We start from the raw sequence: 56066 nt of genomic DNA, 5'->3' as shown, positions 1-56066 counted from the left end.
TCCTTTCGAGCTCGAAGCAATAGGTGGTCTCGGCTGGGGCTATATGTATGATAGCGATCCTAACATCGATGGCACAGACTTCTGGACTTCTAAATTCGGTCTCAACTTCAACTTCAACTTAGGCGCTAATCGTGCTTGGACTATCGCGTTGAAGCCGGCTATCGTTTACAACCTCGATCACCAAGGTTTCCGTGGTATGGCTCGCGCTCGCGGTGCTAACTACGATCTCAACACTGCAGCTGTTGAACTCCGCGCAGGTCTTACTTATCACTTCAAGACCAGCAACGGTGAGCACTACTTCACTAAGGTTCGCGCATACGACCAAGGCGAAATCGACGGTCTGAACGGCCGCATCAACGACCTCCGCGGCCAATTGGCTGACAAGGATGGCCAACTTTCAGATGCAAACCGCAGAATCGCTGATCTCCAGAACCAATTGAACGATTGCCGCAACCGTAAGCCGGTAGTTAAGGAAACGACTAACAACTTGATGACTTCAGCTGTGACGTTCCGTCAAGGCAAGTCTGTTGTTGATCCTTCTCAAATGCCGAACGTTGAGCGCGTAGCAACTTACTTAGCTAACCACAAAGAAGCTACAGTAGTTATCAAGGGTTATGCTTCTCCGGAAGGCCCATTAGAGCTCAACAAGAAGTTGGCTGCTGCTCGTGCAGACGCAGTGAAGACTATCCTCGTTAAGCGTTATAGAATTGCCGCTTCTCGCATCACGGCTGAAGGCCAAGGTATTGGCAACATGTTCTCTGAGCCGGATTGGAACCGCGTAAGTATCTGTACGCTCGATCAGAAGTAATTTTTGATTCAATTATAAATGCAAAAGCCGGACGACCACCTCTCGTCCGGCTTTTTCGTATTCTCTCTCAGTGGCGTTAACGACTGAGACTTTTTGTTTTCTACCTTTCATGTCATGCTTTTGCCGCCGTATTATGCGTCCAGACTTAGAAGATTTGGCGATTAGCGCCTCGTTTACCTTCTTTACGCTCACGACGAAAAAGGCTTACGCTCGTGATGATAAAGGTTTGCGTTCGTGAGCGTAAGAGTCTGTTCACGTGAGCGCACACCGTTTGGTCGCCCTCTCAGTCGTATCTCGCCTAGCTTTCGTGCGTAAAATTTCAGTTGTCAGCTGTTTGTTTCTTGCACGCAGTTTTCATCAGGTAGATCTCCAAAAGTACGCTGCCGTACGGTCGCATCGAGAAGTTGCTCGGACTCACTTTTTTTCTCCAGCTTCATCGCAGCACAGCGCGTTATGTTAGCCATTTGTAGCTGCACAATGTTTTTTTATTCAGACCTTTTTCGCGTGAAGGTGGATTTTTTTGTATTAAAAGCGCTCGAAAAGCCCTTTTAATCAAATCGAAAGCCATTTCTTTTCATCTGTATTGGGCAAAATTTGAGCAACGATGCATAGCGATTGATGCTCATTATGTCGTTTCTGATAAGTTCGCCGCTGATACCTTGTGAGTGTCCAATGGTATCTTTTTCCGCTACAAACAAATCGATAATTCTTGTTTTTAACATTTGACGATGAACTATTAAGTGCTTGAAATCTTGTTTGTTCAATCAAATCTTCGTAATTTTGCAGCCGCTACAGTGTATACCACACAAGCGTTTAGTGCAGAAAGTAAGAAAATAAAATATATAACAAATTAAAGATCAAACAAATGCCTACGATTCAACAATTAGTGAGAAAGGGCAGAAAAGTCGTGACCGGAACGAGCAAATCTCCGGCACTGGACTCTTGCCCTCAGCGTCGTGGAGTGTGCGTGCGTGTATATACCACCACGCCTAAGAAGCCTAACTCGGCTATGCGTAAGGTTGCGCGTGTGCGCTTGACTAACGCTAAGGAGGTCAACTCTTATATTCCGGGTGAGGGTCATAACTTGCAAGAGCACTCTATCGTGCTTGTGCGCGGCGGCCGTGTAAAAGACCTTCCTGGTGTGCGTTATCACATCGTTCGCGGTACGCTTGATACTGCCGGTGTGGCTAACCGTACGCAACGTCGTTCAAAGTACGGCGCAAAGCGTCCTAAAGCAGCAAAGAAATAAGTAATTAATTTGGTTTGCAAAAAGGTTGAGTAAATTTTCGAAGGAGAATTGAAGAACTCAATGCAGCCTAAATAAGACCAATTGTAATGAGAAAAGCAAAACCAAAGAAGCGGGTTATCCTTCCGGATCCCGTTTATGGAGACCAAAAGGTTTCTAAGTTTGTAAATCACTTGATGTTCGACGGTAAGAAGAATGTATCTTACGAAATTTTCTACAAGTCGCTCGAGATCGTAGGTGAAAAAATGAAAGACAATGAGCTTTCTCCGCTGGAAATCTGGAAAGCGGCTTTGGATAAGATAACACCCCAAGTCGAAGTTAAATCTCGTCGTATCGGTGGTGCTACGTTTCAAGTGCCCACTGAAATTCGCCCGGAGCGCAAAGAAAGTGTCTCTATGAAGAATCTGATTGGCTACGCTCGTAAGCGCGGTGGCAAGACCATGGCTGATAAGCTGGCTGCTGAGATTATGGACGCCTTTAACGAACAGGGCGGAGCTTACAAACGTAAGGAAGATATGCACCGTATGGCTGAAGCTAACCGTGCGTTCGCTCACTTCAGATTTTAACTTGTTGGGGCGAGTAGCTTCGATCGTGATACATACCATAACGGCGTGTGAGATACGAAGATAATCGCTCTGAAGATTTGCATTAAAACGAAAGATTTAAGAAGATGGCAAAACATGACCTGCATTTAACGCGTAATATCGGCATCATGGCGCACATCGACGCCGGTAAAACGACGACGTCAGAACGCATCTTGTTTTATACGGGTAAGACGCATAAGATTGGCGAAGTCCATGACGGTGCGGCTACGATGGACTGGATGGCTCAGGAGCAGGAGCGCGGCATTACTATTACGTCTGCCGCTACAACTTGTTATTGGGAGTGGAATAATCAGAAATTTAAGATTAACTTGATTGATACTCCGGGGCACGTTGACTTCACGGCTGAGGTTGAACGTTCGCTTCGTGTATTGGACGGCGCCGTGGCAACTTATTGTGCTGTTGGTGGCGTGCAACCACAATCGGAAACGGTGTGGCGTCAAGCTGATAAGTATAGCGTTCCACGTATTGGATACGTAAATAAGATGGACCGCTCCGGCGCAGACTTCTTCGAGGTTGTGCGTCAGATGAAGGCGGTGCTTGGCGCAAATCCTTGCGTCGTAGCAATTCCTATTGGCGCTGAGGAGAACTTCAAGGGTATCGTTGACCTTATTCGCATGAAGTCTATCGTATGGCACGATGAGTCGCTTGGTGCAGAATACGAGGTGGAAGATATCCCGGCTGAACTTCAAGACGAAGCAGAGGAATGGCGCGGCAAGATGCTCGAGCAAGCTGCTGAGTGTGACGAAAAGCTCATGGAGAAATATTTCGAAGATCCTACAAGCTTGACGAACGAAGAAATTGTGGCAGCTATCCGTAAGGGTACAATCTCAATGGAGCTCGTTCCAATGACGCCGGGTTCTTCATTTAAGAATAAGGGTGTACAATATCTGTTGGACTACGTATGTATGTTCTTGCCTGCACCTGTGGATACGCCGAATATCGTTGGTGTAAATCCTGAGACAGGTGAAGAGGAAGATCGTAAACCCTCAGAAGATGAACGCACTTCAGCTTTGGCTTTCAAGATCGCAACAGATCCTTATGTGGGTCGTCTGACTTTCTTCCGCGTTTACTCCGGTAAGATTGAGGCTGGCTCATATATCTATAACCCGCGTAGCCGCAAGAAAGAGCGCGTATCTCGCCTCTTCCAGATGCACTCTAACCACCAAAACCCGGAAGAAGTAATCGGCGCAGGTGATATTGGTGCAGGTGTGGGCTTCAAGGATATCCGCACAGGTGATACGCTTTGTGATGAAGCTGCTCCGATCGTTCTTGAATCTATGGACTTCCCCGATCCCGTTATCGGTATCGCTGTTGAGCCTAAGACGCAGAAAGATATGGATAAGCTCTCAATGGGCTTGCAGAAGTTGGCTGAGGAGGATCCTACCTTCACTGTGCATACAGAAGAGCAGAGTGGCCAGACGGTTATTTCCGGTATGGGCGAGCTGCACCTTGATATTATCTTGGACCGTCTTCGTCGTGAGTTCAAAGTAGAATGTAATCAGGGTAAGCCTCAGGTTAATTACAAAGAGGCCATTACGCAGACGGTTAACCTCCGTGAGGTTTACAAGAAGCAAACCGGTGGTCGTGGTAAGTTCGCAGACATTATCGTTGATGTTAGTCCGGTTGACGAGGACTTCAAAGAGGGTGGCCTGCAATTTATCAACAAGGTTACCGGCGGTAACATTCCTAAGGAATTCATTCCTTCTGTACAAAAGGGCTTCGAGAATGCTATGAAGAGTGGTGTTCTTGGTGGCTTCCCGATGAACAGCCTTAAGGTTGAGCTGCTTGATGGTTCTTTCCACCCGGTTGACTCTGACCAGTTGTCTTTCGAGGTTGCAGCATTGAACGCTTACAAGAATGCTTGCTCAAAGGCAGGTCCTGTTTTGTTGGAACCTATTATGAGTCTCGAGGTTGTTACACCTGAAGAGAATATGGGTGATGTGATCGGTGACTTGAACAAACGTCGTGGTCAGGTAGAGGGTATGGAAAGCACGCGATCTGGTGCACGTGTTGTGAAAGCGCTCGTTCCACTGTCTGAGATGTTCGGTTATGTAACTGCATTGCGTACCATTACTTCTGGCCGTGCAACAAGCTCTATGCAATATCATCACCACTCACCATTGTCAGCTTCTATCGCACGTCAGGTGCTTGAGGAAATCAATGGTCGTGTAGACTTGGTAAAGTAATAAGTGAAATACAATACCAAGGGAGCTGTTTAGAATATGACTCTTAAACCGTTTCCCTTGATAAACAGAATGTAATATGAGTCAAAAGATTAGAATCAAATTGAAGAGTTATGATCATACGCTCGTAGAGAAATCTGCTGAGAAGATCGTAAAGAATGCAAAGGCTACGGGCGCAATCGTTAGCGGCCCTATTCCACTTCCTACTCGTAAGCGTATTATTACGGTTAATAGAAGTACGTTCGTAAACAAAAAGTCTCGCGAGCAGTTTGAAGTTTCAACCTACAAGCGGTTGATCGACATTTATAGCTCTACAGCAAAGACTGTCGATGCACTTATGAAGCTTGAGTTGCCTTGTGGGGTAGAAGTGGAAATCAAAGTATAGTATACAATATATTATTTAGTGGGAGGTTACGGCGTCTCTTTTAGAGCGTCAAGGCTCCCGTATATAAAACTACTGAAATGCCAGGATTATTAGGAAAAAAAATCGGAATGACATCCGTTTTCAGTGCTGATGGTAAAAACATACCATGCACTGTTGTCGAAGTAGGTCCTTGCGTGGTTACTCAGATTAAAAGCGTAGAGAAAGAAGGCTACAATGCTGTTCAGCTTGGCTTCCAAGAAGCGAAAGAAAAGAACACGACAGCTCCTCTTCTCGGGCACTTTAAGAAAGCTGGTACCACTCCCAAGCGCCACTTGGCCGAGTTCACAGGTTTTGACAAAGAGTTTAACTTAGGCGACACGATTACCGTTGCCGATGTATTTGAGGGCGTTGAATATGTTGACGTTGTTGGTACATCTAAGGGTCACGGTTTCCAAGGCGTTATGAAACGTCACGGATTTGGTGGTGTGGGCCAGAGTACTCACGGTCAGGACGACCGCGCAAGAAAGCCGGGTGCCATCGGTGCATGCTCTTATCCTGCAAAGGTTTTTAAGGGTATGCGTATGGCTGGTCAGATGGGCAATCGTCGCGCAACCAATCAAAATCTGAAAGTAATCAAAGTAATACCGGAGCACAACCTCCTCCTTCTTAAAGGATCTGTACCCGGCTGTAAAGGTTCAATCGTAATAATTGAGAAATAATGGAAATCAGTGTATTCAATATAAAAGGTGAAGACACCGGTCGTAAAGCTGTCCTCAATGAGGCAGTCTTTGGCATTGAACCTAACGATCATGCAATTTACCTTGATGTAAAACAATATCTCGCAGCTCAACGACAAGGCACAGCTAAGTCAAAGGAAAGAAGCGAGATGAGTGGTTCTACTCGTAAGCTTGGTCGCCAGAAGGGTGGCGGTGGCGCTCGCCGTGGTGATATTAACTCACCTGTACTAGTTGGCGGTGCTCGCGTATTTGGCCCGAGACCACGCAATTATGCTTTTAAACTGAATAAGAAGCTTAAGGCTTTGGCTCGCCGCAGTGCATTGAGCTACAAGGCTAAAGAGAACTCAATCGTTGTCCTCGAAGACTTCACGATGGAAACTCCTAAGACCAAGGCTTTTGTTGAGATCCTAAATAATCTTAAGGTCTCAGAAAAAAAAGTGCTGGTTATTTTGCCTGAAGCTAATAAAAATGTATTTTTGTCAGCTCGTAATTTAGAGGGCGCTAAGTTGGCTATTGCAAAGGATATCAATACGTATAACGTACTTGATGCCGGTGCATTGGTTATAACTGAGCGTTCGCTGGAGGATATCGACGCTGTTCTGAATAGATAACGGCTAAGAGACTATGGCATATATCGTAAAACCTTTAGTCACTGAGAAGATGACTAGCTTGACGGACAAACAAAACAAATTCGGTTTTATTGTTCGTCCTGAAGCGAACAAGCTTCAAATTAAGAAAGAAGTAGAGGCGTTGTATGGCGTAACGGTAGTTGACGTTAATACATCGCGCTATGCTGGTAAAAACAAGTCACGTTATACGCGCTCTGGTTTAATTAAGGGGCGTTCTAACGCATTTAAGAAGGCGGTAGTTACTCTTAAGGAGGGCGAAACGATTGACTTCTATAGTAATATTTAATTAAATGGCAGTACGTAAATTTAAGCCCACAACACCGGGGCAGAGACACAAGATTATTGGTACGTTTAATGAAATTACTGCGTCCGTACCAGAAAAATCTCTCGTTTATGGTAAGCGTTCGACCGGCGGCCGTAATAATGACGGCCACCGAGCTACGCGTTATCGTGGTGGTGGTCACAAGCGTAAATTCCGCTTGATTGACTTCCGTAGAGAGAAAGACGGTGTTCCCGCAATTGTTAAAACAATAGAGTATGATCCGAATCGTTCGGCTCGTATAGCATTGCTGTTTTATGCTGACGGTGAAAAGCGTTACATCATCGCGCCTAATGGTTTGAAAGTTGGTGATCGCTTGATGTCAGGTGCAGAAGCATCTCCTGAAGTCGGAAATGCTCTTCCCTTACAGAATATTCCTGTCGGTACAGTAGTTCACAACATAGAGCTTCGTCCTGGTCAAGGAGCACTTCTGGTAAGAAGTGCAGGCAACTTTGCACAGCTGACGTCACGTGAGGGCACTTATTGTGTTATTAAATTGCCCTCAGGAGAAACTCGCAAAGTGCTGAGTGCTTGTAAAGCGACTGTAGGTAGCGTAGGTAATTCTGATCACGCACTTGAATCTTCTGGTAAAGCCGGACGTTCTCGCTGGTTAGGCCGTCGTCCTCACAACCGTGGTGTTGTTATGAACCCTGTTGATCACCCGATGGGAGGTGGTGAAGGCCGTCAGTCTGGTGGACATCCACGTTCTCGTACAGGTCTTTATGCTAAGGGTCTTAAGACAAGAGCGCCGAAGAAGCAGTCTAATAAGTATATCCTGGAAAGGTCTAAAAAGTAACAAGCACTAATTGAATTTTTATGAGTCGTTCACTAAAAAAAGGCCCTTATATAGCTGTCTCTCTTGAGAAAAAGATTCTTGCCATGAATGAAAGTGGTAAAAAGAATGTTGTAAAGACTTGGGCTAGAGCATCTATGATTTCTCCTGATTTTGTTGGTCACACTGTTGCTGTTCATAATGGCAATAAGTTTATTCCGGTTTATATCACCGAGAATATGGTTGGTCATAAGTTAGGGGAATTTGCACCGACGCGTAAGTTTGGTGGCCATGCGGGTAACAACAAACGCTAATACAGCGTATTGTAATTAAAAAACAAAAGATTATAATGGGAGCAAGAAAAAGATTAGCGGCCGCTAAACGTAAAGAGGCCAAAAAAACTCAGTATTATGCTGAGCTCCGTAATATCCCCTCTTCCCCTCGAAAAATGCGTTATGTCGTTGATTTGATCCGCGGAATGGAGGTCAATCGAGCATTAGGAACATTACGTTTTTCAAAGAAACAGGCTTCATTAGCAGTTGAAAAGCTGCTTCGTTCAGCTATCACCAATTGGGAGACAAAAAATGAACGAAAGGCTGATGACGGAGAATTGTTTATTGTGACAGCTTTTGTAGACGAGGGAGTCACTCTTAAGAGAATGCGTCCTGCGCCTCAAGGGCGAGGCTATAGAATTCGCAAGCGTTCCAACCACGTTACATTGTATGTAGGAACCAAGAATAACGATTAATCGATAGAAACATGGGACAAAAAGTTAATCCGATTAGTAACCGTTTAGGTATTATTCGTGGTTGGGAGTCTAACTGGTATGGTGGCTCCAATTATGGGGATACTTTGCTCGAAGATAGTAAGCTGCGTAGATATTTGAACGCCCGCCTTGCTAAGGCCAGCGTATCAAGAATTATCATTGAAAGAACTCTTAAGCTGATTACAATCACTATCTGTACTTCACGTCCAGGTATTATCATTGGTAAAGGTGGTCAGGAAGTTGATAAGCTGAAAGAGGAGCTTCATAAGATTACAGATAAAGATGTTCAAATCAATATCTTTGAGGTAAAACGCCCTGATCTAGATGCAAATATAGTAGGTCAGAGTATTGCGCGCCAAATTGAAGGTAAAATTGCCTATCGTCGTGCTGCTAAAATGGCTATTCAAAATGCAATGAGGATGGGTGCAGAAGGCATTAAAGTGCAAGTTTCTGGTCGTCTGAATGGTGCGGAAATGGCTCGTAAAGAGATGTTCAAAGAGGGTCGTACTCCTCTACATACATTCCGTGCTGATATTGATTATTGCCAAACCACTGCTTTGACAAAAGTCGGCCTTATTGGTATTAAGGTGTGGATCTGCCGTGGTGAGGTCTATGGTAAAAAAGACTTAGCTCCTAATTTTACGCCTGAGAGAGATTTCCGTCGTCAAGATGGTGAACGTCGTGACAGAAGACGTGATCGTAGAAGTAGGGGTGGTAATCGTTAAAAGAGTAGAGCCAAATGTTACAACCAAAAAGAACAAAATACAGAAGACCTCAGAAAGGGCGTTGCAAAGGCAATGCTCAACGCGGAAATCAGTTGGCGTTTGGAAGCTTCGGTATCAAGAGCTTACAAACTCATTGGCTGACGGGTCGCCAGATTGAGGCTGCTCGTGTCGCAATGACACGTTATATGCAGCGTGAAGGGCAAAGTTGGATTCGTATTTTCCCAGACAAACCAATTACTAAGAAGCCTGCGGACGTACGTATGGGTAAAGGTAAGGGTGATCCTGTAGGGTACGTATTCCCAATAACTCCAGGACGCATTATTTTTGAAGTTGAGGGCGTGCCTTTTGAGGTCGCAAAGGAGGCTCTTCGCCTTGCCGCTCAAAAATTACCAATTACTACAAAATTCGTGGTACGTCACGATTTTGATAAAAACGCTTAACAATGAAAATTAAGGAGATTCGTCAGATTCCGCAAGGTGAGCTTCAAGAGCGCCTTTCTTCAGAGGTTGATAAGTACGGACAATTGATTTTAACTCATAGCGTTTCGCCTCTTGAAAATCCATCTCAGATAAAAGAGGTCCGTCGTACCATTGCGAGATTAAAAACCCTCATTCGCGAGAATGAACTTAACAACAGTAAATAATTGTCCAATGGAAGCTAGAAAATTGAGAAAAACCAGACAGGGTGTTGTGCTTAGCAATAAAATGGACAAAACTATCATTGTTGCGGCTAAGTTTAAAGAAAAACATCCTATTTATGGAAAGTTTATCTCTAAGACGAAAAAGTATTATGCTCATGATGAAAAGAATGAAGTAAATCTTGGAGATATCGTCCAAATTATGGAGACTCGCCCTTTGAGTAAGCTCAAGAGATGGAGAGTCGTAAAAATTGTAGAAAGAGCAAAGTAATATGATACAAGTCGAAACCAAACTTAATGTCGCTGATAATAGCGGTGCAAGAGAAGCTAAGTGCATTCGTGTACTTGGTGGAACTCGCAGGCGCTACGCAAGTGTTGGTGACATCATTGTTGTTGCAGTCAACAACATTATTCCTTCAAGTGATTTGAAAAAAGGTGCTGTATCTAAAGCCTTGATCGTAAGAACTAAGAAGGAGATTCGTCGTGCTGACGGCTCTTATATACGTTTTGACGACAACGCTTGTGTGCTTCTTAATAACGCTGGAGAATTGCGCGGCAGCCGCATATTTGGTCCTGTTGCACGTGAGTTACGTAGTGTTAATATGAAAGTCGTTTCTTTAGCACCTGAAGTTCTTTAACCGGTTATAACTGTAGTATATAATGAATAAATTTCATATTAGAAAAGGTGATACTGTCTTTGTCAACGCTGGCGAAGATAAGGGAAAGACTGGTAAGGTTATTCGTGTCATCACTGAAAAGAAACGTGCAGTCGTTGAAGGTGTGAATATCGTTTCAAAGAATCAAAAGCCTAATGCAAAATACCCTCAAGGCGGTATTATTAAAATGGAGGCTCCTATTCATATCTCTAATCTTAATGTTATAGATCCGGCTTCAGGAAAACCTACCCGTATTGGTCATAGGAAGAATGAAGAGGGAAAGACTATACGTTATGCTAAAAAGTCAGGGGAGGAAATTAAATAATGAGTACCACTGCTAGTCTAAAAAAAGAGTATCGTGAGCGTATTGCTCCCACGTTGATGAAACAATTCAACTACAAATCTTCAATGCAAGTTCCTCGTTTGACGAAGATTGTTATCAATGAAGGTTTAGGAATTGCTTCTGCAGACAAGAAAATCGTTGATGTCGCAGTTAATGAACTTAGCACGATTACTGGTCAGAAGGCAGTCGTAACATTGTCACGTAAGGATATTGCCAACTTCAAAGTTCGTAAAAAGATGCCTATTGGAGCGATGGTAACATTGCGTCGTGAGCAGATGTACGAATTCTTAGAGAAGTTAATTCGTGTTGCCCTCCCACGTATTCGTGACTTCAAAGGTATCGAAAGCAAGTTAGATGGTCGCGGAAATTATACGCTTGGCATCACTGAACAGATTATATTCCCGGAAATTAACATCGATTCTGTAGAGCGTATGACAGGTATGAATATTACCTTCGTTACCACTGCGCAAACTGATGAGGAGGGATATGCCCTTCTGAAAGAATTTGGTCTTCCTTTCAAAAAAAATAGCATTAACTGATTTAGTAGTATGGCAAAAGAATCAATGAAAGCGCGCGAAGTAAAGCGTGCAAAGTTAGTTGCAAAATATGCTGCCAAACGAGCTGCTTTGAAGGAGATTGTAAATAAGTCTTCTGATCCGGTAGAGGCTTATGAAGCTGCACGCAAATTGCAGAGCATTCCAAAGAATGCAAATCCGATCCGCCTTCATAATCGCTGCAAAATTACAGGTCGCCCCAAAGGCTATATTAGAATGTTTGGCCTTTCAAGAATTCAATTTCGCGAAATGGCTTCAAGCGGTTTGATCCCTGGAGTTAAAAAAGCAAGTTGGTAATTCGCTTATTAATATTGTCGGGGCTTCCCGATCAATTAATCAAATACAAATATGACTGATCCAATAGCAGATTTTCTGACGCGTTTGCGCAATGCAATTCATGCGAAGCATAGAGTTGTTGAAATACCCGCGTCAAATCTCAAAAAGAATATTACAAAGATTCTTTTTGAAAAAGGATATATTCTCAATTATAAGTTTGAGGATACAGAGGATAATCCTCAAGGTATGATCAAGATTGCATTAAAGTATGATCCTCAAACAAAGGCTAATGCAATCAAGAACCTGACGAGAATTTCACGCCCTGGTATGCGTAAATATACTGGTTATCGTGATATGCCGAGAGTAATTAATGGACTTGGTATAGCAATTGTATCTACGTCCAAAGGTGTTATGACAGATAAGGAGGCTTCACAAGAGAAGATCGGTGGTGAAGTATTATGCTTTGTCTATTAATAGAAGAATACTATGTCTCGAATAGGAAAATTGCCAATTAACATTCCTGCAGGAGTAAACGTTACTCTAAAGGATAATGTAGTGACTGTTAAAGGTCCGAAGGGTGAACTCTCACAGACAGTGCATCCTTCTATTAATGTCGTTATTGACGCTAATGTCATTACTTTCACTATCGATCAAGAAAACGACTCTGTTTCTACAAAGCAGAAGCAAGCTTTCCATGGCTTGTATCGTTCTTTGATTAATAACATGGTTGTTGGTGTAAGTGAAGGCTACAAGAAAGAATTAGAGTTAGTCGGCGTAGGTTATCGCGTTTCAAATCAAGGAAACCTGATGGAGTTTTCTTTAGGTTATACGCACAACATCTTCCTTCAACTTCCGAGCGAAGTGAAAGTAGAAACAAAGACAGAACGTAACAAGAATCCGTATATTTGCCTCGAATCCTGCGACAAGCAATTGTTAGGACAAGTATGTGCAAAGATTCGTTCGTTCCGTATGCCAGAGCCTTATAAGGGTAAAGGTATATTGTTCGTTGGTGAGCAGATTCGTCGTAAGAGTGGCAAGGCTGCAGGTGCGAAGTAATTTTAAAATGCAAGTATTATGACAACGAAGAAAGAACTACGTCGTATTAAGATAAAATACCGTGTACGCAAACGTGTTTCCGGAACTGCTGAGCGCCCTCGTCTGACGGTGTTCAGAAGCAACAAACAGATTTATGCCCAGATTATCAATGATGATACAGCGCGCACTTTGGTAAGCGCTTCATCATTGGGTTTAGATAAGATGCCTAAGTTGGAACAAGCTTCTAAGGTCGGAGAACTCGTAGCACAAAAGGCTATTGCCGCAGGAATTAGTGAGGTTGTTTTTGACCGTAACGGCTATCTTTATCATGGTCGTGTTAAGAATGTGGCTGATGGTGCTCGTAATGGTGGACTTAAATTTTAATGGTTATGGCAAACAGAGTTATTGTAAATAGTGAAGATTTAAAAGATAGACTGGTTGCTATCAATCGTACTACCAAGGTAACTAAAGGTGGTCGTACATTTACTTTTGCTGCAATTGTCGTTGTAGGTGATGGTAAAGGTGTAATTGGTCATGGCCTTGGTAAAGCTGGTGAAGTCACTACAGCCATTGCAAAAGGCATTGAGGCTGCAAAAAAGAACCTCGTAAAGGTTCCTGTATTGAAAGGAACTGTCCCTCATGGAATGAATGCTCGTTTTGGCGGTGCTGAGGTAACGATTCTTCCTGCTTCTGAGGGTACCGGTGTCGTTGCCGGTGGTGCAATGCGTGCCGTACTTGATAGCGTAGGTGTAAAGGACGTCTTAGCAAAGTCTAAAGGTTCTTCTAACCCTCACAATTTAGTGAAAGCTACAATTGAGGCTCTTAAGGGTATGCGTGATGCTCATACGGTAGCGCATGAGCGTGGTATTTCAATAGATAAAGTTTTCAGAGGTTAAGAGATATGGCAACGATTAAAATCAAACAGATTAAGAGCCGTATAGGAGCTCCTATCGACCAAAAGCGCACGCTTGATTCTTTAGGCCTTCATAAGATTTCAAATACGGTTGAAGTTGAGGACAATCCTTGTATCCGCGGGATGATTCGCAAAGTACAACATCTTGTGACGATAGTTGATTAACCTCAAATAAAAAGCTTAAGTTATGAAATTACATACATTAAAACCCGCTGTTGCTTCAACACATTCTCGGAAACGCATAGGTCGTGGTCCCGGCTCTGGTTTAGGGGGCACTTCTACGCGTGGTCACAAAGGTGCAAAGTCACGTTCTGGTTATTCCAAGAAAATTGGTTTTGAAGGTGGCCAGATGCCGTTACAGCGTCGTTTGCCGAAGTTTGGCTTCAAAAATATCAACAGAGTCGAGTATCGTGTTGTTAATTTAGGTACTCTTCAAGAATTGGCTGAGAAGTTGTCTTTGCAAAAGATAGGACGAGAAGAGTTGATCTCAGCACGCCTGCTTTCTGCTAAAGATCTTGTAAAAATTCTTGGCAGTGGCGAGCTTAATATTAAGCTGGACGTAGAAGCGAATGCATTCTCTAAGAGTGCAGAAGCTGCAATTCTATCTGCTGGAGGAACGGCGACAAAAATCTAGTTATGAAAAAAGTAATCGAGACACTAAAGAATATTTGGAGGATTGAAGATCTTCGCCAGCGTTTACTTATCACGCTTCTCTTTGTCGCGATTTACCGGTTTGGATCTTTTGTTGTTTTACCCGGCATCGATCCTGCTCGCCTCAATCAGTTGCAGGCACAGACCAGTGAAGGTTTGATGTCATTATTAAACATGTTCTCTGGTGGAGCATTCTCTCACGCATCAGTCTTTGCGTTGGGTATCATGCCTTACATCTCTGCTTCAATTGTTATTCAGTTGTTAGCAGTGGCGGTACCTCACTTCCAAAAGATGCAGAAAGAGGGCGAAAGCGGAGTGCGTAAATTGAATCAATACACACGCTGGTTGACTGTCGCAATCCTTCTATTTCAGGCTCCCATGTATATGATTAACCTTAACGCTCAAGTGGGCGGCGAAGGTGGAGCCTTTACTGTTGGACAAGGGTTTGGATTCATGCTGACTTCTACCCTTATTCTCTCAGCTGGTAGTATGTTTATATTATGGTTGGGAGAGCGTATCACAGATAAAGGTGTTGGTAATGGTGTTTCCTTGATCATTATGATTGGTATCATCGCTCGTTTCCCGAGTGCTTTGATGGAGGAATTTACTAGTGCATTATCTGGAGCTGAAGGTGGTGGCTTGATTAAGTTGCTGTTTGAGATTATTGCCCTGCTTTTCGTTATGGCTCTCTCCATTATTTTGGTGAAAGCTACTCGGAAAGTTCCCGTGCAATATGCAAAACGTATCGAAGGTAACCGACAATTTGGCGGAGCTCGTCAGTATATTCCCTTGAAACTTTTCGCAGCGAATGTAATGCCTATTATTTTTGCCCAAGCGATTATGTTCATTCCGGCGAGTGTGCTGAATGCGTTCTCCAAAACCGGTGGAAATGGTTTAGGACATCTCTTGTCTGACCAGTTCAGCCTTCCCTACAATGTCATTTATGTGATCCTCATCGTGCTGTTTACTTATTTCTATACGGCTATTACGATGAATCCACAGCAGATGGCTGAGGATATGAAGCGCAACAGCGGATTTATTCCCGGGGTAAAACCTGGTCGCCCCACTGGTGATTATATTGATCGCGTGATGACGAGAATCACATTCCCTGGTTCTCTCTTTATCGCATTGATCGCTATATTACCGGCATTTGCCGTCCTGATTGGCGTTAAGCAAGGCTTTGCCCAATTTTTTGGCGGAACATCTCTATTGATTCTTGTCGGAGTTGTAATTGATACACTCCAGCAGATCGAGAGCTATATGTTGGTTAGACATTATGATGGTCTTTTGAGTGCAGGTCATACAAGATCTCATTCCGGAGGCAATCTATAAGTCTTATTCTCAAACGGATGATTTATCTAAAAACCGAAGATGAAATAGAGCTTATGCGCAAGGCCAATCGTCTTGTCGCATCTGCTCTTTCTGAAGTAGCTAAACTTGTAAAGCCAGGCGTTACGACCAATCAGTTGGACGCCGTTGCTGAACAGTTTATTCGTGATAATGGCGGTGCACCTACATTTAAAGGCGTCCCAAACCCTTACGGGTCACCTTTTCCAGCATCCATCTGTACATCAGTTAATGATGTTATAGTACATGGTGTTCCTAATGATGACCCTTTGAAAGAGGGTGATATCGTTTCTGTTGATTGCGGCGCTTTGCTTGAAGGTTTCAATGGAGATTCTTGCTACACATTTCGTGTAGGTGAGGTTTCTTCAGAGGTTGATGAATTACTCCGAGTGACGAAAGAGAGTCTTTACAAAGGAATCCAAGCAGCAATGCCTGGAAAAAGAATTGGAGATATTGGTTATGCAGTACAGTCTCACGTCGAACCTTGTGGTTATGGTGTCGTGCGCGAGTTTGTTGGTCACGGAATCGGACGTGAGATGCACGAAGAGCCAATGGTCCCTAATTATGGTAAACCCGGGACGGGAAAACAACTCAAGAATGGCCTATGTATCGCAATTGAACCAATGATTACAATGGGCACAAGAGAGTTTTTTATGTTGCCTGATCGTTGGGGAGTCAAAACCCGTGACGGAAAAGCCTCAGCTCATTTTGAGCATACCATAGCGATCCATAATGGAAAACCTGAGATTCTCTCGTCATTTACAGAAATAGAAACTATAGAAAGTCAGAACAGATAAGTTATTATATGTCTAAGCAGTTAGCAATCGAACAAGACGGTATAATTGTTGAAGCCTTGAGCAATGCAATGTTCCGGGTAGAGTTGGAAAATGGGCATGAGATCACAGCCCATATTTCTGGTAAGATGCGTATGCATTATATTAAGATTCTCCCCGGCGACAAGGTTAAGGTAGAAATGAGTCCTTATGATCTTTCTAAGGGCCGAATCGTATTTAGATACAAATAAATAGATAACAAGATATGAAGACAAGAGCATCCTTGAAAAAGCGTACTCCTGATTGCAAGATTGTACGGCGCAAAGGCCGTCTCTTTGTGATCAACAAGAAAAACCCTAAGTTCAAAATGCGTCAGGGTTAATCCATTTATCGCAAATAATTAAATTACTATATGGCAATAAGAATTGTTGGTGTCGATCTTCCTCAGAATAAGCGAGGAGAGATTGCCTTGACCTACATCTACGGTATAGGTCGTAGTAGCTCCGCAAAAATCTTGGATAAAGCCGGAGTTGACAGAGGAATCAAAGTATCCGACTGGACGGATGACCAGGCAGGTAAGATTCGTGAGATTATTTCCAATGAATATAAAGTGGAAGGTGACTTGCGTGGTGAAATTCAGATGAACATTAAGCGCCTGATGGATATCGGTTGCTACCGTGGTATTCGTCATCGTTTAGGCCTTCCTGTTCGTGGTCAAAGCACGAAGAATAATGCACGTACTCGCAAGGGTCGCAAGAAGACTGTTGCAAATAAGAAAAAGGCTACTAAATAATAGATAAGTTATGGCAAAGAAAACAGTCGCAACTAAGAAAAGAGTAGTGAAGGTAGATGCCAATGGCCAGCTTCACGTACACAGCTCTTTTAACAATATAATTGTATCCCTTACTAACTCTGAAGGACAAGTTATTTCTTGGTCTTCAGCAGGTAAGATGGGCTTCCGCGGTTCTAAAAAGAACACTCCTTACGCAGCTCAGATGGCTGCGCAGGATTGTGCAAAGACCGCGTTCGACTTGGGCCTTCGCAAAGTAAAGGCATACGTTAAAGGTCCCGGCAATGGTCGTGAGTCAGCTATTCGCGCCGTGCACGGTGCCGGTATTGAAGTGACAGAGATTATTGACGTTACTCCATTACCCCACAACGGATGTCGTCCTCCAAAGAGAAGAAGAGTATAATCATCCTTTGGCTACACGCTAGAAGGTAGATATATCTCTCTGAACACCGATATTTTTCCAAGTTCTTTCTAAGTGTAGCATACTTCTTAAACTCATCAATTTAGATAAAACATACGATTTATGGCAAGATATATTGGACCAAAGTCTCGTATTGCCCGTCGTTTCGGCGAGGCCATCTTTGGAGCAGATAAAGTTCTTTCACGTCGCAACTTCCCTCCCGGACAGCATGGCAATGGCCGTCGTCGCAAGACGTCTGAGTACGGAGTGATGTTGGCAGAGAAGCAAAAAGCTAAGTACACTTACGGAGTGCTCGAAAAGCAGTTCCGTAATATGTTTGAGAAAGCATCTGCGTCTAATGGCATTACAGGTGAGATTCTTTTGCAGAACCTCGAATGCCGTTTGGACAATGTGGTATACCGTTTAGGTATTGCTCCTACTCGTGCTGCAGCACGCCAATTGGTTAACCACCGCCACATCACTGTTGACGGAAAAGTTACGGGCATCGCTTCTTATAGCGTGAAACCCGGTCAGATTGTGGCAGTTCGCGAGAAGTCTAAGTCGCTCGAAGTGATTGCAGATTCACTCGCTGGTTTCAACCACAGCAAGTATCCTTGGATGGAGTGGGACGAAAGTGCTAAGGCAGGCAAGTTGTTGCACAAGCCTGAGCGTGCAGATATCCCGGAGAACATCAAGGAACAGCTGATTGTCGAGTTGTACTCTAAGAACTAAGTAAAGGAAACGGAGGTAGCGAGTGCAGAACCGACCTTTATTCTTTCTGCATTCTACCTTACGAGTCCATCAATTTTCAAAATTTACATTCATGGCGATATTAGCATTTCAAAAACCTGATAAAGTGATAATGTTGGAAAACGACGACAAGTTCGGAAAGTTTGAGTTCCGTCCTTTGGAGTCCGGTTTCGGCGTCACGATTGGAAATGCCTTACGTCGCATCCTGCTCTCCTCCCTTGAAGGCTTTGCCATCAATACAATAAAGATAGCCGGCGTCGAACACGAGTTCGCCTCTATCCCCGGAGTGCGCGAGGACGTAACCAACATTATACTCAATCTGAAGCAGGTACGCTTCAAGCACATAGTCGAGGAGCTTGAGAATGAAAAAGTCAGCTTGACCATCTCCAACGCCACCGAATTTAGAGCAGGTGACATTGGCAAGCATCTCAGTGGATTTGAAGTGTTAAATCCGGAATTGGTGATTGCTCACCTTGATTCCAAAGCCACGATTTCGATAGAGCTTACCATCAACAAAGGGCGCGGTTATGTTCCCGCAGAAGAAAACCGCGATGCTTGTGTGGAGGTAACGCAAATACCTATCGATTCTATTTACACCCCGATTCGTAACGTCAAATACGTTGTAGAGCCTTTCCGCGTAGAGCAGAAGACCGACTACGATAAGCTCGTGCTTGAAGTTACGACGGACGGTTCCATACAACCGAAGGACGCTTTGAAAGAAGCAGCCAAGATTTTAATCTACCATTTTATGCTTTTCTCTGATGAGAAGATCACGATGGAAGATGCAACGCAAGAAGACAACGAAGAGTTTGATGAGGAAGTGCTTCATATGCGTCAGGTTCTGAAGCAGAAGCTTTCCGATATGAACCTTTCCGTTCGTGCGCTGAATTGTCTTAAGGCTGCCGACGTCGAGACATTGGGCGATTTGGTACAGTTCAATAAGAACGACCTGCTCAAGTTCCGCAACTTTGGTAAGAAATCGCTCACAGAGCTTGATGATTTGCTCGCGGGTCTGAATCTACAGTTTGGAACTGATATTTCAAAATACAAATTGGATCGCGAATAAAGCGCGTGTTCGGTAGCAGAGCCTATTTAGCTCAAAGAATGCGCAAAAAGCATCCTCAAACAACTTAAAAGAAAATGAGACACAATAAAAAATTCAACCATCTGAGTCGTACTGCATCCCACAGAGCGTTGATGCTGGCTAACATGTCAGTCTCTCTGATCATGCACAAAAGAATCACTACGACTCTCGCTAAAGCAAAGGCGCTCAAGAAGTATGTTGAGCCTCTGATCACCCGTAGTAAAGAGGATACGACAAACTCTCGCCGTGTCGTGTTCAGCTATCTGCGCGATAAGTATGCTGTAACGGAGTTGTTCAAGAACATTTCCGAGAAAGTAGCAGATCGTCCCGGTGGTTACACACGTATTATCAAGACCGGTTTCCGTCAGAGCGATGGTACCGATATGTGCTTTATAGAATTGGTTGATTACGATGAGAATATGGCTAAGACCAAGAAGAAGGCCACTCGCACTCGTCGTTCTAAGAAAGCAGCTCCCGCAGCAGAAAAAGCAGCTCCGGAAGCTCCCGCAACTGAAGCTCCCGCAGAGGAAGCCGCTCAAGCAGAAAAGTAAAAACCAACAACTTATTGCAAATCCCCGCTATCGTGAGATAGTGGGGATTTTTTTGTTTCTCCTTTTGGAACATTTTTACTTGATGAATTCGAAATTTTTGATGACTTGATACAACGCCAATGATCTCTACGATATATTGGCTAATCATACGGCTGGTGTTATTGAATCAATAACTGATTCGGGATTTAAGAAACAGAGCGAAAATTTACGTCGCGTAACTATACAATATAAAAATATAAGGTGACTATATACGACAATACCCTATTTCTTGCAATCACTAAATCTTTCTTAGGTTTATAGGTAAGGTTATTCACAAACAATACGGCATTGTTCTTTGAGGCTATTTCCAAATCAGTACTATCTGTACTGTCTATCAGCGTTCCGCTTGTACCATTCAATAAATCATAAGTCATACGGCACGTTTCATATATAGGTCTTTCGACTTTAACAGATATATGGAATGTGCCAACTTTCTGTACTATTATATCATATAAGGTGGTTTGCTTATTACGAGCATCTGTATCTTCTATCAGCCTTAAAGTTACCTTACACTTAGGAAATAACGCCTTAAATGCCTTGGAAACATCTTCTGTATTATCCGCCTTTAACTTAGTTGTTAGTAGATTGGTATTCGCTGCTCTGAAAATTTTGTTTATCTTGCTTTGAACATTCTGCTTAGTCAATCCATAGCTATTTAATATTGGAGTACGCTTCAACTCTCCAATAGAGAATTAACACTTATTTCTGATTTCAGAATACTCTCCGCTTCTTCTACAGAAGAAATATGTATGCTCTTGATTAAATCCATACTTAGATTATAATTGGATAATTCTTAACAGTATGGCTGACAGATTGTCGTTGCAAGTACGACATAATTGGCAGCGTCATCACTTGGTATAATTGTTGCATTTATCTAAAAGGTGTCATAGGCACTTGCTTGCTGAAAACCTAATAGGATGCAGCGTTTCTACTAATCTTTCGATATAAGATAGTGGAGCTTCAACTCCATTATAAAAGGGGAGTTTACATGTTTAACAAGAATAAAATCATATGGCAAATTTTTCAGAAGACACTGTACAAAAAGTATGGCAGAAAGCAGATACTGTTCCAGGATATGATGCACAAAAATGGAGAAAAGACCAATGTAAGGCTTGGATTGGAAGAAATCAATATGGAAATAGGCAAAGTGATTATGGGTGGGAAATAGACCATATTACTCCAGTGTCTAAAGGTGGTACTGATAATCTTTCCAATCTTCGTCCTTTACAATGGGAAAATAATGCATCACGTCAAAACGACCGACTGGTTTGCAAAATCACTTCTTCAGGTAATAAAAACACTGAAAGATAGCGATACATCTCATTTCACGTTATTGCACGATAAATGAGTCTTATCAAAGCTACTGTTATTTTGACACCGTAACGGTAGCTTTTCTTTATTAACTCTGATATAATAACGATTATATATTTGGTTTATTATACCTCATATAAAATTAGGCATACCTTTTGAAATGATAAAGATAAAATCCCAAAACTATTGACGATAGTAATGGGATTAACATTCAATGTATAACGGTAGCTTGAAATATGCTACCATAAAGACAGAAAGGAGGATTTTATGGAAGAGTTTAAGAAAGGTGATGTAGTCTGTTTACGCTCAAATCCAAGTATGAAATTTACAGTTTGTGGTATCTTGGATGTAAGGGGTAGAATAGAAATTCAAATAGTTTATTTCAATGAGGGAAATAATCGGTTTGAATATCACTCATTCGTTCCAGAAGTGTTATCTCTCGTTTAATTCTTTTGTAGAACAAAACACTGGTATGCCTAAGAAATATATTTTTTCTTGGGTACTACCTTTATAATCATTCCCCTCTTTTGTTACTTTCTTGTAAATAATAGCTTTCATAATTTGTATTTTATTTTCTTTTATAATTGAGAATTTGTCTTTAGGGTATTGTCGTATATAGTCACCAAATATAATTGCATTACTTGATGCCAACTCTTATCTATTCAGATTTCCCAAGGACAGAAGGGGCAATGATGCTGGCTTTATTCCCAAATCAGATTGTGTTTCTAAAATTCTTAAACTATATAAGAAGTCAGATCCATTTCTTTGTTTTGCGGTCCTCGTTTTATTTGAAGCTGGTGTGCTGAAGATAGAGGATGATAAAGAAAGAGAATACTATGAATGGGTCCTTTCTTTATAATCAGAACAGATTTTGTGACCTCAAAGAATCGTTAAATAGCTGAGAGGATTTCCCTAAAGTTGAATGTCTTATTTCTTTTATTTCTCCTATATATCCGTTATTTCTAACTGATAATTGGTGATTTATATCCTTTCATCATCGTTTTTTTGTCTTGTTAAAGATAGCGGGATTACCACAAACGTAGTTTGCTCGATCGCTTTCGACCGGTTCTTGGAAAGTTGCTTTTATCCGCATTTTGCACTCGTCCGCAGTAGTGAAGAAACAACAAACGGGAGTGTTCAAACTTTCTTAGGTGATCGTGAAAATTGTCTTAGGTGATCGGAAAAATTCTCTTATAGGATCGGAAAAATTTTCTTATAAGACAATTTTTACTCTCTTATAGGAAAGTTTTTAGACATCTTATACTACTGATAATCAGAAGTATTCAAAACTGATTTTGGTACGGCTTACCCGCGCAAGATGAGCATTGCGAATAAGATTGAAGCAAGTCTGTTGATAAACGAGCCCTACCTTATTTGACTGCTATAAGGTGGAACGATGCGTAGCCTTCCTGCGTTTCGCACATAAAAATGAAAGTTCACGAAAAGATTGAAGCTCAGCAACAGACTTCAGCTTTAGAGTAGAGGGAGACAAAGACTTCTATCTGTCAGCCCTATAAAGAAAAAAATGAGGCCGCTGAAAAGCGACCTCGGGGCGGTACACGGTCATTCCTTCGACCCTGTCCCTTCGTATCTCTACGCATTTTATCAATACACCATATATAATATATATGTGTGGCGAGAATAAAAGAGAAGGTGGCAACGGGCTTAGCCGGTCCCACCTTCTCTCGATTTGTTTATTGCAAGGGTTGCGCTAATTACTCACCCTGCTCCATTTTAGCTTTCAATGCAGCCAAAGCGTCGTTGTCGCCCAAGCTGTTGCTTGCTATCTGGTTTTGGATTTGCGTAGTTTCTTCCTTCTTCGCATTGTGGCGAGCTGCTTTGCGCTCTGCACGCTGCGGGTCTTCGAATGTGCGGCTGTGAGAAAGGATCACGCGCTTGTTGTCCTTATTGAACTCGATCACCTTGAAAGGCAAAGTTTCGCCAAGCTGAACGCGGCTACCATCTTCTTTTACCAAGTGTTTCGGCGTTGCGAAGCCTTCTACACCTTCTTCGAGTTGGATTACTGCGCCCTTGTCCAAAATTTCTACAACTTTACCTTCATGGATTGAACCATCTTCGAAGAGGCCTTCAAACTTATCCCAAGGATTCTCTTCGAGCTGCTTGTGGCCGAGGCTCAAGCGGCGATTTGCCTTGTCGATTTCGAGGACAACAACATCAAGCTCAGCGCCCAGTTGGGTGAACTCAGACGGATGCTTAACTTTCTTCGTCCAAGAGAGGTCAGAGATGTGTACGAGACCATCAACGCCTTCTTCCAATTCAACGAATACGCCGAAGTTGGTGAAGTTGCGTACCTTGCCTTGGTGCTTAGAACCAACAGGGTATTTCACTTCGATGTCCTTCCAAGGATCTTCTTTGAGCTGCTTGATGCCGAGCGACATCTTGCGCTCTTGGCGGTCGAGCGTAAGGATTACAGCCTCAACTTCGTCGCCTACCTTGAGGAAGTCTTGCGCTGAACGTAAGTGTTGGCTCCAGCTCATTTCGCTAACGTGGATCAAGCCTTCAACACCCGGAGCGATCTCTACGAATGCGCCGTAATCGGCCATCACGACAACCTTGCCTTGAACCTTGTCGCCCACCTTCAATTCAGGTGCTAAAGCGTCCCAAGGATGCGGCGTGAGTTGCTTCAAGCCAAGCGCGATGCGCTTCTTCTCTTCGTCGAAGTCGAGGATAACGACGTTGAGCTTCTGGTCGAGCTGAACGACTTCATGCGGATCGTTTACGCGACCCCAAGAAAGGTCTGTGATGTGGATCAAGCCATCTACGCCGCCCAAGTCGATGAATACGCCGTAAGAAGTGATGTTCTTAACCGTACCTTCGAGCACTTGGCCTTTTTGCAACTTAGAGATGATCTCTTGCTTCTGTGCTTCGAGTTCAGCTTCGATAAGTGCCTTATGGCTAACCACAACGTTCTTGTATTCTTGATTGATCTTAACCACCTGGAACTCCATCGTTTTGCCCACGAAGATGTCATAGTCGCGAATCGGCTTAACATCAATCTGGCTACCCGGCAGGAAGGCTTCGATACCAAATACGTCTACAATCATACCGCCCTTCGTGCGGCACTTGATAAAGCCCTTGATTGTTTCTTTGTCTTGCAATGCTTGGTTAATGCGGTCCCAAGCTTTGCTCAAGCGAGCTTTTTTGTGAGAAAGAACAAGCTGTCCTTTTTTGTCTTCCTGATTTTCAATGTAAACTTCTACTTTGTCGCCTACTTGAAGTTCAGGATTGTAACGGAATTCGCTTACGGGGACGATGCCGTCGCTCTTGAAGCCGATGCTTACAACTACTTCGCGCTTGTTGATAGAAATGACTGTGCCTTCGACTACGTCATTTTCAGTTACATTGCCAAGCGTCTTGTTGTAAGATGCTTCTTGCTCTTGCTGGTTTTCTCCGCCTTCGACTGTGCCTTTTTCAAATGCATCCCAGTCAAACTCGGACAGCGGTTGAATGTTCTTGTAATTCTCCATTTAAATTTTAAAAGGATTAATATTGTTAGAAAAGTGAATTATATCGCGGCAAAGTTACGGTTTTCCATTGAGTAACAAGCGATAGAACAAGAAATAATTTGTACTTTAGCCGCTCAAAATATGTTTTTTATGAAGAAAGCGATAGTTTTTCTTACGCTCTTAGCGCTCGTAGGCTGCAAAGAGCGCAAGGCACAAACCAATCAGCAGGCGGCAACGCCAACGGATAGCGTGACACAAGTAAATACAGTACCCGACTCGACCATCTATGGTAAAGCGGATGATGATTTATATGGTATGTCGACTTTTGCCGTGATCACGACAAAGGGCGATACATTGGAACTTGACCGCACGTATGAACTCGATGGCAAAGATGGCATCTTTTATGGCGACATCAATGGTGGCGATGATTATGCCTTGACCGTGCGCGGAAAAGGTACGGACTATCAGGCGGTGGGCGTAGCAGTCAATCTCTCACAGTTGCGCCGCTTCGTCAAAGACTTTACGATCTTCAATGCTCGTCCGATTATTAACGGCGACACGGTGCGCATCCTCTCGCTCGACGATAAAGCCTTTAAGGCCGAGGGCAAGCAGCAATATTTCATTCAGAAAAAGTAAACGATATGTTTAGTGGTATAGTAGAAAGCACGGCGCGCCTCGTCGCTGTGGAAAGAGATAGGACAAACATTCATTTCACCTTTACGTGCGATTTTGCACACGAACTCAGCATCGACCAGAGCGTGGCGCATAATGGGGTTTGCCTTACGGTTGTTTCGCAAACGGGAGATCAGTATGTCGTTACGGCGATGGACGAAACCTTGCAGCGTTCTAATTTGGGCTTGCTGCAGCCGGGCGATGAAGTGAACGTAGAACGCTCGATGCTGATGAACGGCCGTTTGGACGGACACATCGTGCAAGGACACGTAGACACGACAGCTGTTTGCAAGAAGGTGGAGAACGTCGATGGCAGCTATATTTTCACCTTTGCCTACGAGGCAAATCGTGCGAAGGCTTTGCAGGGCTATTTTACCGTAGAGAAAGGCAGCGTTACGGTCAATGGCGTTAGTCTGACCGTTTGCCGCCCGACGGACAATACTTTTGAGGTCTGCATCATTCCTTATACCTATGAGCACACCAACTTCCACGATATAAAAGAAGGCTCTGTCGTTAATCTCGAATTTGACATTCTGGGGAAGTATATGGCACGCCTCAGACATTTTGAGGAATGAAGAAGCAGGAACTTTTTGACACGGTCTTAGGCACCTTGGCGCCTAAGTATGGCGACGTAGAAACCGAACTCCATTTCACTACGCCCTTCCAACTGCTCGTAGCTGTGGTATTATCAGCTCAATGCACCGACAAGCGGGTCAATATGATTACGCCGGCGCTCTTCGAGGCATATCCCGACGCGGCCGCGATGGCACAAGCCACACCGGAAGAACTGTTGGAATACATCAAGAGCGTGAGTTATCCTAACTCGAAAGCCAAACACTTGGCCGGCTTAGCGCAAATGCTCGTCGAAGCGTTTAATGGCGAAGTGCCGACTACGCTTGAAGAGCTCACTCGCCTGCCGGGCGTGGGGCGCAAGACGGCCAACGTCGTGCAAGCCGTAGCTTTTCACAAAGCGGCATTAGCCGTCGATACGCACGTCTTCCGCGTCAGCCATCGCTTAGGCTTAGTGCCGAAGACGGCCAATACGCCCTACAAGGTGGAGATGGCGCTAAAAAAATACATTCCCGAAGAGAAAGTAGCCCCCAGCCACTTCTGGCTGCTGCTTCACGGGCGCTATGTCTGCACGGCGCTACGCCCAAAGTGCGACAAATGCGATCTGCGCGGCTTGTGCAAAGGGCCACTGCAAATTAAGAAAAGATAAAAGCAAAGAATATGAGGTCGTATCAAGTATATTCTGTAAATTTGCAACACAGATAACTGACGACTTATATAAACTATTGATTATGACAATTGACAATTGCAACTTCAACGGAAAGAAAGTAATCGTTCGCGTTGACTTTAACGTGCCTCTCGACGAAAACGGACTTGTAACAGACAATACCCGCATACGCGGCGCACTGCCTACATTAAAGAAAGTATTAAACGACGGCGGGGCTTTGATTATGATGAGCCATATGGGCAAGCCTAAAGGCAAGGTGAACCCGAAGCTCTCACTCAGCCAAATCGTAAAGAACGTCTCTGAAGCTTTGGGCGTTGACGTGAAGTTTGCCCCTGATTGCGGCAAGGCTGAAAGCGAAGTGGCTGCGCTCCAAGCAGGCGAAGCGCTCCTGCTCGAGAACCTCCGTTTCTATCCTGAAGAGGAGGGTAAGCCCGTAGGCATTGATAAGGCCGATCCGGCTTACGATGCGGCAAAGAAAGAGATGAAAGCCCGCCAAGCAGAATTTGCCCGCAAGTTGGCTTCTTATGCTGATTACTATATCAATGATGCCTTTGGCACGGCTCACCGTCGCCACGCTTCTACGGCCGTCATTGCCGACGACTTCGACAAGGACCACAAGATGCTCGGCTATTTGATGGAGAAGGAAGTAAAAGCCATCGAAAACGTTATGCATAACGCGCAGCGCCCGTTTACGGCCATTATCGGCGGTAGCAAGGTTAGCTCAAAACTCGGTGTGATCAAGAATCTGTTGGACAAGGTTGACAACCTCATTATCGGCGGAGGTATGGGCTATACTTTTGTAAAGGCTTTAGGCGGCAACATTGGGCTGTCACTCCACGAAGACGATTTGATGCCCGAAGCGCTTAACGTAATGGCAGCGGCCAAGGAGAAGGATGTTAATATCTACTTGTCGGTAGAGAGCGTCTGCGGGCAAGCGTTTAAGAACGACACGCCGAGGAAAGTCTTCCCCATTAACGAGATTCCCGATGATTGGGAAGGTATGGACGCCGGTCCTGCATCGCTCGAAATTTGGAAGAAGGTAATTCTCGGTTCTAAAACCATCTTGTGGAATGGTCCGGTCGGCGTCTTCGAGTTGCCCAACTTCGCTGTGGGCACAGGCGAAATTGCCAAGTATGTAGCCGAGGCTACGAAGCGAGGCGCTTACAGTCTTGTAGGTGGTGGCGACTCCGTTGCTGCAGTCAACAAGTTCGGTTTGGCTGATCAAGTATCCTATGTATCAACCGGCGGCGGCGCTATGTTGGAGGCCATCGAAGGGAAAGAACTCCCCGGCGTAACGGCAATCAAGGGCTGATCCTCTTTGACAATTATATAAAGCTAAAAGGGCGCGTCTAAGCAGACGCGCCCTTTCTCGTTTGATAGAGACGTTTTTTGCATAGGAAGCATTGCAATCTTTTCGATGAAAAACTCAGAAACTTCCATAAAGAATACCGATATACTTATTATAACGAGACACGCACCTCACAACCGTTTCGCCGAATCCGACAAAACAACTCATGATACGCATTAAGCTTGAAACGCTGCACTTCCATCTTTCACAGCCAAAGGCCCAAGCTAAGCTTGAAGCAGACATAAGAAGAAACATTCGTTTATGTTGGTTTATTACAAACCAATCCCCTCGAAAACCAACTCGCGACTACTACTCTCTATGTCGCCTTTTTTTTCTATCGGCTTATATGCTCATTCAAAATCAGCCACACCTGTTTTTCACTTTCAAGCCGTTTGCCGAACAACCCTAAAGAAGCTGCCTTTCGAAGTCCTATGATTGATCATACCATAACGGAAAGTCAGTCCACCCGAAACTTACCCATGAAATTTTCAAGTTTGAGGATACGACCGATCATAAGGCGCGAAAAGTCTACAATGCAGTTTGCAACATTTTAGTCGTTGAGTCTTAGTCCGCTCAGTAATGCCGATTTATTTTCAAAGCGCTAAAATGATGTCTCTGCGTGTAGATACTATCGTCTCAACGTGTAGAGACTCGTGTCTCAACGTGCAGAGACGCTCATCTCAACGTGTAGAGACATGAAAAGTTGGTAGTTTATGTTTTTGGTTGGCTACATTTAGTCTTATTTTTAATAGTCGTTGATAGTATATTATCTTAATCATATTTGAAGTTTACACATCCTTTCTTTCTCCGGCCCGGCAAGGTTTACAACTCAGCTTAGTAAAGCAAAAGCAAGGATCGCAGCAGGCGAAAAGAGACCGCCCTTGTCGGTAAAATGTGAAGATTTGTCATTCGTCAGTCCCCTGTTTCACATTTGTAAGGCACGTACCTATAAGAAATTGATTAAAGTTTCTTAAGAGAAAGTTCTTTGAAAAAATCAAAACATCTGCTTATCTTTGTCATCAATATACACATCCCAAATAAGGGCAACGTGCACATTACATTCTTTTGGAGGCCAATTTATAACCAGACGCAAGAGTCTGCTGCAAAACCCTTACAAGAATAGCAGATTTGGAGGCAACTGATAACAAAGTCACATCTACATGAAGAGAGTCTGTAAGAACATTGAGAGCGCATATCGTCGCCCCGTCATAAGTTACCCTCTCCTTGCGGTTATCCAAATAGATTTCGTGTAAAAGTAAGCGTTAAGTTTTCCCGCATATCTACTTAGGAAATTCTTTAATTGCCGTATCCTTACCCAGGCCTTCGTAGGCTTTTGTTCGGATAGGAGGGCTGTAAACAACTAAAAAAGGAACAATACAAAAAAGTTTGCGACCAACGCAGACAACATAGAATCTTCAATAATTATCCACAAATGAAAAAGTTCACCCTTTTCTTTCTGTTCTCTCTGATTGCCTCGACCTTTGGCATCAAAGCACAGAATATTCAAGATGGCGTGCTTATAGGCTGGCCAATGGCATCGGGAGATATTAAAATCCCTGATGGCGTAGTTGAAATTGCCCCGAACTGTTTCCACGAAAGTGGCGGCGACTGGGGCGGTGATGATGATTGGGAGGGAGCTCCCGCTTTTGGGAAATCGCTCCGTTCTTCAAACGACGAGATCACCTCTGTCGATTTCAACCAAGTAAAGAAGATCGGCAAAGAAGCCTTTAAGGAATGCAAAGGTATTAAGTCGGTAAAGATGCCGAATGTAGAGGAAATCGGCGAAGAAGCCTTTGCTTCTTGCGACAACGACGGCTTCACGACGCTCGACTTGCCGGCCATCAAACGCATTGGCAAGAACGCATTCTTCAGTTGCTCCTCACTCCAAAAGGTGACCATAGGCGGCGAATTGGGAGTGATCGAAAATAATCCTTTCAACAACGACCCGAACATTACGGAATTCAAGATCACTAACGCGCAAGCAGGCTATGTGGTTGCTGACGGTGCTGTACTTACAAAAGACAAGACGGAAGCCGTTATCATTCTCCCTCAGTTTACGAAGATCACGCTACCCGACGAAACGACGAGCATTGCAGCCGGCGCGGGCCAGAACGTGAAGATGCTGCAAACGATCATTGGTAAATCCGTAAAAAGCATTGGAGAAACCAGCTTCCTCTCTGCAGATGCTTTGGAAAGCATCTATCTGCCCAAGCTTGAAAGCGTTGGCTTCCTATCATTCGGCCAAATCGGCGGCATAAAGCTCATTGACATTCATGAAAGTGAGCAGTTTACCGCTTTTGGCAACTACAACAACGGAGGCCCGGGCGACAACACTTCGATGACGATCTACGTGGCCAATGAAACGGTTAAAACGGCCTTGGCAAAACATTATAATAAGGCGAAGATTATCGTCGGTGCGCCTGAAGGCGAACTGAAGAAATATCGCGTAAACTTCAAGGTTGAACCGGAAGGTTCAGGCTTTATCGAAGCTTGGACTACGGGCCCTGTTACTGTAGAAAACGGCGGCGAAGTGGCCAAAGGCAGTACGCTCAAGATGGAATGCCGCTACAAATTCACGACTTACGAATTTTCTCACTGGATGGTTAACGGCAAGAAAGTCGACGGCGATCCTCAAAACCCGAAAGTACTTGAGATTAAGTCGGTCGACGAAGATCTTAACATCGTAGCGCATTGCAACAAACTCCCTGAAGGTAACCGCATATTCTTCAAGTCGGCCAATGCTGCCGGCGGTACGGTGACGGGTGTAATGGATGGCAAAGAATTCAAGAGCAGCGATATCGTACCCACAGGCAAGAGTGTGACTTTCACCGCTACGCCGGTCAAAGGTTATAAAGTCACGGATTGGCTCTTTGAAAATAGTGACGGCAAGTACATCGAAAATGAAGAACTGAAAGGCAAAACAACCTGGACGGTAACGCCGACTAAGACGATCGACTTCCTCGTTCGTTTCGAGCGCAACGAAGGCACTGTAGTCATTAATTATAAAGAGCTCAGCGGCAATGGCACACTCTCTGCTCGCACAGCAGAAGGCGCACCTGTAGCCAACGGCGAGGCTGTAGCAAGCGGCAAAGATATCATCTTCACGGCTGCTCCCAATGCCGGCTATAAGGTGGGCACTTGGATCGTTAACGATGAGGAGAAAACGGAAAAAGATAAAGAGTTGCGCGTCAACAATGTTACGAGCGACCTCACCGTACACTTGGTTTGCGAGGAAGAAGGACACCAAGGTGGCGACCACGCCCCCGCAATCGAAGGCAACACACTGGTTAAGTGGGATGCCGTAGGCGATGTAGTCATCCCCAACAATGTTAAGCATATTGCAGACTTCGCCTTTAAGGGCTCCAGCCTGACGGGCTTGACGATTTCTGCCCAAGTAGAAAGCATCGGAGAACTTCCCTTTATGTTCTGCGGCCAGTTGAAGAAGTTGGTTGTCGTTGCTGAAAACCAACACTTCACGTCTACCGACAACGCAATCTATTCAAAAGATGGCAAAGAGTTGGTACAAGTAGCTACGGCTTACCCGCAAGAGACGTTCTCACTCCCTGCTTCTGTAGAAAAGGTGCGCACGGGCGCATTCACTTTCGCTATTCCAATCAAGAAGATTGAGGGCGGCAACGATTTCTTCGAAACACTCAACGGTATGCTCATTCGCAAGGCTGACCGTGCCTTGATGCACTACCCCTCATTCGTACAACCGGGACAAGAGGCTAAGCCGATCGAACTCCCGAACGATATTAAGAAGATTGAAAAATATGCCTTTGCTTTCAACTTCCATCCTCAAAAGCTTGTGCTTCCGGCGAATGTGGAAGTATTGGAAAACTATGCTTTCATCGGCGCAGCCAACTTGGTAGATCTTAAGATTGATCACTGCAAAGCGCTCAAACGCATCGGCGACTTCTGCTTTAAGGCTTGTTTCAGATTAGCAAGTTTCGACCTTCCCCAAGAAGGCGTCACCTACATTGGTGAGCAAGCACTGCAAGGCTCGGCTATTGTTACGCTCAACGTTCCGAAGGACGTAACCATCGGAGCCAGTGCATTCAGAGGCTGCCAATCTATCGCTAAGGTATACTCTTACAGCACGACGCCTCCCGCACTTGATGATTTGGCTTTCGCAGACATAGCTGACATCGAAGCAGCTACGTTGTACGTACCCAAAGGTACGAAAGCAGCTTACAGTCAAGCTCCGGGTTGGAAGGCCTTTACGCATATCGAAGAGCTTGAATTGGTATCAGTAACCAACGTTGCACTCGACAACGTGCGCTTCACTACGCAGGAAGAAGTTCTAAACATCTCCGGCCTCAACAACGCGCGCATCCTTGTATATGGCACGGATGGCAAGAAACTCATAGAAAAGAAAGCGCACGATTCCATCTCCGTCTCTCTCGCTCACGGCAACTACATCGTAGTTGTAAATCAAGAGGGTAAGCGCATCGTGAAGAAAATAGCGCTATAATCAACGCTTCTCTCTTCGAGCTAAACACTTACCTCGAAGAGTAGCTGAGAACTCCTCCCTTTAATCAGTCGGTATATTTCTCCTTAATATGGAGATTTATACCGACTGTTTTTATGGCGGAACAAACAGCGCGGCAACGTATCTTGAAGCCGAACGAGCAGAGAAATATACAAAAGCAGAAATGGCTAATAAAGAGCGTAAGGTCGTAAGGAGTTATCTACATATTGCACAAGAGCAAAGGAGTTTAGGCTCTCAAATAGGCTGGCATAAAATAGCGCTCTACATCATCCTTTTTTATTTCATCCTATTTATTTTCCAAAGGAAATTTGTTTCATTGAAAAGTTATCTATACTTTTGCACAAGTTTCCAATGGAAAATAAAATTTAGAACTGAATAATTCTCAAAAATAAAAGAAGACATGAGCGTACAAAACTTAACGATAGCCGACTTCAAGAAACAAATTATGGACTTTGAAGCAAATCCGCAGGAATGGAAATATCTTGGTGACAAGCCAGCCATTATTGATTTCTACGCCACTTGGTGTGGCCCTTGCAAAGCTACGGCGCCGGTGCTCGAAAAGATAGCAGAAAAATACGATGGACGTATCAATGTATTTAAGGTCGATGTTGATAAAGAGCAAGAACTTGCTGCTCTCTTTGGCGTCCGATCTATTCCCTCCTTGTTGTTCATTCCGATGAGTGAGAAGCCTCAGATGGCAACCGGCGCAATGATGCAAAACGATTTTGAACGTGCGATTGCAGATATTCTTCTGAAAGAGGAACACTGAAAACATAGCAGATACATGAAACATCTTATCATTGGCGGTGTTGCGGGCGGTGCAACAGCAGCAGCCCGCATCCGCCGCATCGACGAACAAGCAGAGATTATCCTTTTAGAAAAGGGACCACATATTTCATATGCAAATTGCGGTCTTCCTTATTATATAGGTGGCGTGATTGCCCATCGCGAAAAACTCTTTGTCCAAACTCCTGAAGCTTTCGGACAACAATTTAATGTAGATGTACGCATTTGCAGCGAGGCCATAGCTATTCATCCCGAAAAGAAGACGGTAACGGTACGTAAAGCCGATGACTCTTGTTATGAAGAAGGCTATGACCGCCTCTTACTCTCACCTGGTGCTACGCCTGTGCGTCCACCACTAAAAGGAATAGACCTTGAGGGCATCTTCACACTCAGAAATGTAGAAGACACCGACCGCATCAAGAGCTACCTTCAAGAGCACGAAGTGAAAAGTGCTGTTGTTGTGGGTGGAGGTTTCATTGGCTTGGAAATGGCCGAAAACCTTCAAGAAGCAGGAGCAAAGGTTTCGATTGTCGAAATGGCTAATCAAGTTATGGCGCCCATCGATTTCTCTATGGCTTCATACGTTCATCGCCATTTAACAGATAAAGGCGTAGACCTCTATCTCGAAAAAGGCGTAGACCATTTTGAGCAAGTCGATCATCGTATCCGTGTCTGCTTAGCAAATGGCGAGAACTTAGATGCCGACCTCGTACTGCTCTCCATCGGCGTTCGCCCTTCCACGCATCTGGCCACCGAAGCCGGCATCCGCGTGGGGCGTGGCATCCAAGTTGACGAGTATTTGGAGACCTCCGTCCCCGACATTTTCGCCGTGGGAGATGCGATCGAATATCCTCACCCCGTTACAGGAGAAAACTGGCTCAACTACTTAGCTGGTCCTGCCAATAGGCAAGCACGCATTGTGGCTGACAATATGGTGCGAGGCAAACAAGAAAAATACGAGGGTTCTATAGGTACTGCCATTGCAAAGGTGTTCGACCTCACGGTGGCCACGACCGGATTACCGGCAAAGCGCTTAAAGCAAGCAGGTATCGCCTATGCTAGTTCTACAACCGTTTCGGCGGCACACGCCGGCTACTACCCCGGCTCATTCCGCCTAACTACCAAACTGACTTTTGCCCCCCAAACGGGGCGCTTATTGGGCGCACAATGTGTGGGAAATGATGGTGTAGACAAACGGATTGATCAAATTGCACTAATCATCAAGCAAGGGGGCACGGTGCAAGACCTCATTCGCATAGAGCAAGCTTATGCACCGCCTTTCTCTTCTGCCAAAGATCCCATAGCCATTGCGGGCTATGTGGCACATAATATCATTATTGGCGCGATGCCTGCCATTTATTGGAGAGACATAGATAATCTTGACCGCAATAAGACGCTCCTGCTCGACGTCAGAACGCCGAGCGAATATGAGTTGGGTACGATTCAAGGGGCAATAAACATCCCGCTGGAAAAACTACGTGAGCGCCTCAACGAATTACCCAAGGACAAAGACATCGTAGTGTTCTGCGCCGTCGGACTTCGTGGTTATTTGGCAATACGCATCCTCCAAGGCCACGGCTTTAAGAACGTATGTAATCTCTCCGGTGGTTATCAGATTTACGCCCTCGCGACAGCGCCCATCACAAATAAGGCCACGCCCAAGCAACAGCCGGAAATCAGCACGACAAAGCCCTGCATATCTACGCTTAAAATAGACGCGTGCGGACTGCAATGCCCGGGCCCTATTATGAAACTAAAAAATGCGATGGACCAAGCGCAAACAGGCGAACGTATCGAGGTCGTAGCCACAGATGCAGGCTTCTCCCGCGATGCCGAGGCATGGTGCCAAACAACGGGCAATAGTCTCATTACAAAATCTATACAGAATGGTTATCATACCGTAGTGATTGAGAAAAACGATCCGCAAGGAACTACGCCGAACGCTACCGGCAACAGCAAAAACAAAACGCTGATTATGTTTAGCGACGACCTCGACAAAGCACTTGCAACCTTTGTACTGGCCAATGGAGCAGCAGCTACGGGGCATAAGGTCTCCATCTTCTTTACATTTTGGGGACTCAACGTGATTAAGCGCGAACGAAAGCCTAAAGTAAAGAAAGATATCTTCGGTAAGATGTTTTCGTGGATGCTCCCCAAAAGCTCTCAAAGCCTACACCTATCTAAGATGAGTATGCTGGGTATAGGGGATCGACTCATGCGCCACATCATGCGGAAGAAAAACATCAGTTCGCTCGAAGACTTGCGCGATCAAGCGCGCGCCAATGGTGTAGAGTTTATTGCGTGCCAAATGTCAATGGACATGATGGGAATTGACAAAAACGAACTCATAGATGGAGTAAGCATAGGTGGTGTTGCCACTTATATGCAACGCGCTGAAGATGCAAACGTTAATCTCTTTATTTAAGAAACAGATATGGACAAAACCTGTATTTGCCACTTACGCGACATCTATCGTGCCATTTCAGCTTTAGAACAAGAAATGCAAAAGCTTCATGGCGTGAACATCAACGAGGGAATGCTCCTGTGCCTGCTTTCCGAAAATAAAAGTTTAACTGCTGGCGAAATTGCTGAAGCCTTAGGCCTAACCTGCTCCAACACGTCAAAGATTATCTGCACTGTTGAGAAGAAAGCTCTGATCTCACGTGTCATGGGAAAGGTCGACAAACGCGAAATGTATTTCTCACTATCGACAGCAGGCAGAACCCTGCTCGAGCAAATGAAAGCGTGCAATTGGGAGCTACCTGAAATTCTCGCCCAAATTCTGAAAGATACAAACAAAGAATAGGCTGCAAAAGCCTGCTTAAAGAAAAGGATGACGAGTCCGGACTTTATTGTCAGTGCCTTTCAGTCTATTACCCCCAACACTTGGTCGTTTACAAAACGCTCAACACTCTTCCACGCTCTGTCCGCAACGCCCAACAATCGGCGTTGCGGACTTTTCCGGAACGCACACCCCCTACTATTATAGCCTTCTAAACGAAAAAATTTTCAGGGGGAGCTTACTTCAGCTTCACTTATAACTTCCTTTTCCGGCCCGCCTAAAGCAAAAGCCTCGACACGCGCAACAGCATCGGGCAGAAAGAGCGCTGAAGAAAGACAAAAATAATGCTGATTATCAATCTTATATAGCATCGTCAAACTTTCCTATAAGAGAAGAAAAATTGTCTTATAAGACAATTTTTACGATCATAGGAGACAATTTTCCCGATCACCTAAGAGAATTTTTCCGATCACCTAAAAAAGTTTAGACACTCCTCTGAGCTATTTTTTCGGTACTGCGGAGAGGCGGAAAACATTAACGACAACAACTCGCCCGACAAGTCTCTTTTTTCCTCGAAAGGTGGCGTCATTTTCATCTTTTTTATATCTTTGAAGCGAATATACTAGCGTAAAAACCCAAGTAAGGGAGAATTAACCTTTTATTTTTCATTAAACATTTCAAGTTATGGGACGAATGATAAAAATATGGCTTATCGTACTTTTAGCCTCTTTTATGTGTACGGAAAGTCAAGCGCAGCTCGGGAGAATACTTAGTAATGCTTCTAAAGCTGTAGGTTCCGGACTGTTCTCTAAGAAGAAAAAAGGCAAAGAGGTCGAGGTAAAAGATCCCAAGACCGGTAAGATAAAGAAAATCAGATACACTTACCGTGATTGGAAGACGGAGGACATCTATGCCAAGCGGGGCAATTGGAGAGACGAGGCTATGCTTAACAAAATCATTCGGGGCATCCATCAACAAGAAGAGTTTGACAACTCAAAGCGATCTGATGATGATCCGATGAAAGATAGGAAAATTGCCGACATTGTGATGAAAAGTAGTAATTGGAAGATTGAACGCACCGACTTGGGAGCTACTACGGGGCGCATCGCTTTTTTCTATCTGATTTGCGAACTGACGAGCGGCGAAGACATCGTAGAGTTTTACTATGTTGAAAGTCCATACGAAGGCAACAGTTTCTCTGACAACTTCAACATAGGCCGGGCCAGACTCTATAGCGCGCGGTTTAATGTATCACTAAGCGATTGGGCAAGGACAGCCAAGGACTCATTACCACAAAAGTATAAGGCTATGTATGGCTCGACAATTCTGAAAGAATCCTCGTTCATTCAAAGTATGACTACTTGATAATCTTTGAGGAGAAAACAAATAAACGAAAGCAAATACACTAACAATTAAAAACTAATCAAGAATGGCTTCTAATCCTGATTTTGTACAGTACGTTGCCGACCAATGTGCTGATGCCGGAGAAATAATCACAAAGAAAATGTTTGGCGACTATGGTATTTATTGCGACAACAAGATTTTCGGCCTCATTTGCGACAACCGGTTCTACATAAAACCAACGGAAGCAGGGCGAAAACTGCTCCGCACAGAGCAACTACGACCACCATACGAAGGCGCTAAAAACTATTTTTATATCGAAGAACTCGATGATCACGAATACATAGCTGCTCTCGTGCGATCCACTTGCAAAGAACTACCCGAACCAAAGCCCAAGAAGAGAAAGAAAACTTAATGGACACTATACTAAAAGAGGAGCGCAAGAGTATTTAGCACATCTGATAAAGCTCAACAACGAATATCGCCCTACGCCATCCGCCCGATAGTGGTCATTTAGCAGAGTCGTGTCGGAGCAAATGCAATGAAGAGCAAAAAGCAACGGTGGGCAACAAGCTCAAAGGATGAAGTAACAAACAGAAATAATGATACGAGCAATCATATTCATACTATTCGCCATAATGTGCAACGCAACACAGCATGTACCCACAAAACTCCCTAAGCCGCTGTTCGAGCAACGAAACCTGAACGTATGTTTGGAGAGCGACCAAGACGGCAAGACCTACCTGAAGCTTGTAGCCCTCTACGCCCCCGTAAACTCGGCCTATTTTTTATGTGGGTCGGAAATGGAAGAAGACAGGTTTAGGGAACTCAACCCCGAGTTCACCCTCTATTGGGAATACCGCAGAGTGAGGAGCAAAGACGGCGAAGAATGCAGCGTCGTAGCCCACTTTGTCAAGGACACAGAGACAGGACACTACAAAATCTACGAGGCATCATTCCTCGACAATTGGTGGGAAATGGTAGGAGCACCCCAAATCGACACAGACAGTCCTACGAACTACTTGCCCCAACAGATAAGTTTCGACCCCAAAAAGGGCGAGTACAAATACGCAGGCCGCTCGGACAACGACAAACTGCTCGCCGTAAAAGCGTGGAAGTATGTGCAACAAAAAAGGGCCGAGCGCAGGAAGCCGAAAGCCGCCGGAACAGGCACGAGGAAGAAAAGAGGAAAACGATAATATAAAGGAGGTGAAATGACAAAGCACGCTGCTCCCCTCCGTCCGCATCCACGCCAAGAGGCGAAGATGGGCGTTTGTTCGCGCGTCTCTCTTCAAACACCACATTCGCCTCGAAAAGAAGAAAAAACTTCCATTTAATAAGTCGGCATATTTCTCCTTAGTTTGGAGGGACATACCAACTATTTTCATAGTTCCAGAAACAACGCACAGTTCACAACGTCCCAGAACCTACAGAAGACTTAATATAATCAATATCACCCACACAACGACTACGCTACAACCCACTCCCACCCACCTATAAGCCCTTAGACTTTTCCTTTTAGAGAATAAGGCATTAGAGCAAAGCGACAACACAAGCCTATAGCACGCCGCAAGAAAGAAAGCCCTTAGGCTTGGTCTTTCAAATTACCCAACGCGTACAAGAACAAGGACGTTTTTGGAGAGACCAACCCTAAGGGGTTGTCATTACTACTACTCACTGATGCAGGGTTGAGGCCTTGCCTCAACCCTGCCCTACCAAAAGACTAACCCCGATGGGGTTATTTGCGGACGAAACTATGCGACAAAACAGACAAGCCCATACCCCGCCAAATGCGATACGTTAATTTGTGGGCGAAACTACAGGATTAGGTGTAACACCCTCTACCACCAAACACAACGCGGTTATTTAGGAATAAAATCATACAACAAGCATACAACCTTAAACCGCAAAATTCACACGCGCGACACAAGCCCTTATAATTCGTCCCTTCAGCAGAGCAGGCATTAGAGCGGAGCGACAACAAAAGCCAATAAGTTTGCCGCGAAAAAACAAGCCCTTAGGCTTGGTCTTTTGGCAGAGCAGGGTTAAAGCGAGCAGCGCTTTAACCCTGTTTAATGCACTCCCTCCATTGTACAACCCCATAGGGTTGGTCTTTCAAATTACCTAACGGAAGAACAAGGACGTTTTGAGAGACCAACCCGAAGCCTCCATAACAATATTAACGCACAATGGCGCGTAATAAATACGACCACAAAAAAAAGAGGAAGAAGAGGAATAAAAAGGCGGTAGTTTTTCCTTTCTCTAACTCAGCTCTCGCTTATATGATAAAGACCCATTTACTACCAAGGTTTTCCGCTCCTTAGCGTCAGTGAAAAGACGATGCAAATATCGGATGTTCTCACGACTATGGCAAGGAAATAACCACAAAACCTTTGAAATATACCGCAAGAAATTGCGTTATATCTTTCTTCTACATCAAACCACAACTGTGGCGCAAGGTGCAAAGCAGCTGCTTGCGTTGTGTTATATCTTTCTTCTACATCAAACCACAACAGAAGAAAGACGCTATCGAGTTAGCGCAAAGTTGTGTTATATCTTTCTTCTACATCAAACCACAACACTACGCATCGTCCACATTATCATGCTATTGTTGTGTTATATCTTTCTTCTACATCAAACCACAACACTACAATGTCTGCACAGTTGTCGAGTGTGTTGTGTTATATCTTTCTTCTACATCAAACCACAACCGACGCGCACAGCCTTTCACGACGCACTTGTTGTGTTATATCTTTCTTCTACATCAAACCACAACCTATATGAGATAATCCATTGAGATGGAAACCCTTGAGGGACTCTTTTGTGTATAGGAAATGGTGTTGATGTGTAACTTTCTATGGGCAAAAGTACTAAAATAGTTCTAATTGCAGGGGCGTAGACGGTAGCTTTTTACTTTCTGCACCCCAAAAGTTGATGATGCCGGCGTATTGCTTGTCGGTAATGGAGAGAATGCTGACAGATCCTTTTGCCGGTAAGTTGGATCTTACGCGCTTTATGTGTACATCGGCACTTTCTTTTGAGGCACAATGGCGGATATAGACGCTGAATTGATGCATTGAGAAGCCATCTTTTTCAAGTTGCTTCCGAAAGAGGGCAGAAGCTTTGCGATCTTTCTTGGTCATCGTAGGCAAGTCGAACATCACAAAGAGCCACATAATATGATAAGCGTTTAATCTGACTTCACTCATTTTAATAACGGGACGACCAACTTCTTTTGCTCCTTGGCATAGCACTTGGCTAAAGAAGCCATCGTCATACTTAAGCCCACGGATAGGGGGCGTGTTATTTTGGAAAAGTATGTGTCGACGTATAGCACGCGGATCAGACGGCTTTTGGTCGCTGTGTTTAGTTCTGCCTCGCCTTGGGCCGTAAGTTCAAATACAATCTCGTCCACAAAAGGTCGGAAAGGCTCCATCAAGTCGTCAGACAATGGGAAGGCATTGCTGCGATGATGATGAAAGATGCCCAATGCCGGAAACAAACCGGAGGAGACCAAGGCCCGAGTAACGGCTGCCCGTAAGACCGAGTAGCCATAGTTTAAGAGCGAATTGATACCCGGTATGTTCCGATCGCGGATGAAATCGCGGCCAAACAAGGCGGTCCAATACAATCTGGCTGCGATGCCTTCCCGATTATCGCTGTCTCCACTTTTTACATTCGTATAAAGGGGCTTTAAGATGCTACCCTCCTTGCCCATCTTGTTTAAAAGTGCAGCCTGATTCTTTATTTTAGCTTCGATGATCTGTTTCCAAAGCGTCTTTTTGAGTACCTCGCCGGCTTCGAGTTGGTTGTGTAAGGTTTCTCCCTGCGTGGTGTTGCCCTGCAAATTGTAGAGCATTGAAGCAGGCATACCTTTCTCATTGCAGAAGATGACCGCTACGTTTTGTTCCGTCAAAGCATTCAAGAGCGGGATGGTTAGGCTTACCATCGCGTGGTTGATCATCACCAAACCAATGTCTTCAATGGGCACGATAAGGTTATCATCAGGAATTTCTTTTCTGATGATAACCATTTGCCCATTTCGTAAAGACAAAGTGGCCGGATGCATAAAGACAAGGCTGCGCTTGAGCATAAGACTATTAGAGCTTTGGCGTGATCTCACCTAAAATGTTAATGTCAAAATCAATCCCAGCTACTAAGACCTTTATATTAGAAGCAGACAAACGATAATAAGGCTGATGTTCTCCATCATTTGTAAAAGGACTTGGGGATGACTGTATTCCCGTTGCAGTGGCTGCTTGATGGTGCAGAAATTTTACGCGCCCATCTTTCGCAATAGATGTTACGATATATAATCGCCTGGAAAGGTCCTTTTTGTCTTTAAACCTGATTTCTTCCGGGCTGTGTTCATAGAATAAAACCATTTGCCTTTTCTTTAGAATGCATTTAAGTGGGAGCTTGTTTTTCTTACTATAGTCACCGACAAGACTATTTGCTTTGTCTCTTCGTTTGCTATCCTTGTAGAACTTAGCCGCATCTAAATAGTCGACAGTCGCGGTTTCTGTTTGCTTCTTATTCTTCTTCTTGTCTATACCTTCATATATGGCGAAGAGATAGTTCTCATCTTTTCTTAAGTGGATATGCCGTTTGTATTCTTTGGTTGAAACATCACGTAACTGTTTTAAATTAATTGGCTCGCTTACGTCGGAAAAGATCCTCACCCGCTTAATCAAGATCCCCTTCTCCTTATTCATATATATACCGTCGGCAAGGGCTTCTTTCAAGCTGCCCTTTGCCTCTACGGCGCCTTTGACGATGCCCATAACCGTTTCATCGACAATTTTATCCAAGTCCTTTTCAGTTAAACTATCCAGCGGCTTTCTTACGACATATTTAATGTTGCCATCGTAGTTAATGGCGCCATAATACGTTTCTTGATGCAGCCTGCCGCGTGCGGAGTCGCCGCCTGTGAGGAACTTCCCGCGCGGCGTTTTTACTTTTCGCCGATCTCGCTTGCCCAGTTTGTCAGTAGTTTGATGCACGATGAGCAACTCCTCTTGCAGTTTCAGCAAGTCTTCCGTAAACGTGGGCCAAGGTTTCTCAAACTGCGGCTTCTCACGGCGCCTCCCATATTTGAACTCCTCATCGCTTCGATAATATGCAGCTAAGGCAGCGTATTCGCACGGCCCAATGCAAGCGATGGTGTAAGCATCAATGCAGTGGTGCGTATGATTCTCACGCGATTTCGCCTCATCGGCTTGCTGCAAGCCCCATAGTTTGCGGAACTCAGCCGTAATAGCGCCTTTGACGACATAGACGTTGGAGCGATTTGGGTTTTTCGGGTCCTTAAAGAGCGACTTCAAGAAGAGACCGGCATATTTTGAAATCAAGCCGATGCCCGCACCTTGACGCCGACTGAAGCCCTCAGGAACTTCTTTCATCGTAAACCGATCATATTTCCCCTTCAAGTAGCCGTATTCTAAGCCCACAAGATGGCGTCTTCGAATCCTAGAATCCTTTATACTCTTCTCCAGGCCCGAATGCGTGCGGATGCCGTCTCGTTTTAGCTTCAGCGCGTAGCACTGCTTCTTCCAATGCTCGATGCGCGCTAAGATTTCTTCATAGTTGGCTAATTCTGTGGGCAGCTTGTCGCGCTTGATGTCGCGGTTGAACTTACTCTCGCAAAGCGTTAAGTTCTCTTGTGTGCTATCGCCACCCCTGCTGCGCGGGATAGTGTGCTCGATGTCAAACTTCGGATTTGCGCCCAAGAAGTCTGCGATGCCGATCTTTTTACCTGTGTACAAGCAGACGTGTTGCTGCTCTTCCCAGAGTTGATATTTTAAGATGTCTGCCTTCGTCGGCTCAATCACTAAGCCGGTTTCAGCTTTATAGAGTTGCCTAATGTTTTGCGCATATGCTGTGTGCCGTTTGCTTAGCTCGCGTTGCCAATCGGCAATGGCTTGGCGCTTGTTGGCATCGTTCAGTTCGCGCGCATATTCAATGTGTATTTCAGTCTTCTCATCAATGATATGCTTGCGCAGCAAGTGGTTGATTACTTTGCGCACCATATGCAGCGAGCGCATAGCCATCGGATTGCGCACAGCGTTCGTCTTCGGAGAGCCCAGTTGGTAGCAATCGAAGCGCTCGTTTCGCTTGGCGTCCGGATAGGCCTCAATCATTGAGGGGTGATACAGCAAATCGATCGGCGCATCAGGCACTTCTGCCGCTACAGCCGCTTTGATGCGCTCTGCGATTGTGCGATGCTCTTCTGCATCGCGCTCTTCTTGCGGCCGAAGGGCAAGATCGACTTTATATAGCAAGCGAGAGCGTCGCTCAATGTCGTTCCATATTTCTTCACCGACAATTGTTGGGATGTTTGCCAAAAAGATAGCCTTCGAATAGTCTTCGCCTGTGCGCAAGAAGAAAAGAATTTTGCGTATTGCCTTCAAACTTAGCGAGGCAAAGTCACGTGTCAGGCGAATTTCCGAGAAAGCTTTGGCTTGCACTTCATCCAGTTGCAGTTTCTTTAACCCGAACTCCTTCAGCTTTTCTTTTGAAGAAAAAGAATAGAGCACGTTCCAAATGTCCGTGCAAATCTCATCTTCTGTTTTTAACGTCCCGTCCTGCTTGGCGCTCATCGTGTAAGTTTCAGCCAATGCTGCTTTCCAATCTTCGCCAAAGACCTTTATTAGTTGTGCAGTTGTGGGACAGGCCGGCGCCTCTTGCGTCATGCGATAATTAAATTGGTAAGGCCAATCCTCCGCATCTCTTATCCAGCCAAAAGGCGTTTTTCCTGCGAGCTTTTTAGCAATCTTTTCGAAGTCGAAGTTCTTTTCTTTGTAGAAGAGGGGAGTGATTTTCTCTCGCTCCTCCGCATTTAATGGACGCAAACGATCATCCGATGGCGTTTTGATTCGGATATTGTTGAGATAACAGAGCAGTCGATATTCCTCATATAAAGGATGCGAGACGGCGCAGCGCGAATGGCCTTTCTCCATCGTGCATTTACCTACGCCTTGGCGCTGGGATTTTAGCGGGCGCTGAAAGAAAATCGTCTTCTCCAGCGCTTTTGCCAGATCCTCGTCCAATTCTTGTACGCGGCAGATCTCCTTAAACTCTTGCAAATAATGCTTTTCCCGGTCCGTATAGCGGGAACGGATGCGAACCCGGTTGCCTTCCGTTCGATAGAGTAGGTAAAAGTAATCGCCCAAGAACTCACATCCCGCCTCCTTCATCTCTTTGCTCAATTCGGAGATCGCAGATTTTACTTTGCCCGTCTCTTCCGCCTCCTCGTTTTGGTCAAGTCGGTTGCTCAAGAAGCCGCGGCGCTGCGTCAAGTGATAGAGTGCACGCCCCAGCGTATAGCGATCCGTCTGAGAATCTTTCAAGTTCAATTTGCGGTGCAAGCAAATGTGACGGTCGTGATAAGGATTCTTATTGTCAGCTTCGTTCGTGCGCTGCCAAAGTATGAAGTCCTCATCAAGCGGATATTCTTTTTTCGTATGCCAACGGTTGAGCGCTTCATCAGAAAGCGGCGGGCACAACTTATGCTTTACCAAAACTTTCAGCACTTCTACTTTGCGCAGACGCCGGCGGAAGTAATGGCGCCGCGAAGCGCGATAAGAAGTTCTTTCGGCAGCCAAAGAAAATTCGATGCCTTTTTCTTGCTTCACGCCTTCCGTGAAGATTAAATCTCCGCGGCAGATGGGCGTATATTGGTTGTTTTCATCGCGATCTACAACAGCCCAACCTAAGCTGTTGGTGCCGGTATCGAGGCCTAATATTCGGGTTTTCATAAGGTAAGTTTGTAAATTTTCTGTAAAAATAGACCAAAAATTTGGCATGTACAAGTGAAATTTTTAAATTTGCCACAGAAAAAGGATATTCTACATCATATCACAATAAGGCTATATGCCGAAGGATTTTATTCCCATGGCCTCTCTTCGGAGAGGCTTTCTTTTTTTCGTTTACGTAAATCTGTTGCTTGTTTGCCTATGATAGGCTTGCGCATCGTTCGCGCTGCCTTAGTAAAATAAAAGGCTATATCGACGCGTAAGGGAGTCTTGATACGACAGACGTGCGTATGATTTCCGCTTAAAAATGCCTATGCTTAAAGCAGCTGCATATTTACGATTGCGCCGCCCAAACTTGTTCCTGTTCGTTTCGGATAGGGCCATACGTTTGGGCGGCGCAATCGTATTTGAAAAGTTGCGACTTGGTCGTAGTGTTTCGTCTGCTTTGCGAGTCGGCCGACAGTGATAAACTGACGCCGCACTGATCAAGTGGAGGCGAATATAGGTCTATCAACGAAAAAGAGGCTTATTCTGCGATAAGCCTCTTTTTCTTGGTGTGATCCGCTTGGGGCTCGAACCCAAGACCCCAACATTAAAAGTGTTGTGCTCTACCAGCTGAGCTAGCGGATCTACCTAATTGCCGTTAAGCGAGTGCAAAGGTAGAATGATTTTTTTGTTTGCCAAATACTTTGCTCACTTTTTTTCTGCTGAGGGCTTTCTTTTCCGCTTATTTCGCTTGACGCCTTGATGCTGAAGCGGCCTCTTGGCAGAGCGAGCAGTCGTTTTTCGGATGTAAGCTCTCGGTTGCCCGCCGTCTTTGTATGGCCTGTTATAGATTTTCTTTGCCTTGTGCTTGCGAAGGAGAAGTAAAGCGGGGCATTCGGTGCGCCGGCTGGTGGGCAGATCTCCTTTGTGCGTGCTTCTGCGCTGATTTTTATATTGTTCTCTTTTGTTTGTTTATTGTTTGCTGCTGCCAAACTATCGTTTGCCGGGAACAAACTATGGTTTGGTGGGACCAAACTATTGTTTGCCGCCACCAAACGAAAACGAAAGCCGCCTTCTTGCGGTCATTTTTGCGTTTCAAGCGTCGCCATTTAAGGCGTTGGGTGTAGAAAGAAGAGAAGGAGAGGGGAAAGTAGGGGACTAAATGTATCAAACTTTGACTTGTCGCCATAGTTTGTGCCTTTGCGTGGCGGTAAAAGTCGATCCTTTACGCGCCAATAACTGCCGGTAGCATGCAAAGGCCGGACGCTATCAGCGGTATCGGCCGTTTGTCGGCCGTCAGTCAAAAGTGAGCAATTATAAAGAGGGGCGAACAAAACTGTCGCTGCGGTGGAGGCGGCGCAGATACGTGAGCCGGTTGCGCAAAGGTTGCAGCCAAGCGTAGGCAATCAGCATCCCGCCAAAGCGACGCTCACCCAGAGCCCGCGTAGCCTTGCGCATCAAGCGGATCGGTAGGATGATAGCCGTGATGAGCAGGAGCAAGAAGGGCAGATCTGTGGACAAATCTTGGATAAAGTAAACTGATTGTTGTAAAATATAAAATGTACGCTCACCGATATAAGTTAGCGTCAGTAGGAAAAACAGAAAGAAAAAGCAGGAAGCCCACGCTTCGCGCGCAGCATACAGTCGGCGGCGGCGACTACTGCGGTTGGCGATCTCCGCCGTATAGATCCGCTCGTCGGAAAGCAGGCGGCGAGCGGGTAGTTGCTGGCAAATCGTGGCGTCAGGATGCCAAGTCAGGCGGAAATTTTCAGGCGTAGCATAGGCATCCACAAACAATTCTTCCTCCCCAAAGGGCAGTAGCAGACTGTTGGCAAAGCCCTCCTGTGCCATAAAAAAGGCTTGCTTGACGGCCAGGTTGCAGGGGTCGGCATAAACGGGGCGTCCGCTCCGAGCAGCCCGTGCCAAACGCAACTGCAAACGCAGACGTTCGAAGATCTGGCGGCGTGCTTGGCGCGTCTCATCGTTGAGATAGTTGGCATAGCCTCCGACCATCTCTACACCGGGTGCAAACTGCTCCGCCAGTCGCGAGAGCCAGTCGGGCGATGCCGGTTGGCAGTCGGCCCGCGTAAAGACCACCCAAGGAAAACGCGCGGATCGCACGCCCAACGTCAGAGCCAGTTTGGTCAATTCTATGTGGCGCGTCGAGCGCGGTACGGATAAGTAGCGTAGCCGCTTATCTTCGGCCGATAAGCGCTTGAGCACATCAGGCGTATTATCGGTCGAGGCCTCGTCGACGACGATAATTTCAAACGAAGGATAGTTCTGCTGTAAGAAAATCGGCAGATACTCGGCCAAATAGTCACCTTGGTCGAGCGCCGGAATGATAATCGAGATCGCAGGCTGCTCCGTCGATTCGGCAGTTTCAGACCAGCGTGCCGGCAGAGAGTAATCGCGCCAGCGAAAGCGCCAAAGGGCGAGCAGGCAGAGCAGCATCGTTGCCAACAAACTTATGTTAATGAGGAGGAGTAGGTTCATTGTTTAGTAATTTCTTCGTCTGAATTCGGCGCAAACGATGGCTGTGGCCATCGCAACGTTGAGGCTCTCGCTGCCCGTTGCGTTGAGGGGGAAGCGAGGTATGAACAAGCGCTTTGAAACAAAACGCTCGACGGCGGGCGATATGCCTTGACCTTCGTTGCCCATTATGATGAGGCCTTTCGTATCCAATGATTGCTCGTAAATGTTAGGTCCGTCGAGAAACGTTCCGTAAATCGGTGTCTCCACAGGCAACTTGGCGAGCGCTTCGCAGAGATCTACGTAGTGGAGATTGATGCGGCCGAGTGCGCCCATCGTAGCTTGCACCACTTTTGGCGCGAACGCGTCGGCCGTCGTTGGGCTACACAATATATTATGTATGCCGAACCAGTCGGCTAATCGGATAATCGTCCCCACATTGCCCGGGTCTTGCAAGCCATCTAAAGCCAAAGCCAGTTCGTCTGTGGGCTGCCAAGGCACCGGCGTGGGCTTTTCAAAGACGGCAACGACCTGCTGCGGCGCTTGCAAGAGCGAAACGCGCACCAGTTCCGACGCCGACAGCTCGCGCACCTCTGCGGCGGGCCATTGCGCCTTGCTTTGTAGAAAATCAGCCGTTGCTAAGAGCAGTCGGCAAGGGAACAAGGCCAGCAGATCTCCGACTACCTTCGGCCCTTCTGCGATGAAGAGGCCTTCAGCATCGCGCTGCCGCTTGCGCGTCAGGCCGTGCAGCCATTTTATTTCAGCTCTTGTCAGCATCTTATGGATTTTTCGGCAAAATTACAAAGACAGAAGCTAATGAAGTAGTATATTTGCTTCAAAATTGAAGCCTTTGAACCGTCACGTTTCTCTATCCCTGCTCTTCGCAGGACTTACTTTGCTGCTTTTTTTGCTGCAATCGTGCTCGCCTACACGCTATTTGGCGGGCGATGAAGCGATGCTGAGCGACGTCAAAGTGGTATCTGCAACTAAGCAAGTTAAAACTGCCGACTATATTAAATATGTGCGTCAGCAGCCAAATGCGCGCTGGTTTAATCTGGTTAAAGTGCCGCTCGGCATTTATTGCCTCTCGCCGGCCGATACGACAAAGCGCCGCGGCCGTTTCTTTCGCCGCCTCGGCGAAGCGCCTGTCGTTTATGATACGGCGTCGACTGTTGCTTCGCGCACTGCGCTGCTCGCTGCTCTCCAATCGCGAGGTTATCTGCACGCAGCGGTAGATACGCTCACACAAAAGCGCCGGCGGCGCGTCCGACTTACGTATAAGTTGCGGCCGGGTGTGCGCTACGTTGTCGATTCTTTAGCTTATCGCTTCGATGATCCGCGTTTGGAGCGCGCTGTATCGGCTTTGCGCACTAAAAGTTTGCTTCACGTGGGTATGCCTTTGGACGTTTCGGTGCTGAATGAAGAGCGCAATCGTGTGATCACAGCCCTGCAGAACCAAGGTTACTATCGCATCAACCGCGACTTTGTCGGTTACGACGCAGATACCGTTGCCGGCAGTGACCGTGTGGCGCTGACTTTCGTCTTTTCCCGCCCGCCCGGCATCGATTCGGTGCGGGCTTATCAGCCTTACCGCTTTCGTACGATCAAAATATGGGACTCGCCGAGCCTGGGTGCGGACAAGTTGGCCTTTCGTAAACATCTCTACAAAAATCATCTGTTAATCCGGCCCGATAGTTTGTTCCGCGAAGAAGACGTTCAAGACAGCTATTCGGCAATGAACGGTTTGTCGGCGGTGCGCTATACGACGATAAAGTTTAACGAGCCGCCCGGCGATTCTGCTTTGCTCGATGCCGACGTTACGATTGTGCGCAACAAGCCCAATGCAGTCAGTCTCGAGCTTGAAGGGACGAATACCAGCGGCGATTTGGGCGCTGCTTTGGCCCTTTCCTTTACGAATCGTAACTTATTTAAGGGCGCCGAACGCCTGCTTTTGAAGGGAAGAATGGCTTACGAAGCCATCAGGGGCTTGGAAGGCTACGGCAACGAAAACTACTTAGAGTTTAGCGGCGAGGCTTCGCTCCGTTTTCCCACCTTTCGCCTGCCTTTTGTGCGCCAATCGGCGCGCCAGCGCTTAAAGGCAACGAGCGACCTCAGCTTTATGTACAATTCGCAAAACAGGCCGGAGTTTCATCGGCGTGTAGTCACGGGCAACTGGGCCTATCGCTGGAGTTATCATGCCCATCCCGGCTTTCAGCATCGTTTTGATATGATCAGCCTCAACTATGTCTTTATGCCCTGGATTTCCAATACGTTTAGGCGCGACTATCTTAACAACGCTGACCCTCGATATTCGATTTTGCGAGCCAGTTATGCGGATCTCTTCATTATGAATACGGGCTACAGTTTCGTATATAACTCCCAGCAAGATAAGGAACGAGGCAGCGTAACATTCTCTCCGCTTACCGGCCAACTGACAAAGGGCTGGCAAGTGAAGTTTGGCGTCGAAGCAGCCGGCAATCTGCTGCACGGAATATCCAAAATCGTCAGAGCAAGTAAGAATGAAGCGGGCCAACACAGGCTGTTTAATATTGCCTATTCCCAATATGTAAAAGTCGATGTCGATTTTGTGCGCAGTTTGCGTATAGATAGCCGCAACACCTTCGCGTTTCACGCCGCCTTTGGTTTGGCTATTCCCTACGGAAACTCTGCCGTAATCCCCTACGAGAAGCGTTATTTTGCCGGTGGGGCCAACAGCGTGCGCGGCTGGAATGTGCGTTCGCTCGGCCCGGGCAATTATGTGGAGAAGGACGGCAAAGTAGATTTCATCAACCAAACGGGAAATATGAAGCTCGATTTGAGTTTTGAATGGCGAACGGCGCTTTTCTGGAAATTCAATGGTGCTTTCTTCGTCGATGCCGGTAATGTGTGGAACACGCGACGCTATGAAAATCTTTCAGGAAGCCGATTCCACCTGCGTTCTTTCTATAAGCAGTTGGCCGTGGCCTATGGTTTGGGCCTCCGCCTCAACCTTGATTATTTTATCTTGCGTTTAGATGGCGGCATGAAGGCCGTTGACCCCGCTTATCCCTCAGGTCGCGGTCACTATCCGCTGATTCACCCCAAATTTTCTCGCGATTTCGTCCTCCATTTTGCCGTTGGCTTGCCCTTCTGATGCGGCGCGCGGCCCTTGAGATATGGAGTAAAACTAAAAAAGCGGGGCGCTTCGTCAGAAGTGCTCCGCTTTGTAGAGGTACCTAGCAGATTCGAACTGCTGTACACGGTTTTGCAGACCGCTACCTAGCCACTCGGTCAAGGTACCCTTTTGTTTGCGCTTGCAAAGGTAGGAGTTTATTTTAATTCTGCAAATAATTTGGGCGCATTTTACGCAAAATCCTATGCTTCCTCCCCCTTTTTCGCTCGTTTCGTGCGCATTGTGCCCCGCCGATGGTGTATCTTTGCGCGCCTAAGTGCCCCGCCGGCGCCCGATCAGTTGAGCGAGGGCGCACGCGGATTATTATACAAAGGCCGCCGATGGAAAGTGGCGCGCCAATAACCCGCCAACCTGCCAAACTGGCTTACAATTTTAGCGTTTTTTCGGCTTTATGCCGCAATTCCTTTTGAAAAAATGCGGCCCACGTGCGTGTTATTGCTTATTTTTGCCCAAAATAAGAATGATTACAATGCAAAATACATCCTTTCGCATCCGTTTATGCCGCAATGTGTGGCAGCGTGTAGCGCTCGTGTTGCCGCTTCTGCTTGCCGGCGTCTGCCTTTTTCAGGCTTGCAGCAATGACGATACTTCCTATGCCGATAAGCGCAAGCGGGAGCGTCGACAGGTGCAAAACTTCCTCAAGAAAGGCGCGAAGGTAGTCGATACAGAGTCGGGGCTATACCTGCTTGATGTGCCCGGAAACATCAAAGTTATCTCCGAAGAGCAATTTTACAAGCAAGATTCTACGACCAACGTAGCCCAAAACGAGTACGTACTCTTTGCCGGATCGGGCGTTTATATGCAGATTCTGCGCAAGGGCCAACCCGGTAAGATCGCGTCGGGCAAAAGCGCCCCTGTCGTTTGCCGTTACCTTGAATACAATTTGGCTACCGACAGCTTGCAGTCGGGCAACAACGTCTTAGCCAACGAAGATAGGCCGGATGTGATGACCGTGACCAATAGTTACGGCATCTATAGCGGACTTTTTAATAGCGGCGTGATGAAGAGCCTTTACGGAGCTGCCGTTCCCTCGGGCTGGTTGTTCCCCCTGCCGTTCATCGGTTTAGGCAGGCAAACGACGCCGACGGGCGAAATAGCCAAAGTGCGCCTGATCGTGCCCAGCACAGAAGGACATAAACTCTCGAAAGGCTCAGTTCGGCCGTGCTTCTATGAGATAACGTATCAATTCGGTCGATAAATAGTTTGGCTCAATTACCTTTGCCAAGGTAAAAATATAGTTTTAGTGCCGCCTGTCTCCCTTTGGAGGCAGGCTTTTTTGTTTTAATCGGCCGAGGCTCATCGGCGCTCTGCGGCAAAGCCTTTTTCTTTGTCGGCGTGCCCTCTTTTTAATCGGCCTGCTCCCAACTTGCAACCGCCGCCCGTCTGCTTCTTTTGTTTACGCTCGTGAGTGCAAACCTTTTTTCTCGTGAGGTGAAGCCTTTTTTATCACGAGCGCACACCTTTTTTCTCGTGATGAAAAACGTCAGCGGCCGACTGCTGTGGTTATGCAATGACTAAAAAGGCGGAAGAAATACTTGATCTCCGCAAAAAAAATCCCGCCCAAAGCCTCCGTAGATGCTTTGAGCGGGACGATGATTGCGCCCTTTGCGGCCCCAGGCTTAGGCGTCGCCTTCGGGAGCGTAGACGGCTTCTATTTCGCAGACATATACGTCGTGCAAATTTCCTTCTTTGGGGCTGTAATGACGATCGTAAGGTTGTGCGTCTATAAACTCGTCGGCGCGCAGAGTCGACTTGTAGAGTTTGCGACAAACCAAAACCAAGCGGGCTTCAGCGAAAGTGACGAGATCGTCGGGTAGCGTTGCGGGGTGGAGGCCCGCTGCGGCCGTCTTATCCAGATCCCGCCCCGATTTTGAGCCACAGATTTTGTAGGCTTCGCGATGATCGCCGAGCAGACTCAGCGTCAGGCGGTCTGTAGCCTCGACAAAGTCGTGCGTATATCGCTCCGGACGGATGAAAATCGTAGCCACGGGCTTGTTCCAAAGGATGCCCAGCATCCCCCAACTGGCCGTCATCATATTATAATGTGTCGGTGTGCCGGCCGTAATCAGTAACCATTCGTGGCCGATGGCTTGAAAAGGATCTTCGCGGCCTACGAGGCTGAGATCCATACGCTTAAATGTCTTGTTCATCAGTGTTGCTATTTGAAGGTTGGGCGGCCGCCGTATGACGGGCCGCTTGCGTTGATCTTAAAATTGCTCCCAGTCGAAGGATTCGTCTTCGCGCCGCTGCGCTTTCAGCGTCTCAAAGAAGCGCTGCTGCTTCTTGGCGCCGATATATCGCTTGGCGAAGACGGAAGGCACGGCCACGCCTAAGGCGATGCAGAAGATCATGAGCGAAGCGTTGATGCCGTTGATGCCGGCCAGCGACATCATATCGACCAATTGGGTCTCCGTGCGCGTCATCATTAAGAAGGAGTAGAGACTGCGATACATCAGCACGCCGGGCACCATCGGGATGACGCTACTGATAGCCAGAATCTGCATTGGAGCGTGGACGCGGTGAGCCATACGCAACATAATCAAACTGATTAAGACGGAAGCGGCCAGCGAACCCAATACGCCGCCCCAGCCTAAGCTGAATTGGCATAATTCGTCGGGCTGCAAACTGACCAGATTGCGGGTGCAGACGGCTATAGCTGCGCCCACGGCAGCGACCCACAGAAGGCGCTTCGGGATATTAAAGATCATCGAGAAACCCATACCGGAGATGGCGGCCGCGATGGCGTATTCCCAATAGTTGTGGTGGGGGACCATCGAGATGCCCATAATATCGGGTTGAAAATTAAAGGCCCATAGGCAGAATTTGAGGGCGAAAAGGATGCCGAAAGCCATAGCTATCATCATCATCATCGTATTGGCGGCTCGCACAAGTCCGGTTTGGATGTTGTTGTCTAACATATCGTCGACAAAATTTATGAGCGGGACGCCCGGCACAATGAACAAGGCGCAGGCTAAGAGGGGATGGAGGGGCGTAGAAGTCCAGCTTGCGGGTAAATACGTGGTCAGCCAAGCCACAACGGTTGAGGCAAAGGCCGCACAGGCAATAGCCATATAGATATTAATGCCAAATTCGATCAGCCGATAGCGTAGGCGGAAACCCAAAAAGGCAGCAAGCGTGGCGTAGAGAAAAGCGACCCAATCGCAACCAAACTGTATGCAGAAGCCGCCGCAGGCAAAGGCTGCTCCAACGGCCGTCAAGAGTGGCGAATAGTTGCGCTTGCGGTTGGCAATCTCGTCGAGTGCGGCTTCATATTGCGCCAAAGAGTAGTTTTCATTGGCCGCTCGATACGTCAGTTTGCTAACGGCGGAAATAGCCGTGAAGTTGATGCCGTGCTTATCGCAGCGCTGAAATTTAGAAAAGGAGAGTTCGGTGTTGTGAATGTTGACCATCAACATATTATAGTCGATGTAGATGTGCAGATTCTTCTCCGGCAATCCCAAATAAGCCGCCGCGCGCTTCATATTGCGCATAATGCGGCTGGTATCAGCAGAGCTTTCTAACAGAATTTGTCCTGTGCGCAATAGAGAGTCGAGTTTGCGCTGTAAAAGGCGTCTTGCGTCTGTCGTGTGCATCATTATCGTGTGAGAGTTTAGCTATTTGACTACAAAATTACAAATTCCGGTTTTTTTAGATTGCTTTTCCGTCGCTTGTCTTTTCCGTTTTTTATCCTTATTGCTGCATTTTAGCGAAAACAAAGTGCGACCTTATTTTTCGTATTTACAATTATTAATGGCAAACATTCGGGTTTTATGTCCGTAGTTTGTGCGGTTTGTATTATTTTTGCAACAAATCGGCTACTTTCTTTCAGCTCTGCTCAATGCGATGCCGGATGAAAGTGTACGATCTCTTATTATGTATAACGATAAACAAGATTAAACTATGATGAAGAAGTATGTAGTATTTTTATTGCTGGCTGCGGTCTGCGTAGGATCTACTGCACAGCGCCCCAAGAAGCGCCGTCCGGCAAAGAAAGCAAAGACGGTGCGCGTAGAGAAGCAAACAGAGCGCTTCGTAACGGAACCGGCTTACCGTAATAGCAAAATAACTGTCAGCAAAACGACAAATGGTGAGGTGAGAAACCTGACGTCGGCTGAGTTGCGCCAACAGATGATCAACAAAGAAAAGAGATTGGGAAAGGCAACTCCGTCTTGCGATGGCACGAAGCCGTGCTCGCAGAAGGGCAATCAGACGACTTGCAAAAAGGAAGCCGGTAGCTGTGACGGAAATAAGGCCGGCGATTGCTGCAAAGAGAAATCCGGCGACTGCAAGCAGAAGTGCGGCGACGCAAAGCAAAAGTGTGGCGATTGCAAAGAGAATCTGAACGGATGCAGGCAAAACTCTGAGGCTTGCGGAACGCAAAAGAATTGCCGCAGACAAGGAACTGCGCAGGGAGAGTGTCGTTCTTCGGAAAACTGTTCGCAACAATCGGGCGTAAAACTTTCGTCTGAAAAAGGTTGGATCTCACGTTTGGATTTTCGTGTTAAGAATTTGCAAGAATTGCGTGAGAAAACAGATTTCATCATCGTGGTTGACGGCAAAGAAATCACAGATAACGCCGCTTTAGCTGCGATAAAAAGTTCGGATATCGCTTCCGTGCAGCTTCTACAAGGTGAGGACGCGACTGCAAAATACGGCGAACGCGGTAAGAAAGGCATCTTGCTGCTCAAAACGCGCCAAGTAGAGGCCAACGTGAAGGCTGAAAGCGATTGCTCTAAGCAATAAACAACACATTGCGGCGTTCTTTTCGCCCATTAAAACCGAGTGCGCTGTTCGCAAACCAGATTGCTGCGAGCGGCGCACTTGTTGTTGGGGGTTGGCGGCTTATTGTCGATATATAATAATGTGTCTTCAGCGACGGAGCACGCGGGAATAGCAATTTTGAATGCGTAATGGCGAGAAAACAAACAGATTTTTCAGAGATTATTAGGCCTAATTATGAAAGAGTGGCTAACTTTGGGCGTAAAAATTGCAAAGTTCTTGCAAAATAATTGTTAATTTGGGGCGTGTAGCTGTATAAAACGAGAGATTTAGTGAGGCTTTCGATACGGCATTGGCTCTTTTCTCAGCGAAGAAGAAGCATTTTTTGTGTCTTTTCGTGCAATGGCGAGAGAGTATGCCGCAGAAAAAGTTCGCCCACTCGTCTTTTGTGCTTATCAGAATCAAACACAGGCCCCACAGGTCCGATAACCCTGTCGCCTAAGTGCGATATTGTTTAGTAAAAAATGAAGAAAAAGAAATCTCTACTCCTTATTCTTACGCTCTTTTGCGCTTTC

General features: G+C 45.8%; 61 protein-coding genes and 2 tRNA genes (2 of these 63 cut by a window edge). 50 read left to right on the top strand and 13 right to left on the bottom strand.

Features of this window, described 5'->3' with window-relative positions; all coding sequences use genetic code 11:
- The 34 genes from GCWU000325_RS05440 to rplQ form a co-directional block, all read left to right on the top strand.
- Window positions 1-808: the 3' portion of an OmpA family protein gene (locus GCWU000325_RS05440; RefSeq protein ID WP_006255226.1), read on the top strand. It extends 341 nt beyond the left edge of the window; only the last 808 of its 1149 coding nucleotides appear in the window; the start codon falls outside the window, past its left edge; the stop codon is at window positions 806-808.
- Between the two features lie 865 nt (window positions 809-1673).
- Complete coding sequence (gene rpsL / locus GCWU000325_RS05435; RefSeq protein WP_006255222.1) at window positions 1674-2057, top strand: 30S ribosomal protein S12; 384 nt, start codon at window positions 1674-1676, stop codon at window positions 2055-2057.
- 86 nt (window positions 2058-2143) lie between these two features.
- A complete protein-coding gene (gene rpsG / locus GCWU000325_RS05430; protein ID WP_006255221.1) occupies window positions 2144-2620 on the top strand; it encodes a 30S ribosomal protein S7 in 477 nt (158 codons plus the stop codon).
- 104 nt (window positions 2621-2724) lie between these two features.
- Window positions 2725-4845 (top strand): elongation factor G, encoded by a 2121-nt coding sequence (gene fusA / locus GCWU000325_RS05425; protein WP_006255220.1) that lies wholly within the window; start codon window positions 2725-2727, stop codon window positions 4843-4845.
- Between the two features lie 76 nt (window positions 4846-4921).
- On the top strand, window positions 4922-5227 hold the full coding sequence (gene rpsJ, locus GCWU000325_RS05420; RefSeq protein ID WP_006255219.1) for a 30S ribosomal protein S10: 306 nt from the start codon (window positions 4922-4924) through the stop codon (window positions 5225-5227).
- 77 nt (window positions 5228-5304) lie between these two features.
- Window positions 5305-5925: a 50S ribosomal protein L3 gene (rplC, locus tag GCWU000325_RS05415; RefSeq protein ID WP_006255218.1), complete on the top strand. Its 621-nt coding sequence runs from the start codon at window positions 5305-5307 to the stop codon at window positions 5923-5925.
- Entirely contained in the window at window positions 5925-6554 is a 630-nt protein-coding gene (gene rplD / locus GCWU000325_RS05410) for a 50S ribosomal protein L4 (protein WP_006255217.1), read from the top strand. The genes rplC and rplD overlap by 1 nt, the downstream gene beginning before the upstream one ends.
- Before the next feature lie 13 nt (window positions 6555-6567).
- Window positions 6568-6858 carry a 50S ribosomal protein L23 gene (gene rplW / locus GCWU000325_RS05405; RefSeq protein WP_006255216.1) on the top strand — a complete coding sequence of 97 codons (291 nt, stop codon included), beginning with the start codon at window positions 6568-6570 and terminating at the stop codon, window positions 6856-6858.
- Window positions 6859-6862: 4 nt separating this feature from the next.
- Window positions 6863-7687: a 50S ribosomal protein L2 gene (rplB, locus tag GCWU000325_RS05400; RefSeq protein ID WP_006255215.1), complete on the top strand. Its 825-nt coding sequence runs from the start codon at window positions 6863-6865 to the stop codon at window positions 7685-7687.
- A gap of 20 nt (window positions 7688-7707) precedes the next feature.
- Window positions 7708-7977 (top strand): 30S ribosomal protein S19, encoded by a 270-nt coding sequence (rpsS, locus tag GCWU000325_RS05395; RefSeq protein ID WP_006255214.1) that lies wholly within the window; start codon window positions 7708-7710, stop codon window positions 7975-7977.
- A 35-nt stretch (window positions 7978-8012) separates the two neighbouring features.
- The gene (gene rplV / locus GCWU000325_RS05390; RefSeq protein WP_006255213.1) at window positions 8013-8411 is read left to right on the top strand and encodes a 50S ribosomal protein L22; all 399 of its coding nucleotides are present in this window, start codon (window positions 8013-8015) and stop codon (window positions 8409-8411) included.
- Window positions 8412-8422: 11 nt separating this feature from the next.
- Window positions 8423-9154: a 30S ribosomal protein S3 gene (gene rpsC / locus GCWU000325_RS05385; RefSeq protein WP_006255212.1), complete on the top strand. Its 732-nt coding sequence runs from the start codon at window positions 8423-8425 to the stop codon at window positions 9152-9154.
- Window positions 9155-9168: 14 nt separating this feature from the next.
- Entirely contained in the window at window positions 9169-9594 is a 426-nt protein-coding gene (gene rplP / locus GCWU000325_RS05380) for a 50S ribosomal protein L16 (protein WP_006255211.1), read from the top strand.
- A 2-nt stretch (window positions 9595-9596) separates the two neighbouring features.
- Window positions 9597-9797 carry a 50S ribosomal protein L29 gene (gene rpmC, locus GCWU000325_RS05375; RefSeq protein WP_006255210.1) on the top strand — a complete coding sequence of 67 codons (201 nt, stop codon included), beginning with the start codon at window positions 9597-9599 and terminating at the stop codon, window positions 9795-9797.
- Between the two features lie 7 nt (window positions 9798-9804).
- Entirely contained in the window at window positions 9805-10062 is a 258-nt protein-coding gene (gene rpsQ / locus GCWU000325_RS05370) for a 30S ribosomal protein S17 (protein WP_006255209.1), read from the top strand.
- A gap of 1 nt (window position 10063) precedes the next feature.
- Window positions 10064-10429 (top strand): 50S ribosomal protein L14, encoded by a 366-nt coding sequence (gene rplN / locus GCWU000325_RS05365; RefSeq protein WP_006255208.1) that lies wholly within the window; start codon window positions 10064-10066, stop codon window positions 10427-10429.
- 22 nt (window positions 10430-10451) lie between these two features.
- Window positions 10452-10772 (top strand): 50S ribosomal protein L24, encoded by a 321-nt coding sequence (gene rplX, locus GCWU000325_RS05360; protein ID WP_006255207.1) that lies wholly within the window; start codon window positions 10452-10454, stop codon window positions 10770-10772.
- Window positions 10772-11329, top strand: coding sequence for a 50S ribosomal protein L5 (gene rplE, locus GCWU000325_RS05355; RefSeq protein WP_006255206.1), 558 nt, complete (start codon window positions 10772-10774; stop codon window positions 11327-11329). The genes rplX and rplE overlap by 1 nt, the downstream gene beginning before the upstream one ends.
- Before the next feature lie 9 nt (window positions 11330-11338).
- Complete coding sequence (rpsN, locus tag GCWU000325_RS05350; RefSeq protein WP_006255205.1) at window positions 11339-11641, top strand: 30S ribosomal protein S14; 303 nt, start codon at window positions 11339-11341, stop codon at window positions 11639-11641.
- Between the two features lie 51 nt (window positions 11642-11692).
- The gene (gene rpsH, locus GCWU000325_RS05345; RefSeq protein WP_006255204.1) at window positions 11693-12094 is read left to right on the top strand and encodes a 30S ribosomal protein S8; all 402 of its coding nucleotides are present in this window, start codon (window positions 11693-11695) and stop codon (window positions 12092-12094) included.
- Between the two features lie 12 nt (window positions 12095-12106).
- Window positions 12107-12676, top strand: a complete 570-nt coding sequence (rplF, locus tag GCWU000325_RS05340; RefSeq protein WP_006255203.1) for a 50S ribosomal protein L6 — start codon at window positions 12107-12109, stop codon at window positions 12674-12676.
- A gap of 18 nt (window positions 12677-12694) precedes the next feature.
- A complete protein-coding gene (gene rplR / locus GCWU000325_RS05335) occupies window positions 12695-13039 on the top strand; it encodes a 50S ribosomal protein L18 (RefSeq protein ID WP_006255202.1) in 345 nt (114 codons plus the stop codon).
- On the top strand, window positions 13039-13551 hold the full coding sequence (gene rpsE, locus GCWU000325_RS05330) for a 30S ribosomal protein S5 (protein WP_006255201.1): 513 nt from the start codon (window positions 13039-13041) through the stop codon (window positions 13549-13551). The genes rplR and rpsE overlap by 1 nt, the downstream gene beginning before the upstream one ends.
- A 5-nt stretch (window positions 13552-13556) precedes the next feature.
- Window positions 13557-13733 carry a 50S ribosomal protein L30 gene (gene rpmD / locus GCWU000325_RS05325; RefSeq protein WP_006255200.1) on the top strand — a complete coding sequence of 59 codons (177 nt, stop codon included), beginning with the start codon at window positions 13557-13559 and terminating at the stop codon, window positions 13731-13733.
- A 22-nt stretch (window positions 13734-13755) separates the two neighbouring features.
- Window positions 13756-14202, top strand: coding sequence for a 50S ribosomal protein L15 (gene rplO / locus GCWU000325_RS05320; protein WP_006255199.1), 447 nt, complete (start codon window positions 13756-13758; stop codon window positions 14200-14202).
- Window positions 14203-14204: 2 nt separating this feature from the next.
- Entirely contained in the window at window positions 14205-15551 is a 1347-nt protein-coding gene (gene secY / locus GCWU000325_RS05315) for a preprotein translocase subunit SecY (protein ID WP_006255198.1), read from the top strand.
- A 17-nt stretch (window positions 15552-15568) separates the two neighbouring features.
- A complete protein-coding gene (gene map / locus GCWU000325_RS05310; RefSeq protein WP_006255197.1) occupies window positions 15569-16363 on the top strand; it encodes a type I methionyl aminopeptidase in 795 nt (264 codons plus the stop codon).
- A gap of 8 nt (window positions 16364-16371) precedes the next feature.
- Window positions 16372-16590 carry a translation initiation factor IF-1 gene (gene infA / locus GCWU000325_RS05305; RefSeq protein WP_006255196.1) on the top strand — a complete coding sequence of 73 codons (219 nt, stop codon included), beginning with the start codon at window positions 16372-16374 and terminating at the stop codon, window positions 16588-16590.
- 14 nt (window positions 16591-16604) lie between these two features.
- Window positions 16605-16721, top strand: coding sequence for a type B 50S ribosomal protein L36 (ykgO, locus tag GCWU000325_RS11425; protein ID WP_007899708.1), 117 nt, complete (start codon window positions 16605-16607; stop codon window positions 16719-16721).
- Window positions 16722-16751: 30 nt separating this feature from the next.
- Window positions 16752-17132 carry a 30S ribosomal protein S13 gene (gene rpsM, locus GCWU000325_RS05300; RefSeq protein ID WP_006255194.1) on the top strand — a complete coding sequence of 127 codons (381 nt, stop codon included), beginning with the start codon at window positions 16752-16754 and terminating at the stop codon, window positions 17130-17132.
- A gap of 10 nt (window positions 17133-17142) precedes the next feature.
- Window positions 17143-17532, top strand: coding sequence for a 30S ribosomal protein S11 (rpsK, locus tag GCWU000325_RS05295; RefSeq protein WP_006255193.1), 390 nt, complete (start codon window positions 17143-17145; stop codon window positions 17530-17532).
- A 120-nt stretch (window positions 17533-17652) separates the two neighbouring features.
- Window positions 17653-18261, top strand: coding sequence for a 30S ribosomal protein S4 (gene rpsD / locus GCWU000325_RS05290; protein WP_006255192.1), 609 nt, complete (start codon window positions 17653-17655; stop codon window positions 18259-18261).
- 91 nt (window positions 18262-18352) lie between these two features.
- Window positions 18353-19345: a DNA-directed RNA polymerase subunit alpha gene (locus GCWU000325_RS05285; RefSeq protein WP_006255191.1), complete on the top strand. Its 993-nt coding sequence runs from the start codon at window positions 18353-18355 to the stop codon at window positions 19343-19345.
- A gap of 74 nt (window positions 19346-19419) precedes the next feature.
- Window positions 19420-19914, top strand: coding sequence for a 50S ribosomal protein L17 (gene rplQ, locus GCWU000325_RS05280; protein ID WP_040598965.1), 495 nt, complete (start codon window positions 19420-19422; stop codon window positions 19912-19914).
- Between the two features lie 218 nt (window positions 19915-20132).
- Here the strand turns inward: rplQ and GCWU000325_RS05275 are convergent, their stop codons facing one another.
- A complete protein-coding gene (locus GCWU000325_RS05275; RefSeq protein WP_006255189.1) occupies window positions 20133-20597 on the bottom strand; it encodes a hypothetical protein in 465 nt (154 codons plus the stop codon).
- Window positions 20598-20964: 367 nt separating this feature from the next.
- On the opposite strand from GCWU000325_RS05275, the gene GCWU000325_RS11420 reads away from it, so the two are divergent.
- The gene (locus tag GCWU000325_RS11420; protein ID WP_083787976.1) at window positions 20965-21264 is read left to right on the top strand and encodes an HNH endonuclease signature motif containing protein; all 300 of its coding nucleotides are present in this window, start codon (window positions 20965-20967) and stop codon (window positions 21262-21264) included.
- A gap of 432 nt (window positions 21265-21696) precedes the next feature.
- Here GCWU000325_RS11420 and GCWU000325_RS05265 read toward each other — a convergent pair whose 3' ends face one another.
- Complete coding sequence (locus GCWU000325_RS05265) at window positions 21697-21915, bottom strand: hypothetical protein (RefSeq protein ID WP_006255186.1); 219 nt, start codon at window positions 21913-21915, stop codon at window positions 21697-21699.
- A gap of 1064 nt (window positions 21916-22979) precedes the next feature.
- Window positions 22980-24752, bottom strand: a complete 1773-nt coding sequence (rpsA, locus tag GCWU000325_RS05260; protein WP_006255184.1) for a 30S ribosomal protein S1 — start codon at window positions 24750-24752, stop codon at window positions 22980-22982.
- Between the two features lie 129 nt (window positions 24753-24881).
- Between rpsA and GCWU000325_RS05255 the strand changes: the two genes are divergently transcribed.
- The 8 genes from GCWU000325_RS05255 (at window position 24882) to GCWU000325_RS05215 (ending at window position 36072) form a co-directional block, all read left to right on the top strand.
- On the top strand, window positions 24882-25367 hold the full coding sequence (locus GCWU000325_RS05255; protein ID WP_154646584.1) for a hypothetical protein: 486 nt from the start codon (window positions 24882-24884) through the stop codon (window positions 25365-25367).
- A gap of 5 nt (window positions 25368-25372) precedes the next feature.
- Window positions 25373-25978: a riboflavin synthase gene (locus GCWU000325_RS05250; protein ID WP_006255182.1), complete on the top strand. Its 606-nt coding sequence runs from the start codon at window positions 25373-25375 to the stop codon at window positions 25976-25978.
- Complete coding sequence (nth, locus tag GCWU000325_RS05245; protein WP_006255181.1) at window positions 25975-26622, top strand: endonuclease III; 648 nt, start codon at window positions 25975-25977, stop codon at window positions 26620-26622. Before GCWU000325_RS05250 ends, nth begins: the two co-directional genes overlap by 4 nt.
- A gap of 82 nt (window positions 26623-26704) precedes the next feature.
- Window positions 26705-27952, top strand: a complete 1248-nt coding sequence (locus tag GCWU000325_RS05240; protein WP_006255180.1) for a phosphoglycerate kinase — start codon at window positions 26705-26707, stop codon at window positions 27950-27952.
- A 1468-nt stretch (window positions 27953-29420) separates the two neighbouring features.
- Entirely contained in the window at window positions 29421-32462 is a 3042-nt protein-coding gene (locus GCWU000325_RS05235; RefSeq protein ID WP_006255176.1) for a leucine-rich repeat protein, read from the top strand.
- A gap of 418 nt (window positions 32463-32880) precedes the next feature.
- Window positions 32881-33249 (top strand): thioredoxin, encoded by a 369-nt coding sequence (gene trxA / locus GCWU000325_RS05225; protein ID WP_006255174.1) that lies wholly within the window; start codon window positions 32881-32883, stop codon window positions 33247-33249.
- A gap of 15 nt (window positions 33250-33264) precedes the next feature.
- Window positions 33265-35691 (top strand): DsrE/DsrF/DrsH-like family protein, encoded by a 2427-nt coding sequence (locus GCWU000325_RS05220; RefSeq protein ID WP_006255173.1) that lies wholly within the window; start codon window positions 33265-33267, stop codon window positions 35689-35691.
- A gap of 9 nt (window positions 35692-35700) precedes the next feature.
- The gene (locus tag GCWU000325_RS05215) at window positions 35701-36072 is read left to right on the top strand and encodes a MarR family winged helix-turn-helix transcriptional regulator (RefSeq protein ID WP_006255172.1); all 372 of its coding nucleotides are present in this window, start codon (window positions 35701-35703) and stop codon (window positions 36070-36072) included.
- A 203-nt stretch (window positions 36073-36275) separates the two neighbouring features.
- On the opposite strand, the gene GCWU000325_RS11965 is transcribed toward GCWU000325_RS05215, so the two are convergent.
- Window positions 36276-36419, bottom strand: a complete 144-nt coding sequence (locus GCWU000325_RS11965) for a hypothetical protein (RefSeq protein WP_006255171.1) — start codon at window positions 36417-36419, stop codon at window positions 36276-36278.
- Window positions 36420-36732: 313 nt separating this feature from the next.
- Here GCWU000325_RS11965 and GCWU000325_RS05210 point away from each other — a divergent pair, with 313 nt between their 5' ends.
- The 3 genes from GCWU000325_RS05210 (at window position 36733) to GCWU000325_RS05200 (ending at window position 38588) form a co-directional block, all read left to right on the top strand.
- Window positions 36733-37413 carry a hypothetical protein gene (locus GCWU000325_RS05210; protein ID WP_006255170.1) on the top strand — a complete coding sequence of 227 codons (681 nt, stop codon included), beginning with the start codon at window positions 36733-36735 and terminating at the stop codon, window positions 37411-37413.
- Window positions 37414-37477: 64 nt separating this feature from the next.
- Window positions 37478-37804 (top strand): TfoX/Sxy family protein, encoded by a 327-nt coding sequence (locus GCWU000325_RS05205; RefSeq protein ID WP_006255169.1) that lies wholly within the window; start codon window positions 37478-37480, stop codon window positions 37802-37804.
- Window positions 37805-38027: 223 nt separating this feature from the next.
- Window positions 38028-38588: a hypothetical protein gene (locus tag GCWU000325_RS05200; protein ID WP_040598959.1), complete on the top strand. Its 561-nt coding sequence runs from the start codon at window positions 38028-38030 to the stop codon at window positions 38586-38588.
- A 1671-nt stretch (window positions 38589-40259) separates the two neighbouring features.
- Here the strand turns inward: GCWU000325_RS05200 and cas2 are convergent.
- The 6 genes from cas2 to GCWU000325_RS05165 form a co-directional block, all read right to left on the bottom strand.
- Window positions 40260-40598: a CRISPR-associated endonuclease Cas2 gene (cas2, locus tag GCWU000325_RS05195; protein WP_006255164.1), complete on the bottom strand. Its 339-nt coding sequence runs from the start codon at window positions 40596-40598 to the stop codon at window positions 40260-40262.
- Complete coding sequence (cas1, locus tag GCWU000325_RS05190) at window positions 40595-41482, bottom strand: type II CRISPR-associated endonuclease Cas1 (RefSeq protein WP_006255163.1); 888 nt, start codon at window positions 41480-41482, stop codon at window positions 40595-40597. The genes cas2 and cas1 overlap by 4 nt, the downstream gene beginning before the upstream one ends.
- 7 nt (window positions 41483-41489) lie before the next feature.
- Window positions 41490-45146 carry a type II CRISPR RNA-guided endonuclease Cas9 gene (gene cas9, locus GCWU000325_RS05185; protein WP_040599366.1) on the bottom strand — a complete coding sequence of 1219 codons (3657 nt, stop codon included), beginning with the start codon at window positions 45144-45146 and terminating at the stop codon, window positions 41490-41492.
- Between the two features lie 554 nt (window positions 45147-45700).
- Window positions 45701-45773, bottom strand: a tRNA-Lys gene (locus GCWU000325_RS05180).
- A gap of 669 nt (window positions 45774-46442) precedes the next feature.
- Window positions 46443-47624, bottom strand: a complete 1182-nt coding sequence (locus GCWU000325_RS05170; protein WP_006255158.1) for a glycosyltransferase — start codon at window positions 47622-47624, stop codon at window positions 46443-46445.
- Window positions 47625-47627: 3 nt separating this feature from the next.
- Complete coding sequence (locus GCWU000325_RS05165) at window positions 47628-48377, bottom strand: RNA methyltransferase (RefSeq protein ID WP_006255157.1); 750 nt, start codon at window positions 48375-48377, stop codon at window positions 47628-47630.
- Window positions 48378-48450: 73 nt separating this feature from the next.
- Here GCWU000325_RS05165 and tamL point away from each other — a divergent pair, with 73 nt between their 5' ends.
- Window positions 48451-50733 carry a translocation and assembly module lipoprotein TamL gene (tamL, locus tag GCWU000325_RS05160; protein WP_244832878.1) on the top strand — a complete coding sequence of 761 codons (2283 nt, stop codon included), beginning with the start codon at window positions 48451-48453 and terminating at the stop codon, window positions 50731-50733.
- A 76-nt stretch (window positions 50734-50809) separates the two neighbouring features.
- Here tamL and GCWU000325_RS05155 read toward each other — a convergent pair.
- A tRNA-Cys gene (locus GCWU000325_RS05155) sits at window positions 50810-50880 on the bottom strand.
- 361 nt (window positions 50881-51241) lie between these two features.
- On the opposite strand from GCWU000325_RS05155, the gene GCWU000325_RS05145 reads away from it, so the two are divergent.
- Entirely contained in the window at window positions 51242-51970 is a 729-nt protein-coding gene (locus GCWU000325_RS05145) for a DUF4827 domain-containing protein (RefSeq protein ID WP_154646583.1), read from the top strand.
- Window positions 51971-52391: 421 nt separating this feature from the next.
- Here GCWU000325_RS05145 and GCWU000325_RS05140 read toward each other — a convergent pair whose 3' ends face one another.
- Together GCWU000325_RS05140 and GCWU000325_RS05135 are read right to left on the bottom strand one after the other, a co-directional pair.
- Entirely contained in the window at window positions 52392-52922 is a 531-nt protein-coding gene (locus GCWU000325_RS05140; RefSeq protein ID WP_006255152.1) for a flavin reductase family protein, read from the bottom strand.
- 57 nt (window positions 52923-52979) lie between these two features.
- Complete coding sequence (locus GCWU000325_RS05135) at window positions 52980-54368, bottom strand: threonine/serine exporter family protein (RefSeq protein WP_006255151.1); 1389 nt, start codon at window positions 54366-54368, stop codon at window positions 52980-52982.
- 304 nt (window positions 54369-54672) lie between these two features.
- Here GCWU000325_RS05135 and GCWU000325_RS05130 point away from each other — a divergent pair, with 304 nt between their 5' ends.
- Complete coding sequence (locus tag GCWU000325_RS05130; protein WP_006255150.1) at window positions 54673-55515, top strand: hypothetical protein; 843 nt, start codon at window positions 54673-54675, stop codon at window positions 55513-55515.
- 500 nt (window positions 55516-56015) lie between these two features.
- A protein-coding gene (locus GCWU000325_RS05125) for a glycoside hydrolase family 10 protein (protein WP_006255147.1) crosses the window boundary here: on the top strand, window positions 56016-56066 show its 5' end (the start). It continues 1446 nt past the right edge of the window; 51 of the gene's 1497 nt are visible here — the first part of the coding sequence; it begins with the start codon at window positions 56016-56018; its stop codon lies off the right edge, out of view.

Source organism: Alloprevotella tannerae ATCC 51259 (genome assembly GCF_000159995.1).
Classification (GTDB): Bacteria; Bacteroidota; Bacteroidia; order Bacteroidales; family Bacteroidaceae; genus Alloprevotella; species Alloprevotella tannerae.
The sequence above is the reverse complement of the archived record's forward strand: the minus strand, read 5'-3'. Positions and strand labels throughout refer to the sequence as shown.

Coding starts and splice junctions, on each gene's coding strand:
- GCWU000325_RS05200 (WP_040598959.1), top strand. CDS start 38,028: ATGTGCAACGCAACACAGCATGTACCCACAAAACTCCCTAAGCCGCTG.
- GCWU000325_RS05130 (WP_006255150.1), top strand. CDS start 54,673: ATGATGAAGAAGTATGTAGTATTTTTATTGCTGGCTGCGGTCTGCGTA.
- GCWU000325_RS05135 (WP_006255151.1), bottom strand. CDS start 54,368: ATGATGCACACGACAGACGCAAGACGCCTTTTACAGCGCAAACTCGAC.
- rplF (WP_006255203.1), top strand. CDS start 12,107: ATGTCTCGAATAGGAAAATTGCCAATTAACATTCCTGCAGGAGTAAAC.
- GCWU000325_RS05285 (WP_006255191.1), top strand. CDS start 18,353: ATGGCGATATTAGCATTTCAAAAACCTGATAAAGTGATAATGTTGGAA.
- rplP (WP_006255211.1), top strand. CDS start 9,169: ATGTTACAACCAAAAAGAACAAAATACAGAAGACCTCAGAAAGGGCGT.
- rpsG (WP_006255221.1), top strand. CDS start 2,144: ATGAGAAAAGCAAAACCAAAGAAGCGGGTTATCCTTCCGGATCCCGTT.
- rpsC (WP_006255212.1), top strand. CDS start 8,423: ATGGGACAAAAAGTTAATCCGATTAGTAACCGTTTAGGTATTATTCGT.
- rplV (WP_006255213.1), top strand. CDS start 8,013: ATGGGAGCAAGAAAAAGATTAGCGGCCGCTAAACGTAAAGAGGCCAAA.
- rplX (WP_006255207.1), top strand. CDS start 10,452: ATGAATAAATTTCATATTAGAAAAGGTGATACTGTCTTTGTCAACGCT.
- rpsD (WP_006255192.1), top strand. CDS start 17,653: ATGGCAAGATATATTGGACCAAAGTCTCGTATTGCCCGTCGTTTCGGC.
- GCWU000325_RS11420 (WP_083787976.1), top strand. CDS start 20,965: ATGGCAAATTTTTCAGAAGACACTGTACAAAAAGTATGGCAGAAAGCA.
- GCWU000325_RS05205 (WP_006255169.1), top strand. CDS start 37,478: ATGGCTTCTAATCCTGATTTTGTACAGTACGTTGCCGACCAATGTGCT.
- cas2 (WP_006255164.1), bottom strand. CDS start 40,598: ATGAGTGAAGTCAGATTAAACGCTTATCATATTATGTGGCTCTTTGTG.
- GCWU000325_RS05240 (WP_006255180.1), top strand. CDS start 26,705: ATGACAATTGACAATTGCAACTTCAACGGAAAGAAAGTAATCGTTCGC.
- GCWU000325_RS05165 (WP_006255157.1), bottom strand. CDS start 48,377: ATGCTGACAAGAGCTGAAATAAAATGGCTGCACGGCCTGACGCGCAAG.
- rpsA (WP_006255184.1), bottom strand. CDS start 24,752: ATGGAGAATTACAAGAACATTCAACCGCTGTCCGAGTTTGACTGGGAT.
- GCWU000325_RS05220 (WP_006255173.1), top strand. CDS start 33,265: ATGAAACATCTTATCATTGGCGGTGTTGCGGGCGGTGCAACAGCAGCA.
- GCWU000325_RS05255 (WP_154646584.1), top strand. CDS start 24,882: ATGAAGAAAGCGATAGTTTTTCTTACGCTCTTAGCGCTCGTAGGCTGC.
- GCWU000325_RS05210 (WP_006255170.1), top strand. CDS start 36,733: ATGGGACGAATGATAAAAATATGGCTTATCGTACTTTTAGCCTCTTTT.
- rplC (WP_006255218.1), top strand. CDS start 5,305: ATGCCAGGATTATTAGGAAAAAAAATCGGAATGACATCCGTTTTCAGT.
- rplR (WP_006255202.1), top strand. CDS start 12,695: ATGACAACGAAGAAAGAACTACGTCGTATTAAGATAAAATACCGTGTA.
- rplD (WP_006255217.1), top strand. CDS start 5,925: ATGGAAATCAGTGTATTCAATATAAAAGGTGAAGACACCGGTCGTAAA.
- rplO (WP_006255199.1), top strand. CDS start 13,756: ATGAAATTACATACATTAAAACCCGCTGTTGCTTCAACACATTCTCGG.
- GCWU000325_RS05250 (WP_006255182.1), top strand. CDS start 25,373: ATGTTTAGTGGTATAGTAGAAAGCACGGCGCGCCTCGTCGCTGTGGAA.
- rpmC (WP_006255210.1), top strand. CDS start 9,597: ATGAAAATTAAGGAGATTCGTCAGATTCCGCAAGGTGAGCTTCAAGAG.
- rpsJ (WP_006255219.1), top strand. CDS start 4,922: ATGAGTCAAAAGATTAGAATCAAATTGAAGAGTTATGATCATACGCTC.
- GCWU000325_RS05215 (WP_006255172.1), top strand. CDS start 35,701: ATGGACAAAACCTGTATTTGCCACTTACGCGACATCTATCGTGCCATT.
- rpsQ (WP_006255209.1), top strand. CDS start 9,805: ATGGAAGCTAGAAAATTGAGAAAAACCAGACAGGGTGTTGTGCTTAGC.
- GCWU000325_RS05170 (WP_006255158.1), bottom strand. CDS start 47,624: ATGAACCTACTCCTCCTCATTAACATAAGTTTGTTGGCAACGATGCTG.
- GCWU000325_RS05145 (WP_154646583.1), top strand. CDS start 51,242: ATGCAAAATACATCCTTTCGCATCCGTTTATGCCGCAATGTGTGGCAG.
- rplN (WP_006255208.1), top strand. CDS start 10,064: ATGATACAAGTCGAAACCAAACTTAATGTCGCTGATAATAGCGGTGCA.
- rplQ (WP_040598965.1), top strand. CDS start 19,420: ATGAGACACAATAAAAAATTCAACCATCTGAGTCGTACTGCATCCCAC.
- rpmD (WP_006255200.1), top strand. CDS start 13,557: ATGGCAACGATTAAAATCAAACAGATTAAGAGCCGTATAGGAGCTCCT.
- rpsN (WP_006255205.1), top strand. CDS start 11,339: ATGGCAAAAGAATCAATGAAAGCGCGCGAAGTAAAGCGTGCAAAGTTA.
- fusA (WP_006255220.1), top strand. CDS start 2,725: ATGGCAAAACATGACCTGCATTTAACGCGTAATATCGGCATCATGGCG.
- rpsM (WP_006255194.1), top strand. CDS start 16,752: ATGGCAATAAGAATTGTTGGTGTCGATCTTCCTCAGAATAAGCGAGGA.
- trxA (WP_006255174.1), top strand. CDS start 32,881: ATGAGCGTACAAAACTTAACGATAGCCGACTTCAAGAAACAAATTATG.
- rplW (WP_006255216.1), top strand. CDS start 6,568: ATGGCATATATCGTAAAACCTTTAGTCACTGAGAAGATGACTAGCTTG.
- ykgO (WP_007899708.1), top strand. CDS start 16,605: ATGAAGACAAGAGCATCCTTGAAAAAGCGTACTCCTGATTGCAAGATT.
- secY (WP_006255198.1), top strand. CDS start 14,205: ATGAAAAAAGTAATCGAGACACTAAAGAATATTTGGAGGATTGAAGAT.
- rpsL (WP_006255222.1), top strand. CDS start 1,674: ATGCCTACGATTCAACAATTAGTGAGAAAGGGCAGAAAAGTCGTGACC.
- rpsK (WP_006255193.1), top strand. CDS start 17,143: ATGGCAAAGAAAACAGTCGCAACTAAGAAAAGAGTAGTGAAGGTAGAT.
- nth (WP_006255181.1), top strand. CDS start 25,975: ATGAAGAAGCAGGAACTTTTTGACACGGTCTTAGGCACCTTGGCGCCT.
- cas9 (WP_040599366.1), bottom strand. CDS start 45,146: ATGAAAACCCGAATATTAGGCCTCGATACCGGCACCAACAGCTTAGGT.
- rpsH (WP_006255204.1), top strand. CDS start 11,693: ATGACTGATCCAATAGCAGATTTTCTGACGCGTTTGCGCAATGCAATT.
- infA (WP_006255196.1), top strand. CDS start 16,372: ATGTCTAAGCAGTTAGCAATCGAACAAGACGGTATAATTGTTGAAGCC.
- rpsS (WP_006255214.1), top strand. CDS start 7,708: ATGAGTCGTTCACTAAAAAAAGGCCCTTATATAGCTGTCTCTCTTGAG.
- cas1 (WP_006255163.1), bottom strand. CDS start 41,482: ATGCTCAAGCGCAGCCTTGTCTTTATGCATCCGGCCACTTTGTCTTTA.
- rplE (WP_006255206.1), top strand. CDS start 10,772: ATGAGTACCACTGCTAGTCTAAAAAAAGAGTATCGTGAGCGTATTGCT.
- GCWU000325_RS05235 (WP_006255176.1), top strand. CDS start 29,421: ATGAAAAAGTTCACCCTTTTCTTTCTGTTCTCTCTGATTGCCTCGACC.
- GCWU000325_RS11965 (WP_006255171.1), bottom strand. CDS start 36,419: ATGCTATATAAGATTGATAATCAGCATTATTTTTGTCTTTCTTCAGCG.
- map (WP_006255197.1), top strand. CDS start 15,569: ATGATTTATCTAAAAACCGAAGATGAAATAGAGCTTATGCGCAAGGCC.
- GCWU000325_RS05140 (WP_006255152.1), bottom strand. CDS start 52,922: ATGAACAAGACATTTAAGCGTATGGATCTCAGCCTCGTAGGCCGCGAA.
- rpsE (WP_006255201.1), top strand. CDS start 13,039: ATGGTTATGGCAAACAGAGTTATTGTAAATAGTGAAGATTTAAAAGAT.
- rplB (WP_006255215.1), top strand. CDS start 6,863: ATGGCAGTACGTAAATTTAAGCCCACAACACCGGGGCAGAGACACAAG.